26 protein-coding genes are annotated in these 42,417 nt (G+C 72.7%); 9 read left to right on the forward strand and 17 right to left on the reverse strand.

Features of this window, described 5'->3' with window-relative positions:
- Positions 1 to 224 precede the first annotated feature (224 nt).
- From IG08_RS0146065 to IG08_RS0146075, 3 genes are read left to right on the forward strand one after another with little or no spacing between them, the layout of a single operon-like run.
- The gene (locus tag IG08_RS0146065) at positions 225 to 1,199 is read left to right on the forward strand and encodes a daunorubicin resistance protein DrrA family ABC transporter ATP-binding protein (RefSeq protein WP_030618359.1); all 975 of its coding nucleotides are present in this window, start codon (positions 225 to 227) and stop codon (positions 1,197 to 1,199) included.
- Positions 1,196 to 1,984: an ABC transporter permease gene (locus IG08_RS0146070; RefSeq protein WP_030618362.1), complete on the forward strand. Its 789-nt coding sequence runs from the start codon at positions 1,196 to 1,198 to the stop codon at positions 1,982 to 1,984. The genes IG08_RS0146065 and IG08_RS0146070 overlap by 4 nt, the downstream gene beginning before the upstream one ends.
- A gap of 27 nt (positions 1,985 to 2,011) precedes the next feature.
- Positions 2,012 to 3,232, forward strand: coding sequence for a cytochrome P450 (locus tag IG08_RS0146075; RefSeq protein ID WP_030618365.1), 1,221 nt, complete (start codon positions 2,012 to 2,014; stop codon positions 3,230 to 3,232).
- Here the strand turns inward: IG08_RS0146075 and IG08_RS0146080 are convergent.
- The 4 genes from IG08_RS0146080 to IG08_RS0146095 are packed head-to-tail and all read right to left on the reverse strand — an operon-like array spanning position 3,222 to position 9,168.
- Positions 3,222 to 6,326 carry an ATP-binding protein gene (locus IG08_RS0146080; protein WP_030618374.1) on the reverse strand — a complete coding sequence of 1,035 codons (3,105 nt, stop codon included), beginning with the start codon at positions 6,324 to 6,326 and terminating at the stop codon, positions 3,222 to 3,224. The genes IG08_RS0146075 and IG08_RS0146080 overlap by 11 nt on opposite strands.
- Positions 6,327 to 6,347: 21 nt before the next feature.
- Positions 6,348 to 7,085: an FAD:protein FMN transferase gene (locus IG08_RS0146085; RefSeq protein WP_030618377.1), complete on the reverse strand. Its 738-nt coding sequence runs from the start codon at positions 7,083 to 7,085 to the stop codon at positions 6,348 to 6,350.
- Positions 7,086 to 7,094: 9 nt separating this feature from the next.
- A complete protein-coding gene (locus IG08_RS0146090) occupies positions 7,095 to 7,817 on the reverse strand; it encodes an FMN-binding protein (RefSeq protein ID WP_030618380.1) in 723 nt (240 codons plus the stop codon).
- A 10-nt stretch (positions 7,818 to 7,827) separates the two neighbouring features.
- The gene (locus IG08_RS0146095; RefSeq protein WP_030618383.1) at positions 7,828 to 9,168 is read right to left on the reverse strand and encodes a ferredoxin reductase family protein; all 1,341 of its coding nucleotides are present in this window, start codon (positions 9,166 to 9,168) and stop codon (positions 7,828 to 7,830) included.
- Positions 9,169 to 9,258: 90 nt separating this feature from the next.
- Here IG08_RS0146095 and IG08_RS0146100 point away from each other — a divergent pair, with 90 nt between their 5' ends.
- From IG08_RS0146100 to IG08_RS0146110, 3 genes are all read left to right on the forward strand, one after another.
- On the forward strand, positions 9,259 to 10,026 hold the full coding sequence (locus IG08_RS0146100) for a response regulator transcription factor (RefSeq protein ID WP_052425178.1): 768 nt from the start codon (positions 9,259 to 9,261) through the stop codon (positions 10,024 to 10,026).
- Positions 10,023 to 11,456, forward strand: a complete 1,434-nt coding sequence (locus IG08_RS0146105; RefSeq protein WP_030618389.1) for a sensor histidine kinase — start codon at positions 10,023 to 10,025, stop codon at positions 11,454 to 11,456. Before IG08_RS0146100 ends, IG08_RS0146105 begins: the two co-directional genes overlap by 4 nt.
- Positions 11,457 to 11,551: 95 nt before the next feature.
- Complete coding sequence (locus IG08_RS0146110) at positions 11,552 to 13,771, forward strand: MMPL family transporter (RefSeq protein ID WP_030618392.1); 2,220 nt, start codon at positions 11,552 to 11,554, stop codon at positions 13,769 to 13,771.
- A 7-nt stretch (positions 13,772 to 13,778) separates the two neighbouring features.
- Here the strand turns inward: IG08_RS0146110 and IG08_RS0146115 are convergent, their stop codons facing one another.
- From IG08_RS0146115 to IG08_RS0146170, 12 genes are all read right to left on the reverse strand, one after another.
- The gene (locus tag IG08_RS0146115; RefSeq protein WP_030618396.1) at positions 13,779 to 14,816 is read right to left on the reverse strand and encodes an ABC transporter substrate-binding protein; all 1,038 of its coding nucleotides are present in this window, start codon (positions 14,814 to 14,816) and stop codon (positions 13,779 to 13,781) included.
- A gap of 14 nt (positions 14,817 to 14,830) precedes the next feature.
- Positions 14,831 to 15,775, reverse strand: coding sequence for a Dyp-type peroxidase (locus IG08_RS0146120; RefSeq protein WP_030618399.1), 945 nt, complete (start codon positions 15,773 to 15,775; stop codon positions 14,831 to 14,833).
- 132 nt (positions 15,776 to 15,907) lie between these two features.
- Positions 15,908 to 17,395 (reverse strand): ABC transporter ATP-binding protein, encoded by a 1,488-nt coding sequence (locus IG08_RS0146125; RefSeq protein WP_043456866.1) that lies wholly within the window; start codon positions 17,393 to 17,395, stop codon positions 15,908 to 15,910.
- Positions 17,392 to 18,207 (reverse strand): ABC transporter permease, encoded by an 816-nt coding sequence (locus IG08_RS0146130; protein ID WP_030618408.1) that lies wholly within the window; start codon positions 18,205 to 18,207, stop codon positions 17,392 to 17,394. Before IG08_RS0146130 ends, IG08_RS0146125 begins: the two co-directional genes overlap by 4 nt.
- Positions 18,204 to 19,157, reverse strand: a complete 954-nt coding sequence (locus tag IG08_RS0146135) for an ABC transporter permease (RefSeq protein WP_030618411.1) — start codon at positions 19,155 to 19,157, stop codon at positions 18,204 to 18,206. Before IG08_RS0146135 ends, IG08_RS0146130 begins: the two co-directional genes overlap by 4 nt.
- 2 nt (positions 19,158 to 19,159) lie before the next feature.
- Positions 19,160 to 20,734 carry an ABC transporter substrate-binding protein gene (locus tag IG08_RS0146140; RefSeq protein ID WP_030618413.1) on the reverse strand — a complete coding sequence of 525 codons (1,575 nt, stop codon included), beginning with the start codon at positions 20,732 to 20,734 and terminating at the stop codon, positions 19,160 to 19,162.
- Positions 20,735 to 20,749: 15 nt separating this feature from the next.
- Positions 20,750 to 21,532 carry a class I SAM-dependent DNA methyltransferase gene (locus tag IG08_RS0146145; protein WP_030618416.1) on the reverse strand — a complete coding sequence of 261 codons (783 nt, stop codon included), beginning with the start codon at positions 21,530 to 21,532 and terminating at the stop codon, positions 20,750 to 20,752.
- Complete coding sequence (locus tag IG08_RS0146150; RefSeq protein ID WP_030618419.1) at positions 21,529 to 22,743, reverse strand: MFS transporter; 1,215 nt, start codon at positions 22,741 to 22,743, stop codon at positions 21,529 to 21,531. Before IG08_RS0146150 ends, IG08_RS0146145 begins: the two co-directional genes overlap by 4 nt.
- Positions 22,727 to 23,764: a dipeptide epimerase gene (locus IG08_RS0146155; protein ID WP_030618421.1), complete on the reverse strand. Its 1,038-nt coding sequence runs from the start codon at positions 23,762 to 23,764 to the stop codon at positions 22,727 to 22,729. The genes IG08_RS0146150 and IG08_RS0146155 overlap by 17 nt, the downstream gene beginning before the upstream one ends.
- On the reverse strand, positions 23,761 to 24,843 hold the full coding sequence (locus IG08_RS0146160; RefSeq protein WP_030618423.1) for a PLP-dependent cysteine synthase family protein: 1,083 nt from the start codon (positions 24,841 to 24,843) through the stop codon (positions 23,761 to 23,763). The genes IG08_RS0146155 and IG08_RS0146160 overlap by 4 nt, the downstream gene beginning before the upstream one ends.
- Positions 24,840 to 25,676: a Rossmann-like domain-containing protein gene (locus IG08_RS0146165; RefSeq protein ID WP_030618426.1), complete on the reverse strand. Its 837-nt coding sequence runs from the start codon at positions 25,674 to 25,676 to the stop codon at positions 24,840 to 24,842. The genes IG08_RS0146160 and IG08_RS0146165 overlap by 4 nt, the downstream gene beginning before the upstream one ends.
- A complete protein-coding gene (locus IG08_RS0146170) occupies positions 25,673 to 26,923 on the reverse strand; it encodes an ATP-grasp domain-containing protein (protein ID WP_030618429.1) in 1,251 nt (416 codons plus the stop codon). Before IG08_RS0146170 ends, IG08_RS0146165 begins: the two co-directional genes overlap by 4 nt.
- Before the next feature lie 214 nt (positions 26,924 to 27,137).
- On the opposite strand from IG08_RS0146170, the gene IG08_RS0146175 reads away from it, so the two are divergent.
- Entirely contained in the window at positions 27,138 to 28,613 is a 1,476-nt protein-coding gene (locus tag IG08_RS0146175) for an alpha/beta hydrolase (RefSeq protein WP_030618431.1), read from the forward strand.
- 12 nt (positions 28,614 to 28,625) lie between these two features.
- On the opposite strand, the gene IG08_RS0146180 is transcribed toward IG08_RS0146175, so the two are convergent.
- Entirely contained in the window at positions 28,626 to 31,412 is a 2,787-nt protein-coding gene (locus IG08_RS0146180; RefSeq protein WP_043456869.1) for a SpoIIE family protein phosphatase, read from the reverse strand.
- A 440-nt stretch (positions 31,413 to 31,852) separates the two neighbouring features.
- Between IG08_RS0146180 and IG08_RS0146185 the strand changes: the two genes are divergently transcribed.
- A complete protein-coding gene (locus IG08_RS0146185) occupies positions 31,853 to 38,995 on the forward strand; it encodes a type I polyketide synthase (protein ID WP_030618437.1) in 7,143 nt (2,380 codons plus the stop codon).
- A gap of 38 nt (positions 38,996 to 39,033) precedes the next feature.
- Positions 39,034 to 42,417 (forward strand): type I polyketide synthase (locus tag IG08_RS0146190; RefSeq protein WP_030618440.1); only part of this gene is annotated, 3,384 nt, incomplete at its 3' end.

Genomic DNA, 42,417 nt, shown 5'->3' on the forward strand with positions numbered 1-42,417 from the left:
CACCAGCTCCGCAATCTCCACCTGGGTCAAGAAGAACGGCACCGCCGTCACCGACTACACCGGCCTCTACCGCCTCGACACCACCGACGCCAGCTGACAACCGCTGACAACCAACCCCCCTGACCGGGCGGGGCGCCGGACTCCCCTGCCGGCGGCCCGCCCTTCGCGTGCCCTGAAACCACGGTGAAACCGCGCTGATGCCGCCCCCACGCACGCTCTGCGGCATGAGCTCACCACGGCAGCACGCACACCAGGCCCCGCCGGCCATCGAGGCGGTCGCCCTGCGTAAGTCGTACGGCGACAAGGTCGTCCTCGACGGGATCGACCTGCACGTGCCGCGCGGCACGATCTTCGCTCTGCTCGGCCCGAACGGGGCCGGCAAGACGACCACGGTCCAGATCCTCTCCACACTGATCGGCGCCGACAGCGGCGAGTCCCGTGTCGCCGGCCACGACCTCCGCACCGCGCCCCAGTCCGTACGCGCCGCGATCGGGGTCACGGGCCAGTTCTCCGCCGTGGACAACCTGATCACCGGCGAGGAGAACATGGCCCTGATGGCGGACCTGCACCACCTGGACCGCCACGAGGGCCGACGCGCCACCGCCGAACTCCTGGAGCGCTTCGACCTCGTCGAGGCGGCGAAGAAGCCCACCTCCGCCTACTCCGGCGGTATGCGGCGGCGCCTCGACCTCGCCATGACGCTCGTCGGCTCCCCCGAGGTGATCTTCCTCGACGAGCCGACCACCGGTCTCGACCCGCGCTCCCGCCACACCATGTGGCAGATCATCCGCGATCTGGTGGCCGGCGGTGTCACCGTCTTCCTCACCACGCAGTACCTGGAGGAGGCCGACCAACTCGCCGACCGCATCGCGGTGCTGAGCGGCGGCCGGATCGTCGCCGAGGGCACGGCGGACGAGCTGAAGCGCCTGGTCCCCGGCGGCCATGTGCAGCTCCGCTTCCTCGACCCCGCCGAACTCGCCCGCGCGGAGGCCGTGTTGGGCCTCGGCATCCGGGACGACGAGGCGCTGACCCTCCAGGTCCCGGGTGACGGCAGCGTGCACACCCTGCGCGCGCTGCTCGACATCCTCGACGGCAACGACGTCGCCGTGGACTCCCTCACCGTCCACACCCCCGACCTCGACGACGTCTTCTTCGCGGTCACCGGTCACCCCGACGACGAGAAGACGCAGACCCGATGAGCACCACCGCCCCGCTCGTGCGCGACTCCCGCACCATGCTGCGGCGCAATCTGCTGCACGCCCGCCGCTACCCCTCGATGACGCTCCAGGTCGCGCTCATCCCCGTCTTCCTGCTGCTCCTGTTCGTGTACGTCTTCGGCTCCGCGCTCGGCGCCGGAATCGGCCACGGCGGCGACCGCACCGCCTATCTCGCCTACGTCGTCCCCGGCATCCTGCTGATGACCGCGGGCACCGGGACCGTGCCGACGGCGGTCGCCGTGTGCACGGACATGGCCGAGGGCGTCGTCGCCCGCTTCCGCACGATGGCGATCTCCCGGCCGTCGATCCTGGTCGGCCACGTGGTCGGCAGTGTCATCCAGACGGTGATCAACCTGGTCCTGGTGACCGCCGTCGCCCTGGCCATCGGCTTCCGCCCCGACGCGAGCCCCGTGGAGTGGCTGGCGGCCGGCGGGCTGCTCGGTCTCTTCGTCTTCGCGCTGACCTGGCTCTCGGTCGGCCTGGGGCTGGTCAGCAGGACGCCCGAGGGCGCCAGCAACGCCCCGCTGCCGTTCTCGTTCCTGCTGCCCTTCGTCAGCAGCACCTTCGTGCCGGTCGACTCGATGCCGTCCTGGATCCGCTGGTTCGCCGAGTACCAGCCCTTCACCACGGTCATCGAGACCCTGCGCGGACTGCTGACCGGCACAGGGATCGGTCACAACGGCTGGATGGCGGTGGCGTGGAGCGTGGGGATCGCGGCCCTCGGGTTCGTGTGGTCGCTCCGGCTGTTCGACCGCGACGCCCGCTGAACACCCCACCGGAGAAAGGCAGTTGTCATGACCGCCGTGCACTTCACCCCCGAGCTCGTCGAGAACCCCGTGGGCGCCTACGCCGGCCTCCGCACCCGCCCCGGTCTCGGCCACGCCGTCCTCCCCGGCCTGAACACCCCGGTACGGCTGGTCACCCGGCACGAGGACGTGAGAGCCGCGCTCACCGAACCGCGTCTCGCCCGGAACCGTACGACCATCACGGACTCCGAAATGCCGGACCCGCAGGCCGAGTTGCCGGCCTCGGGCCTGGAGGGCATCCCCGAGGAGTACGCGCAGTACTTCTCCGGGCACCTGGCCCTCTTCGACGGTGACGAGCACACCCGCCGCCGCAACCCGCTCACCCGCGCCTTCACCGCCCGCCGAGTGGCCGCGCTGCGGCCGTTCGTGGAGAAGACGGCCGGAGAGCTGATCTCCGACCTGGCCCGCGCAGAACAGGCCGATCTACTGGGTGAGTTCGCCTACCCGCTGAGCACGGCCGTCATCTGCGCGCTCGTCGGCGTGGACGCGGCCGACCAGGATCGGGTCTGCGGCTGGATCCGGGACTTCGTGTACGGCGACGGCAGCCGCCTCCGCGCAGGGCTCGGCGGGGTCGTGGAGTACACGAAGGATCTGGTCGCCCGGCGCCGTACCGAGCCCGCCGACGACCTGGTGTCGGCGCTGCTGGCGGACGGCGGCACGACCGACGACGAGATCGTCACCGTCTTCTTCCTGCTGATCAACACCGGCATCACCCCGCCCGCCCTGTTCCTCGCCCACGCGGTCCTCGCCCTGCTGGACCACCCGGACCAGCTGGAGCTGCTGCGCACCGAGCCGGAGCTGCTCGGCCGGGCGGTCCCCGAACTCCTGCGGTACGTCACGCTGGTGCGCGTCGGTGCCACGCTGTACGCCACCGAGGACTTCGCGTTCGCCGGCACACGGCTGAAGAAGGGCGAGGCGGTGACGGTCGCCCTGTTCGCCGCCGACCACGACCCGGCCGCGTACGACACCCCCGAACGCCTCGACGTGACAAGGGAGTTCGGTCGCACCGACAGTCACCTGGCCTTCGGGCACGGCCCGCACTACTGCATCGGCGCGGCGCTCGGCCGACTGGTGACGGGGGTCGTCCTCGAGGAGCTTCTCGTACGGCGGCCGGCGGCGCCCGAGTTGGCCGTGGACCGTGCCGACGTACGGTTCGGACACTGGCCCGGCGGCGGCTTCCACCTGCTGAGCCTCCCCGTCACGCTGTGACCCGCAGCAGGCCGAGGGCCGCCTCCCTCAGCCCGCCCTGGTCCAGGGCGGCGTACGTGGACACCGCGTCCTCGTAGGCCGCCTTGTCGGCGTTCTCGGCGGCCTCGCGGGCGCGGGCCGAGGACATGGTCGGCTGGAAGTTGCGCAGGGCACGGAAGCGTTCGGCGAGGGCGGTGAGGCGGGCGCCGCGAGCGCCGTCGCCGTCGGTCAGGGCGACCGTCCCCAGGGCGAGCAGCAGCGCACCGCACACCGGGAAGTCGACGGTCACGTGGTGCGGGCCGGTCGTCGGGCGGGTCAGCAGGGCGGCGAGGCGGCCGGGCGACGCGGCGGCGAGGGGAGCGACGAGGTCGGTGCGGCCGTGCCGGGCGTGCGCGGTCAGGGCGACCGACTGCAGCTCCAGCACCCAGCCCTCCAGGAGGAGATCGTCGCCGAAGACCGGGGTCGAGCCCTGCTCCAGTCGCTCCAGGGCGCGGCGCCACAGGCCGAGGCCCGTCTCGACGTCGCCGCGCGCGAGGGCCATCTCGGCGCGGGCGCCCAGGTCGGGGGTGAAGGCGGCGTCGGTGGCGCTGCCCTCCGGTTGGTGCCGCAGGGCCTCCTCCAGCCAGTGTTCGGCGGCGTCCAGGTCGCCGGTCTGGAGGTGGGCGAGCATCATGCCCCAGCGCACGCCGATCGTGTCGTTCCACTCACCGAGGCTTTCCAAGGCGTTCAGCGCGGCCTGCATGTGCACCGACGCCTCGGCACCGCGCTCGGCCGACAGGCACAGTTCGGCCAGCCGGGAGGCCGGCCAGATCCGCAGCACCGGGATCCCCTGGTCGCCGAGTGCCTCGACCATCCGGCGGGCCGCGGCGAGGGCGAGGTCCGGCCGGTGTTCGTTCTCCCACACGTAGCCGGCGACGCAGTTGGCGACACCGGCGAGCAACGGCGCCTCGCTCTCGCACAGTTCGGCGAGCGCGTCGTGGTCCGCGAGCACCTCCGGCAGCGCGCCCAGCACCGCGGCCACCGCCCGGATCATGGTGTCCGGCTCGGCGGGCGGCAGCCGTCGCAGGGTGACCAGTGTGCGCACGGCACCCGCTCCGACGCCCAGGAACAGGTTGGCGGTCAGCAGGGCGGCGGCGGTGCGGGTCGGCTCGACGTAGCGCGGGGCGGGCCGGTAGTGGGACAGCGGCCGGGCGGTGTCCTCGGTGAGGGCGATCACGCGCAGGTAGTTGGTCTCCGTGGTCCACAGAGCGCCGAGCGTGGCGGTGACCGTGGCGACGGTGTCGAGGTCCTCGCGGGCCAGCGCGAGCCGCAGCGCCTGGACGAGGTTGTCCTGCTCGGCGCGGATCAGCTGCCAGGAGGCGAACGGGTCGGTGCCGAAGGGGGCGTCGTGGTGCGCGACGCCGAACTCCCTTGCCCAGTGCAGGAATCGGTCGGTGACCGCCTCCTCCCGGTGTGCGGCGGCGAACTCGCGGACCGTCTCCAGCATGCGGAAGCGGGCACCGTAGGGCGTGTCGGTGACCTTCAGCAGGGACTGGTCGACCAGGTCCTCCAGGATCTCCCAGGCGTCGCCGACGAGTTGCTCGGCCGCCTCCGCGGTGAACCCGGCCGGGAAGACGGACAGCGCGCCCAGGGCGGCCTGCGCGGGCTCGTCGAGGAGGTTCCAGCTCCAGTCGACGACGGCGTGCAGGGTGCGGTGGCGCTGCGGGGCGTCGCGGGGGCCGCCACGCAGCAGCGCGAACCGGTCCTCCAGACGCCGGGCGATCTCCACGACCGACATCACCCGGACCCGGGCGGCGGCGAGTTCGACGGCCAGCGGCAGCCCGTCGAGGCGGTGGCAGAGGGCGGCCACGGGGTCGGCGGGCAGGTCGATGTCCGGGCGGGCGGCGCGGGCGCGCTGCTCGAACAGCTCGACGGTGGTGGCGGGGTCCAGCTCGGGCAGCGGGTAGACGGTCTCGGAGGAGAGTCCGAGGGGTGCCCGGCTGGTGGTGAGGACCCGCAGGTCCCGGGTCCTCGACACAAGGGCGTGGACGAGGTCGGCGACGCCGCGCACCACGTGTTCGCAGTTGTCCAGGACGAGCAGCGCGGGTCCCGAGCCGAGGACACCGATGATGCCGACGACCGGGTCGGCGCCGGGGGCGTCCAGCGCGGAGGCCACCTCGGCGGCGACGTCGGCGTCCTCCCGGACACCGGCGAGCGGCACCAGGTGCACGACCCGCTGCTCGGCGTCCCGGGCGACGGCGCTCGCGAGCCGTGTCTTGCCGAGGCCGCCGGGGCCGACGACGGAGGTGACGCGGGCGCTGTGCAGCAGCCCGGTCACGGCGGCCACGTCGGCGTCCCGGCCGAGCAGCGGGTTGGGTTCGTGCGGCACCCCGCGCCGGACGACCGGGGCCTCGCCGCGCAGCAGCTCCTGGTGGAGTTCCTGGAGGGCGGGCCCGGGGTCGGTGCCGAGTTCGTCGCGCAGTCGGCGGCGGTGGGTGTCGTAGGTGGCCAGGGCGGCGGCCGGGCCGGCGGTGGCGGCCTGGCAGCGCATCAGCTCCAGGAGCAGTTCCTCGTCGTGCGGGTGCTCGGCCACGAGTTCGGCGAGCGGGGCGCCGGCCTCGTCCCGGCGGCCGGTGCGGGCCAGGGCGAGGGCACGGGACCGTACGAGGGTGTGGTGGGCGTCGGCCCGCTCGGCACGCAGCGCTGCCAGGGGGTCGCCGAGGGCTCCCCCACCGCCGACCGCATCCCCGCTGTCCCACAGCGCGAGGCCCGCCTCGGCCTCGGCGAGCGCCCCCGCGTGGTCCTGGGCCCGCGTCTTCTCCGCGCTCGCTGCCACATGCAACAGCACGGCACCGGCGTCTACCTGGTCCTCGCGCAGGGTGAGCCGGTAGCCGACGGGCGTGCTCTCGATGACCTCGGCACCCAGCTGCCGCCGGGCCCGCGAGACGAGGATCTGCAACGCCTTGGTGGGGTTCTCGGGCTGCTCGTCCGGCCACAGCCCGTCCACGAGCCACCCCGCACTGCACCCCGCCCGCAACTCCCCGGCCAGCAGCGCGAGCAGCCCGCGCAGCCGGGGCGCGGTGATCTCCTGTCCCCGGTGGGAGACGGACGTCAGCAGCGTCAACTCGATGGTCACCGCGCCAGGTTAGTCAGCCGGTCAGGCCGCCGTCGGCTGTTCCTGGGCGCTCGGGAACCCCGGTGTCCGCAGCACCCGGCGTTCCGCGTCCACCGCGAACACCTCGCAACCCGGCAGCGAGGCGGCCCAGTCGATGCCCTCCGTCCCCATGGCGAAGGCCGCCGTGGCGACCGAGTCCGCCTCGGTGAGGGTCGGGGCCACGACCGTCAGGCTGAGCAGGCCGGTCGCCGGGCGTCCGGTGCGGCCGTCGATGATGTGGTCGCCGCGCTCGTAGCGCGCGGAGGTCGCGACCGCCCCGTCGGTCAGCGCGAGCACCGCGCACAGCCGGTCGGCGTGTTCGGGGTGCCGTACGCCCACGCGCCAGGGGCCGCCGGCGGCGACCACGTCACCGCCGGCGTTGAGGACGAAGCGCCGGGCGCCGGCCGCCGTCAACAGCTCGGCCGCCCGCTGCACCGACCAGCCCTTGACCACCGCACAGGGGTCGAGGGCGCGGCCGGGCATCCGTACGTCGAACGCGCCGCCCGTGGCGACCCGGTAGTGCTCGCACAGGTCGAGGACCTCGGCGAGGTCCTCGCTGAGGTCCGACAGCTCACCCCGGTCCAGCCGCGACACCTCGCTGTCCGGCTTGAAGGGGCTGAACCGGGTGTCGACCTCGCGCAGCCACGCGAAGACCGCGTCCGCGGCCGACTCGGGGATGCCCTCGTCGTCGACCCTGAGCGAGACCGGGAAGCCCATGACGTGTTCGACGCGGTGCAGCATGATCGATCCTCAGCCCTTCGCGTCGATCGCGGCCTGGAGGGACTCCTTGTAGCCGTCGCTGGTGATGGTCGCACCGGACACCGTGTCGATGTCCGCGCTCTGCGCCTCCAGCGTCTCCGCGATCAGCTTCGGCACCGCGGCGGTCGTCTGCGGGTGGTTCGGCTGCTGGAGCATGTTCACAGCCGTGATCTTGTCGCCCGCGAAGGTCACCTGGACCTGCACGGCGCCCTTCTCCGTGTTGACCGTCGAACCGTCGACGGTCTGGGAGGCGGACGCGGAGGACTCCGAGGCGGACGGGGAGGGCGAGGCCGACGCCGTCTTCGCGTTGTCGTCGATCGCGGCCTGCAGCGACTCCCGGTAGCCGTCGCTGGTGATCGTCGCGCCGGACACCGTGTCGATGTCCGCGCTCTGCGCCTCCAAGGTCTCGGCGATCAGCTTCGGCACCGCGGCAGTGGTCTGCGGGTGGTTCGGCTGCTGCAGCATCTTGACCGCGGTGATCTGCTCGCCCGAGAAGGTCACCTGGACCTGCACGGCGCCCTTCTCCGTGTTGACCGTCGTCCCCTTGACGACGTTGGAGCCGGAGGAGGACCCGGAGGACGAGGAGGCGGACGCGGAGGGCGTCGAGGCGGGCGCGGCGCTCTCGGTGGTCGACGTGAGGGCCGAGGGCTCGTACATCCAGACGGGGACGAGGCCGGCGATGCTCAGGACGACAACAGGTATGGCTCGTTTCATCGTCTCTTCCTCATCCCGCCAGGCTGAAGCGCTCGAAATGGGTCTGCGCCTTGGGCACGTTCAGCTCGCGCAGGCTGCCCAGCACGGCGTTCATCATGGGCGGCGGTCCGCACAGGAAGACGTCCCTGTTCGCGATGTCCGGCACCAGCCGGGCGAGCTCTCCGGCCGCCAGCTTGTCGGGCACGGGCGGGCCGGTGACCAGGTGCAGTTCGGCGCCCTTGGCGTGGGCGAGCTCCCGCAGCTCCTCGTAGAGGACGGCGTCCCGGTCCGTGGCCACGCGGTAGATGACGACGGCGTGGCCGTGCAGCTCCTCCAGCAGGGCCCGGATGGGGGTGACGCCGACACCGCCGGCGATGAGCAGGGCCTCCGGCCGGGTGCGGTGCAGCGCGGTGAAGGCGCCGTAGGGGCCCTCGGCGAAGACGCGCGTGCCGACCTTGAGGTGCCGCAGGGCCGCGGTGCCGTCGCCGGCGACCTTGGCGGTGAGGCGCAGGGTGCGGCCGTCGGGGGCGGCGGAGAGGGAGAAGGGGTTGGCCTGCCACCAGCGGTCGCGGGTGAGGAAGCGCCAGAGGAAGAACTGGCCGGCGCGGGCGGGCAGTTTGTCGAGGTCCTTGCCGCTGATGTAGATCGAGACGACGTTGTCGTTCTCCGGGACGACGGCGGTGACCCGGAACTGGTGGCGCCAGTTCCGCCACAGCGGGAGCACGAGGCGGCCGAGGACGACCGAGCCGAGCGCGACGCCCCACACCGCGTACCAGTACGCCGTGGCGACGGACGAGGAGGCGAAGGTCGTGCCGACGGCGACCTGGTGGGTGAAGGCCAGCACCACGGCGACGTACGTGTACAGGTGGATGAAGTGCCACGTCTCGTACGCGAGACGGCGCCGGGCGTAGCGGGCCGAGACGGCGCCGACCGCGAGGATGATCCCGAACGCGACGATCGCGCGGAGGATGCCCTCGGTGGTCTCGGCGAGGTCGACGACCGTACCGATCGGGCCGACGTCGGTGCCGTCGGCGTAGCCGAAGGCGATGAAGACGGCGTGCCCGAGCAGCGTCCACAGGAGGCCGAAGCCGGTCCAGCGGTGCCAGGAGGTCAGCCGGTCCATGCCGATGCGGCGGTCGAGCCAGGGCAGCCGGGCCACCAGCACCAGCTGGAAGGCCATGATGAGGGCGCCGTAGAGGCCGAAGAGGCGGCCGATCACGATGAGGGCGTTCGAGGCGAAGCCGGCCTGGGCGAAGAAGTAGGCGACCACGGCCGCGTTGGCGGCCAGCACGGCGTAGAGGCCCGTGCGGGCCACCACCCTGGGGCGTTTTATCGCCGTGGGGGGCGCAGGGGGCGATTGGACGGTCGTCACGGACTTGGCTCCTTGATCGGGTCCTGGGTAACCGAGCTTCCCCGGTCGGAGCTGTCGATTTACTGTCGTGCAACTTTCAAGTGGTTATCGATGTGGCCCCGGAGGGGGACCGGCTCTGGCTTCGGCGGCCGCGTGAAGCACTATGAGGAGGTGGAAAAAGTACGACTCCTCGTCGTGGACGACGACCCGCCGATCGCCGATCTTGTCGCGACCGTGGCGCGCTACGAGGGCTGGGACGCGGTCACCGCGAACTCCGGCGAGGAGGCGTTGCGGCTGGCCGCCGAGTTCCATCCGGACATCGTGGTGCTCGACCTGATGCTGCCGGACATCGACGGCTTCGGCGTCCTGGACAGAATGCGTCATACCGGGACGATGGTGCCGGTGGTGTTCCTCACGGCGCGTGACGCGGTCGCCGACCGGGTGGCGGGGCTGACCCGGGGCGGCGACGACTACCTGGTGAAGCCGTTCGCGGTGGAGGAGCTGATGGCCCGGCTGCGGACCGTGCTGCGGCGCAGCGCCGGGCCCGGGTTCCAGCGCTCCGTGCTGCGGGTGGCGGATCTCACGATGGACGAGGACACCCGTGAGGTGCGGCGCGGGGAGAAACTGCTCACGCTCACGCCCACCGAGTACGAGGTGCTCCGCTACCTGATGCGCAAGTCCCCGACCGTGCTGACCAAGGCCCAGATCCTCGACCATGTCTGGGAGTACGGCTTCGGCGGCCGCTCCAACGTCGTCGAGCTGGTCGTCAGCAGGCTGCGCCGCAAGCTCGACGAGCTCGACGAGCCCGACGACGGCAGGGTGCCGCTGATCCACACCGTGCGGGGCTTCGGGTACGTGATCCGGCAGGCGGCGGAGTGATCCGGCGCTTCAGCGAGACGTACCGCCGCCTGCGCCTGGGCACCCGGCTGGCGCTGGGCCTCGGGGTGCTGTCGCTGATCGTGTTCGCGGTGGTCGGGGCGGCGCTGACGACGTACATGCGGGACTACCTGGAGCGCCAGCTGAGCGACCAGATCAAGCTGGTCCAGACGGTTCAGTCCAAGGACGCCGCGGCGCACGGCGTCGTCGAGCAGAAGCCGTACTGGGGCTGGTACACGGCGGTGTACGACGTGTCGAGCGGCTCGGCCGTGCTGCGCAAGCCCTCCGACGTCCCGTCGGACACCGGTTCGTTCACCGCGCTCGCCGGGAGGATGGCGAACTCGGACACCGAGATCACGCGCACCGCGCAGATCGACGACAAGGGGACCTATCTGCTGCGGGCCTGCGAGGTCGAGCCCGGCGTGGTCCTGGTGAGCGCCGCGCCCACGGAGGACATCGACGACACGATGCGGCAGCTGATCACGGTGCAGGTCGTCGCGTTCGGCGTCGCGCTGCTGGCGCTCGTGGGGTTCGGCCGGAAGATGCTGCGGCGGGGCCTCAAGCCGCTCAGCGACATGGCGCACACCGCGCACGGCATCGCCTCGCACAACCTCACCGAGTCCGCGGCCCGGCTGCCGCTGCGCGCCGACAAGCGGGGCGGCGGCCCGGAGGTCGAGGAACTGCGCACCGCCTTCAACACGATGCTGGAGCACATCGACGACTCCCTCGCGGTGCGCGCGGAGGCCGAGCAGCGGCTGCGCCGGTTCGTCGCGGACGCCTCGCACGAGCTGCGCACGCCTTTGATGTCCGTACGGGGCTACGCGGACCTCTTCCAGTACGCCGCTGCCAACGCCCCCGAGGAGCGCGACAAGCACCTGGCCCGGCTGCGTGCCGAGGCGGCCCGGATGGGCTTCCTCCTGGACGACCTGCTGCTGCTCGCCCGGCTGGACGCGGCCGAGGTGGAGACCCCGCTGCGGCCGGCGGAGGCGGATCTCGTGGAGCTGGTGGAGCATGCGGCCGACGCGTTCCGGGCGAGCCACCCGGACCATCCGCTGAAGGTGACGGAAGGTCCCCAGGCGCTGCGGCTCCGGCTGGATCCGCAGCGCATCCGCCAGGTCCTGGACAACCTCCTCACCAACGCCGCCGTGCACACCCCGCCGGGCACGGAGGTGGCCGTCACGGTCGGCGTCCGGGACGGCCACGCCCAGGTGCGGGTCGCGGACGCCGGCCCCGGCATACCGCCCGCCGACCGCGAGCGCGTCTTCGACCGCTTCTACCGCGTCGACAAGGCCCGCAGCCGCGACCGCGGCGGCAGCGGCCTCGGCCTCGCGGTGGCGAGCTCCCTCGTGCGGGCGCACGGCGGGACGATCGAGCTGAGCGGCGAGCCCGGGGCGACGGTGTTCACGGTGTCTCTGCCGCTGAGTCTCACGTAGGCAGCGACGGACGGCCGCTCAACAGGCGGATGGCGGTGATCGGTTCCATTCTGGGATGGCTCGGGGCGTCTGAGATCAGAGCGGAGACCCTGCCTGTGGCCACCTTCCTCTACCGACTGGGCTGTCTGTCCTTCCGTCGACGTTGGTACGTCGCACTGCTGTGGGTCGCGGTCCTCGCCGCGCTCGGGTTCGGCTCCGCCAAGGCCCCCGAGGCGCCCAACAGCACGTTCTCCGCGCCGGGCATCGAGGCGCAGCACGCGTTCGACCTGATGGAGCAACGGTTCCCGGGAGCCCAGGCCGACGGCGCGACCGCCCGGATGGTGTTCGTCGCCCCGGCCGGGCAGAAGGTCACCTCGCCCGCCAATCGTGCGGCCATCGACACGGCGGTGGAACGTGCGGCCGGTGGGCAGCAGGTCGCCTCCGCCGTGGGGCCGTTCCAGGCGCAGGCGGTGAGCAAGGACGGCTCGACGGCGTACGCGACCGTCACCTACACGGTGGCCGCCGACGACCTCACCGACGCCGCCAAGAACACCCTGAGCGGCGCCGCCGAGTCGGCCCAGAAGGCGGGGCTGACCGTCGAGATGGGCGGCACCGCGCTGGCGACCACGCCCGGGGCGGGCGGCGCCGGCGAGGTGATCGGCATCCTGGTCGCGGCTGTGGTGCTGCTGGTCACCTTCGGTTCGCTGGCCGCCTCCGGGCTGCCGCTGCTGACGGCGGTGCTCGGCGTCGGCGTCAGCATGACCGCGATCACCGTCCTGTCCGATCCGTTCGGGCTGTCCTCGACGACCGGCACGCTGGCCACGATGCTGGGGCTGGCCTGCGGTATCGACTACGCCCTGTTCGTGGTCTCCCGCTACCGCGAGGAGCGGGCCAACGGGCACAGCGAGGAGGTGGCGGCCGGACTGGCCGTCGGCACGGCGGGCTCGGCGGTGATCTTCGCGGGGCTCACCGTGGTCATCGCGCTCGCGGGCCTCTCGGTGGTCGGCATCCCGATGCTCACCAAGATGGGCCTGGCCGCGGCGGGCGCGGTCGTCGTCGCCGTCCTCGTGTGTCTGACGATGGTCCCGGCCCTGATCGGTTTCTGGCCACGCGCCGTCCTGTCCCGCCGCTACCGCCTGACCGGGCGGCGGGTGCAGGGCGTGCTGGGCAACCGGGGCAGCCGCTGGGCGGAGTTCGTGCAGCGCCACCCCTTCCCCGTGCGGTTCACCGCGATGTGCGCCCTGATCGTGCTCGCCATCCCCGTGCTCAGCCTCCAGCTGGGCATGCCCGGCGACGAGGCCAAGCCCACCTCCAGCACCGAGCGCCGTGCCTACGACGACCTCGCCCAGGGCTTCGGGCCCGGCTTCAACGGCCCGCTGACCATCGTCGTCGACGCGCAGGACGCCGACGACCCGAAGGCCGCCGTCGCGGCGATCGAGAAGAGGATCGGCGCCACACCGGGAGTCGTCTCGGTCAGTGCACCCCGCTTCAACGCCGCCGGCGACACCGCGGTCTTCTCCGCCGTGCCGGCCGACGCGCCGACCGACAAGAAGACCGAGGACCTCGTCCACACGATCCGCGACGAACGCGCCGCGACCGTGGCGGGCACCGGGGCGACCTTCGAGGTCACCGGCTCCACCGCGCTGAACATCGACGTCGCCCAGAAGGTCCAGCGGGCCCTGATCCCGTACCTGATCGTCGTGGTCGGCCTGGCCGTCGTACTGCTGCTGATGGTCTTCCGGTCGATCTTCATCCCGCTCAAGGCGGCCCTGGGCTTCCTGCTCTCGGTGCTCGCCGCCCTGGGCTGCGTGGTCGCGGTCTTCCAGTGGGGCTGGGGCGCGAGCCTCATCGGGGTCGAGTCCACCGGGCCGATCATGAGCATGATGCCGATCTTCCTGGTGGGCATCGTCTTCGGTCTCGCCATGGACTACGAGGTCTTCCTGGTGTCCCGGATCCGCGAGGCGTACGTCCACGGGGAGGGGGCCGGCGAGGCGATCACCACCGGGTTCCGTTACAGCGCCCGGGTGGTGGCCGCGGCCGCGCTCATCATGGTCGCCGTGTTCGCGGGCTTCGTCACCGCCGACGAATCCATGATCAAGATGATCGGTTTCGGCCTCGCGATCGCCGTCCTGTTCGACGCGTTCGTGGTCCGCATGGCCTTCGTCCCGGGCGTCCTCGCCCTGCTCGGCGACAAGGTGGCCTGGCTGCCGGGCTGGCTGGACCGCATCCTGCCGCACCTCGACATCGAGGGCGAGGCCCTCAGCCGGCAGCACACCCCCACGCCGGCCCCCGACAGCACCACCGACCCGACCGACCAGGAGAAGGCCCCCGTCTGACGACCTCTCAGGAGGAGAGCTTCTCCGACTTCCCTACGGCCGCCGCGAGTTGCTCGACGACCGGCGCGTACCCGGCGTAGCTGTAGCGCTCCTCCATGGACCACGGCACCGTCTGCCCGGCCTTGACGGCGGGCAGTTGGCGCCAGGTCGACTTCTCGGCGAGCTGGGCCGGGGTCATGGCGTTGGAGCGGTTGTCGATCATGATGAGGTCGGCGTGGTACTTGTCGGCGTTCTCCCAGCCGAGGAACTCCCAGAAGCCCCACTCGTCGCTCTTCTTCCCTTCGACGAACTCGACCCCGAGGTCCTTGAAGTAGGCGAGGTCGCAGTAGGAGTCGGGGACGGCGACGTACATGTTCTCCGCGTCGCCGGACATGGCCATCACCTTCAGGCCCCGGTTGGCCCGGGCGGCTCCACGCAGGGTCTCGACGGCCTTGTCGAAACGGGCCCTGGCGTCGGTGACCTGACGCGTCCTCAGGTCGGCGCCGAGCGACTCGGCGAGTGCGGCGGTGCGCCCGAGCGGCTTGAGGAGGGAGGTGCGGGCGACGCTGATGCCGAGCGTGGGGGCGAGGGCCTCGATCTTCTTCACGCTCCCCTCGGGGACGTACCAGAGGTCGGGCGCGGGGAACATGTTGCTGATCAGGAGGTCGGGCTCGAGCGTCGCGTACTTCTCGATGTTGAACTGGCCCCATTCGGTGCCGAGGCTGGTCAGCTTCGACACGTCCATGGCACCGGCCTGCGGGTTGGGTTTGCCGTCGATGGGCTTGCTGGGGCCGAAGACTCCGGTGCACTCGATGCCGTAGTCGAACAGGGCGGCGGCGGTACTGACGAACGCGACGAGCCGCTCGGGCCTGCGGTCCGTCCTGACCGTACGGCCGCGGTCGTCCTTGAACGACCAGGCACCCGAACCGGCCTGCGAGGGAGCGTCCTTCCCGCCCGAGTCGTCGGAGCACGCGGCCAGCAGCGGGCCGAGGGCGAGGGCGCCGCCCGCCGCGAGCAGGCGTCGGCGGGAGGGTCCGGAAGGGCGGGCGGAAACCTGCACAGACATAAGGGCAGGCTAACCTAACCAATACTCTGCAGGAAGTCGGCCGGGGGCGCGAAGAACAGGGTTCCGGTGACCGCCCGCGAGTAGTCGAGGAGGGGGTCGGGGCCACCCGACCCGGTGCCGAGGAACATCTTGCGCAGCATGGTCTCGGGCACCTCGGGTGTACGCGCGTAGCAGACGAAGTACGTTCCGAACTCGCCGTGTCCGGGGCGTCCGAAGGGCATCGCGCCGCGCAGGATCTCCAGCTCCTCGCCGTCCGGGCCGGTCACGGTGTTCACGTCGACGTGCGAACCGGGCACGTCCAGCTCGATGTTGGTCAGCTTGGTGCGGCCGATCACCTTCTCCTGGGCCTCCACGGCGAGGGCATCCCAGGCGTCCACGTCGTGGACGTACTTCTGGACGATGGCGTACGAGCCGCCGCCGAACCCGGGGTCCTCCTCCCCCACCACCGCCGCCTCGGCGGCTGCCGGGCCGACCGGGTTCTCGGTGCCGTCGACGAAGCCGAGGAGGTTGCGCGAGTCGAAGTAGGAGAAGGCCTGGACCTCGTCCTGGACGGTCACCGCGCCGCGCAGCCGGCGCAGCACCTCGGTGGCGAGGGCGAAGCACAGGTCGGTGCGGGCGGCCCGGATGTGGAAGAGCAGGTCGCCGGGCGTGGACACGGCGTGGTGCCGGTCCCCCGCCAGTTCCCGGAAGGGGTGCAGTGCGGCGGGGCGCGGCAGGCCGAACAGCCGGTCCCACGCCTCCGACCCCACTCCGGCCACGCAGTTGAGACCGCCGTCGGGGCTGGGGAAGCCGACGGCCCGCACCAGTCCCGCGAGAGCGGACAGCAGCTCGCGTACGGCGGGCTCGCCGCCCGGTTCGACCGTGACGACCAGGAACACCGCGACGGACGACGGCGGACTCAGGACCGGCTGCGGAAGCGAATCGGTCTTCGGCACGGACCTGGATACCGACGACACCACGGCGCCCCTCTCCTCGAAGCAACATCTCCGGCGGGCGGTCAGGACGCCCACGACACGATGCCCGGCGGAAACGGCTCCGATACCGATTGCGGCGAACTCTTGGGTTCCGTGCGGGAGTACGGCACTTGTCGGTCAGGTCCGCAGACCGGTTCCCGCCTCGAGAACCCATCGGGCGGACCCCTGCTCGACGAGTTCGCCCGCGTCCACCACGACTACGCGGTGGGCGAGTCGCGCGGTCTCCTGGTCGTGCGTGATGAGGACGAGCGACAGGCCGCCCCGGTCGCGGACCAGGCCCGCCAGGAGGTCGAGGATGCCGCGCCGGGTGACCGTGTCGAGGCCGGAGGTGATCTCGTCGCAGATCAGCACGCGGGGGTGGGCGAGCAGGGCGCGGGCGAGGGCGGCGCGCTGGAGTTCGCCGCCGGAGAGTTCGGCGGGGCGGCGGTGGGCCATGTCGTCCGTGAGACCCAGGCGGGCCAGGGTGGTCAACGCCTCGTCCGTGGCGGCCTGTTCGGCGGCGCCGCGCAGCCGGACGGCCGTGCGGGCGACCTGGGCGACGACGGGCCGGTGCTCGTCGAAGGCGGCCCGGGCGTCCTGGAACACGTACTGCACGGCGGCGAGTTGGGCGCGGCTGCGGTGGCGCAGGCTGTGCGGCAGGGCCGTGCCGTCGAGCAGGACCTCGCCGTCGTGGTCGCGGTGGAGCCCCGCAAGACAGCGGGCCAGCGTGGTCTTGCCACTGCCCGAGCGGCCGACGACGGCCAGGCATTCACCGGAGTTCAGGGTGAGGTGCGGGGCGCGCAGTACGGTGGTCCGGTCGTGTACGGCGGTCATGTTCCGTACTTCCAGGACGGGTTGACCGGCGCTCGCCTCCTCCCGCGGGGCGGCGTCGTGCGCTTCGAGCAGCCGGCGGGTCCACTCGTGCCGGGGGGACAGCCACAGCCGCTCCACCGGCCCCGACTCCACGACCCGGCCCGCGCGCATGACCAGCACCTCGTCGGCGAGGGCCTGGACGACGTCGAGGTCGTGGCTGAGCAGGACGACCGCGATACCGCGTGCCGCGACCGCCGCCAGCTGGTCGACGATCCGGCTCTTGGTCAACGCGTCCTGCCCGGTGGTGGGTTCGTCGGCGACGATCACCCGGGCGCCGAGAAGAAGGGCCTGGGCGAGGACGACGCGTTGCTGCTGGCCGCCGGAGAGTTGGTGGGGGTGGCGGCGCAAAAGGGCTTCGGCGTCGGGGAGTTGGGCGTCCAACATGGCCTGGAGGACGCGTGCGCGGGCCGCCGTGCGGCGTTCGGTGCGAGGCAGGTGGCGGGCCTGGGGGCGGGCGATGTCGTGGAGGAGGGCGCCGACTCGACGGGCCGGGTTGAGGACGGCGGCGGGATGCTGGGGCACGTAGCCCACCAGGCCGCCCTCGGTCAGGCGTACGTCGCCCGTGACGCGGGCGCCGGGCGGGTACTCCCCGAGCAGCGCGAGGCCCGTCGTGGTCTTGCCGCTGCCGGAGGCGCCGACCAGGGCGGTCACCTTGCCGGGCAGGACCTGCAGGTCGACGCCGTCGACGATCGCGCGGCCGTCGATCTCGACGCGCAGGTCGCGGATCTCGGCGACGGTGTCTGCGTGGCTCACGGGCGGCGCCCTTTCTTTTCCAGTACGGCGTCGAAGAGCAGGTTGGTGCCCGTCGTCAGCGCCACGATCAGCAGGGCGGGCACCACCACGGCCCAGGGCTGCACGAACAGGCCGGTGCGGTTGCGGTCGACCATGACCGCCCAGTCGGAGGCGTCCGGCGCGACCCCGACGCCGAGGAAGGCGGCCGTCGACACCAGGTACAGCACGCCGGTCAGCCGGATCCCGGCGTCGGCGGCCAGGGTGCGCAGGATCGACCGGCCGACGTGGCCGACGGCGATCCGCCACCACGTCTCCCCCTGCATGCGCAGCGCCTCGACCGCGGGCCGGGCGGCGACCTCGCCCGCCGCGGCCCGTACGATCCGTGCCGCGTCGGGCACGTTCACCAGCGCGACGAGCAGCGCGAGCCCGGCGGCGCCCGGGGAGAACACGGACGCCACGAGCAGGATCAGCAGCAGCGACGGGACGGCGAGCAGCACGTCGAGCGGCCGCATCAGCACGTCCTCCAGCCGGCGCAGGTGCGTGAGCGCGCTGACGAGGCCGACCGGCAGGGCGACGAGGTAGGCCAGCGCGGTCGCGGCGAGCGCGGTCAGCACGACCGTACGGCCACCGAGCAGCACCTGGCCCCATACGTCCCGGCCCACGAAGTCGGTGCCGAGCCAGTGCCCGCCGCCGAGAGTGAAGGAGACGGCGCGGGGGCCGGGGTCACCGGCGAACAGGGGGCCGAGCAGGGCGAGGAGGAGGGGGACGGCGACGATCGCGAGGCCGAGGGAGAGACGGCCGGTGTGCCGCCGTAGGGACTTGGTGTCGGTCACGCCGCCACCGCCGCCCTCGGTGTCAGCCGGTGAGCCACCACATCCGCGCCGAGATTGAGCACGACCGTCAGCACCCCGAACACCACCGCCAGCCCCTGCACCACCGGTACGTCACGTTCGGCCACGGCGTTGAGCAGGACCGTGCCCAGCCCCGGGATCACGAAGAGCGCCTCGACCACGATGACGCCGCACAGCAACCAGTCGACGGTGCGGGCGAGTTGCTGGGCGGCCGGGGCGAGGGCGTTCGGCAGGGCATGGGTGTAGCGGACGCGGGCGCCGGGGACGCCGTAGCGGCGGGCGTGGGCCGCGTACGGCGAGGCGAGGGCGTCGACCATGCCGGCGCGCACCAGACGGGACAGGGAGCACACCGGGCGGGAGAGGAGGACCAGCACCGGGAGGACGAGCGCCGCCGGGTGGGCCAGCAGATCGGTGCCGTAGCCGACCGCCGTCGGTGGCAGCCAGGCCAGCTTCAAGGCGAGGACGGTCACCAGGAGCACCCCGAGGGCGAACTCGGGGACCGCGTACACCGCGAGGGTCACGGAGCTGACCAGCCGGTCGACGAGCCGTCCCTCGTGGCGGGCGGCGAGCACGCCGAGGCCGAAGCCGGCCGGGACGAGCAGCGCGAGGGTGAGCGCGGCCAGCAGCAGGGTCGGACCGAAGCCGTCGGCGATGTACTGGCCGACCGGCCGCCCCGAGGTCAGGGACGTACCGAAGTCGCCCTGCGGCAGACCCGCCGCCCAGTCCCCCAGCCGCTCGTACCACGGCCGGTCGAGGTGCATGGCCTCGCGGATCGCGGCGATGCGTGCGGGGTCGGGCTGGTCGCCGGCGAGGGCGACCGCCGCGTCGCCCGGCAGCGCCTCGGTGAGCGCGAAGACCAGCAGCACGACGGCCACGGTCTGCGCGGCGCCGAGGAGCAGCCGCCGGGCGACGAAGGAGCGGAGACCACCCACTGTCACGCGAGCCACACCTTGTCGAAACGGGCCCAGTCGAGCGTGTTGGCGGGCGCCTTCGTCTCAACTCCCTTCACCGTGCGGGCCGTTCCGATGATCCAGTCGGCGAACCCCCAGATGAGGAAGCCGCCCTCGGTGTACAGACGGCGCTGCATGCGCTCGTAGACGGCGGCCCGTTCGGTCCTGTCCCGGGTGGACTGCGCCTGCTCGTAGAGTGCGTCGAAGTCCTTGTGCCGCCACTTGGTGGCGTTGGTGGTGGAGTCGGTCAGCAGCCGCTGGGAGATGTGCGCCTCGATGGGCATCGCGCCGGAGCGGTAACAGCACAGGGTGCCGTTGTCGAGGATGTCGCTCCAGTAGGAGTCCTTGCTGCCCATCTTCACGTCGATCGTGACGCCCGCCTTCGCGGCCTGGTCGCGGAAGATGCCGGCGGCCTCGGTGAACCCGGCGGCGACGGCCGAGGTGTCCAGGGTGACCTTCAGCTTCTCGGCACCGGCCTGCTTGAGCAGGGCGCGGGCCCGGTCGAGGTCCTGCTCGCGCTGCGGGAGGCCGTCGGCGTAGTACTCGTAGCCCTTCCCGAACAGGTCGTTGCCGACCACGCCCGCCCCGGACAACGCCCCGTCGACGAGCTCCTTCCGATCAGCGATCAGGAAGAACGCCTCGCGCACCCGCTTGTCGTCGAAGGGGGCCCGGTCGGTCTTCATGCAGAACGCCTGCATCGCGCTGTTGCGGAGCCGCACGATCTCGATCTGGCCCTTGCCCTCGTGGGCACGGGCGGTGGTGGGGTTGAGTTCGTGGGCGTACTCGACCTGACCGCCGAGGAGGGCGTTGACGCGGGCCGACTCCTCGTTGGCGACGACGAATTCGAGCTCGTCGAGGTGCGGGGCGCCCTCCCAGTAGTCGTCATAGCGGTGGAAGACGGCGGAGCGGCCGGGGGCGAAGGAGACGAAGCGGAAGGGGCCGGAGCCGATGGGCTTCCTGCCGAAGTCGGTACCCGTGGCGTTCTCGGGGACGATGTACGCGCCGAACGCGGCCAGGATGTTGGGGAATTCAGCGGTGGGCCGCTTGAGCACGAACTCGATCGACCGCTCCCCCGTGGCGCGGCTGGCGTCGAGGTCGAGGGGTTCCAAAGACGCCTTCGCACGGAACGTCTGCTCGGGGTCGACGATGCGGCGGTAACTGTAGAGGACGTCCTTGGCGGTGACCGGGCTGCCGTCGTGGAAGGTCGCCTCGCGCAGGGTGACCTGCCAGCGGTCCAGGGTCTTGTTGGACTCCCACTGGGTGGCGAGGCGGGGCTCGGCGGACAGGTCGGCGCCGTAGTCGGCGAGCTTGTCGTAGAGGGCCTTGGCGCGGGCGACGTCGGCGAACAGGTTGGCCAGGTGCGGGTCGAGGGTCTCGCTCGCGCCGCCTCCGGCGAAGGCGGCGCGCAGGCGACCACCACGCTTCGGCGTGCCTCCGCTGCCGCTGTCCGCCTTGTCGTCCGTGCCGCCTCCGCAGCCGACGAGGGCGAGGGCGGCCGCACCGGTGGTGGCGGCGAGGAAGCCGCGGCGGCGCAGGCCGGGAAAACGTTCGTCGTACATGACTGGTCCTTGGTGTCAGATGGTGTGGAGGCGCGCGACAAGGTGCAGCCGGTCGCCGTCGGTGCAGGCGCCGGGCAACTCGCCCTGCCGCCATGGGGGTTCGGTGCGGGGCCCGGGTCGGTCATGGAGTTCGAGCACCTCGAAGCCGTGCGCGGCCAGGAAGTGCCGCAGCTCCTGCGGGAACAACAGCCGCCAGGCGGAGTGCTGTTCGACGGGCGCGGATCCGTCGTCCGTCGTCCATACGCGGGTACGGCGCAGCAGTTGGGCGGTGCGGTCCAGGGACAGGGTCGTCGTGGAGCGGAAGTCGGTGCCCTGCCAGGTGAAGGCGTTGACGGCCGGGGTGTCGAGGAGGTCGGTGCGCCCAAGGAAGTAGGCGCCGTTGCGCATCTCCGCGACAAGCAGTCCGCCGCGGGTGAGGGCGCGCCGACAGGAGGCGAGGAAACCGTCGAGCTGGGCGTTGGTGTGGCAGTACAGCAGGGAGCTGTCCAGGCAGACGACCGCGTCGTACTCGCCCAGGTCGAAGCCGTGCAGGTCGGCGCGGACATACACGGGCCCCGGATGGACGGTGCGGGCGTGCGCGAGCATCGCCTCGGAGAGGTCCGCGCCGGTCACCGTACGGCCGGCGGCGTGCAGGTGGGCGGCGTCGCGGCCGGTGCCGCAGCCCAGGTCCAGGACGCGCGGCCCGGCACCGTGACGGCGCAGACAGTCCTCGGCCCAGCGTCCGGCCAGCCGGTCGGGGTCGGGGAAGCGGGCCTCGTACAGCTCAGGGTTGTCGGTGAGGAGGTTGGCGCCGCTCATGTGCGGGCCCTCTCCGCGGCCGGCGCCGGCACCGCGCTCGCCGGCAGTGCCCCGCGCCGGTGCAGCCATGCCACCGCGCCCGCCGAGGCCAGGCCGAACAGCGCGCAGCACATCCAGGGCAGACGCTCGCCGCTGTCCATGGCCCAGCCGACGACAGTGTTGCCGACGGCCGCCGCGACGCCCGAAACGACGTAGAAGATCCCGAAGTACGTGCCGGTCAGCTCGGGTCGGCCGAAGCCGGGAATCAGCTCCATCACGAAGGGCGAGGCGACCATCAGGCCGAGGTAGAGCAGCAGGGCGCCCACCAGAACGGGCACGGTGCCCACGGTGAAGGCCGGCGGCACGAACGCCACCCCCATCAGAGCGAGCCCGACGGCGATCCAACGCGCCCTGCTGCCCTGGGATTTGAGCGTCCTCGTGATCCGCAGCTGCAGCGCCAGGTTCGCCAGCGTGCCGACGAGGAAGACGAGGCCCGCCGCGCCGTCCCAGCCGGTGGCCTGCCGGGCGCCCTCGGGCAGCAGCAGGTACAGCTGGTTCTCCAGGGTGAACATGCCGACCATGGCGAGGGCGAACGCCAGGAAGGCCCGGTTGCCCACGACCTCCCGCCAGTCCGCGAGCACCCCGCCCCCGGTCGGCTCGACCTGCCGTGCGGGCAGAACCATGGCCTGCGCCACCGTGAGCACGGCGAAGATTCCGGCGGCGGTGAGCGCGGACGTACGGAAGTCGACGAGGAGCAGCACGCTGCCCAGCAGCGGGCCGATCAGTGCGCCGGTGGTGGCGAAGACGTTGAACAGCGCGAACGCCTCCGCCCTCCGTTCGCCCGCCTCCTGCGCGAGATACGCCCGCACGGCCGGATTGAACAGCGCCCCGGCGAGCCCGCTCAGCACGGACGCGGCGAGCAGCACGGGCAGGCCGTCCCCGAGCGCGAACAGCGCGAACCCGACGGTCCGCAGGGCGCACCCGGCGATGATGACGCCCCGCGCACCGAGCCGGTCGGCCGCGGAGCCGCCGATGATGAACAGCCCCTGCTGACTGAGGTTGCGCACCCCGAGGACCACTCCGACGACCGCCGCCGACATCCCCAGGTTGTCGGTGAGGTGGGTGGCTAGGTACGGGATGAGCAGGTAGAAGCCGATGTTGACGCCGAGCTGGTTGACCAGCAGGAGCCGGACGGCGAGCGGGAAGCCGCGCATCTCACGCCACGCCTTCATATGCCGACACCTCCTCGACTCCCAGACCCGGACGACCACTTGCGCGTACGACACCGTCCGCACCGCCGATCCCGGTCCACGGGTCGTGGGCGAGCAGCAGGTGTCCGTCGAGGTCGGCCCAGCGGGCGCGGTCGGCGAGGTGGACGGCGGGCGCGAGGCCGAGGGTGCTGGCGGTCAGGCAGCCGAGCATCAGCTCGGTGCCGCTGCCCTCGATCAACTGCGCTATGCGCAGGGCTGCTTGGGCCCCGCCGCACTTGGCGAGTTTGACGTTGACACCGTGGACCCGTCCGGCCAGCCGGCGCACGTCCTCCAGGCTCACGGCGTCCTCGTCGGCGATGACCGGGAGGGGTGAGCGGGCGGCGAGGGCGCCCAGAGCTTCCGGGTCGCCGGGGGCGAGAGGCTGTTCGACGGCCTCGACTCCGAGGTCCGCGAACCGGGGCAGCAGGGCGGTCGCCTGTGCCGTGGTCCACGCCCCGTTGGGGTCGAGGAGCAGCCGTGCCCTCGGTGCCGCGTCCCGGATGACCCGTACGCGCTCCACGTCGTCCTCGGGGTCGGGTGTGCCCGCCTTGACCTTGATGGCCTGGAAGCCGTCCGCGGTGAGGCGGCGGGCCTGGGCGGCCGCGTGCATGGGGGAGGTGATGCCGATCGTGCGGGCGGTTTCGGTCACGGGTGGCGCGGCCGCACCGAGGAGCCGGTGGACGGGGACGCCCGCGCGCTTGCCGACGAGGTCGAGCAGCGCGGACTCCACGGCGGCGGTGACGGCGGGCGGCAGGTCACCCGAGGGAAGCGCCTCCAGGGCGCTCTCGGGATCGGCGAACCGACTCAACTCCACGTCCCCGAGCAGCCGTACGAGCGTGTCGGCGTCGAGTCCGTAGTACACGCTGGTGACGGCCTCGCCGTACCCCCGCATCCCCTCGTGCTCGACGCTCATCCACACGGCGTCGCGTGCGGTCATGGTGGAGCGGGAGATGCGCAACGGCTCGGCGAGTTCGAGACGCACGGTGCGCAGGCGGGCTTTCACTGTGTCCTTCCCAAGGAAACGTCGATCGGATCGGTGACCCTCGTGCAGCGCACCCACCCGTGCGCCTCGGTCGCATACGGGTGCGGTATCTCGACGGGACGGGTGGCCGCGGAGGCGGGGTCGAGGCCGTGCGCGGTGGTGAAGTCGTCGTCGTAGACCGTGCCGAGGTAGCGGTGCGGGCCGTCGGGGAAGACGGTGGCGACGACCGCCCCGGGGTGCACTCGGGCCGCCCAGGCGGCGACCCGGGCGGCCGCCCCGGTGCTCCAGCCGCCGCTGACGAAGCAGCCGCGGGCCAGTCTGCGGCAGCTGTCCACGGCCTCGGCGGGGCCGATCCAGTGGACCTCGTCGAAGGCGTCGTAGGCGACGTTGCGGGGGTGGATGCTGCTGCCGAGGCCGCGCATCAGGCGGGGCCGGGCGGGCTGGCCGAAGATGGTGGAGCCGGTGGCGTCGACGCCGATGAGCCGGAGCGCGGGCCAGTGCCGGCGCAGCGGGCCGATGACGCCGGCGCTGTGGCCGCCGGTGCCTACGCTGCACACCAGGATGTCCAAGTGGTCGAGCTGGGCGGTGAGTTCGGCGGCCAGGGAGGCATATCCGGCGGTGTTGTCGGGGTTGTTGTACTGGTCGGGCCAGTAGGCGCCGGGCAGTTCGGCGAGGAGTTCCTGGAGCCGGGCGAGGCGGGCGGCCTGCCAGCCGCCCTGGACGGCCGGACGGTCGACGATCTCCAGCCGGATCCCGTGCGCGCGCAACAACTGCCGCATGGACGGCTCCAGTTCACTATCTCCGACCAGCACGATCGGATGACCGAGCGCCTGACCGGCGAAGGCGAGCCCGATGCCGAGCGTGCCGGACGTGGACTCCACCACCGGGGCGCCGGGCCGCAGTTCGCCGCGTTCGCGGGCGCCGAGCAGCATCGACACGGCGGCCCGCGCCTTCATGCCGCCCGCCGCGAGCCCTTCGAGCTTGGCCCAGAAACCTGGGTGGGCGCCGGGCAGGTCGACGGCGATGCGGACGACCGGTGTACGGCCGAGCAGGGCGAGCAACTCCGGGCGGGCGGCGGGGAGTACGGCGGTGGCGGTCATCGCTCACCTCCACGACAGAGGTAGCGGTGGATGACGCCGGGCCCGCCGTCGAGCCAGAAGAAGGGGTACGGCTCCGCGCACACCGCGCTGACCCCGTGCCCGAGGAAGCGAGGCAGGACGGCGCTGCCCGTCTGGGCGAACATCACCAGCTGCTTGCCGTGCCGCAGCGCGTGCTCCCGCAGCGGCTCGAAGGTGCCGTTGCCCAGGGTCATGCCGGACACGAGCAGCGCGTCGCAGCGGTCGGCCGCGGTGAGCGCGTCGGTGACGACCGGTTCGCCCCACTCGGTCGTGCCGCCCTTGAGGTCGCACGGGACGTAACCGAGTCCACGTGAACGCAGCGCTTCCAGAAGGGAGTTGACGACCCCGACCACGAGGACCGTGGCATCGGGCGCCAGGTCCAGGAGCTCGACCACCGCCTTCGCCCGGGCCCGGGACTTCTCCAGGGAGGATCCGGCGGGCAGCGCGAAGGAGCTCTCAGGGGTGTGCGGGGTGACGTGCATCAGATACGCGTCGAGCGCCGCCACGCGCACCGGCGCCAACGGGTGGTCCAGGAGCCGGGCCACATCGGCACCCACACAGTCGTCGAGCGCACCGTCCGGCAGTTCGCCGGGCTCCACCGCGCACGAGCCGACGGCCGCGCCGAGACGCAGGCTGAGGACCTCGTTGCGATAGCCGGTGCCGCGCCCGTCGTGCCGTACGGCCTGCCGGGTGGTGAAGGCGACGGCTATGCGCTGGGTACCCGGGTCGGGGCCGAGGGCGCCGGAGCGGACGCGGTCGACGAGATCGTCGTACGTCTGATCTGTCCGCCCCGCCTGAGAAGTGACGGCGCTCATCGGACGACCAGCCCCGTCCGCACCGCGGCCAGCAGCCCCTCGACACGGTCCCGCGCCCCGAGCCCGTCCGGGTCGCCCGCCATGACGTGCCCCAGGTACTCGTTGTTGCTGCCGGCCGCCTTCACAGCCTTGCCGGGCTCGGCGAGCTGGACCTCCAACACGTCCTCCCCATCGGAGAGTTGACCGAGCGCTTCGAGCGTGCCCGTCCGCTCCGGCACGAGGAAGCCGATGGCGGCGCTGCGCAGCCCGGTGTCCGTGCGCCGCAGGTCGGGGCGGCGGCCCAGGGCGACGTCCACGAAGGCGGCGGCGAGGTCGATGCCGGTGACGTGGCGGACCAGCTCGGTGATGCGGTTGCCGGCGGGCCGGGGGTTGACCTCGACGACGCGCGGTCCGGCGGAGGTCAGCTTGATCTCGGTGTGGGCGACGACGCCGTCGGTGAGGCCGAGGGCCTTGAGCGCGGCGAGGGCGGTCTGTTCGGCGGCCTCGGTGTCGGCGGAGGTCAGGTCCGCCGGGAACATGTGGCCGGTCTCGATGAAGGCGGGCGCTCCGCCGATGCTCTTGTCGGTCACGCCGATGACGTGGACGGCGCCCGCGTACGACACGGTCTCGATGCTGACCTCGGGTCCGTCGAGGAGCTCTTCGAGGAGCACGGCGGGCTCGCGCCGCTGCCCGCGGGCGTTGACCGGGAAGTCGGCCAAGGCCCGTACGGCTTCGGCGAGTTGGGCCTCGTCGTCCACACGGCGTACGTACATGCCCGCGCACAGGTCGACGGGCTTGACGACCAGCGGGTAGCCGATCTCCCGGGCAGCCCGGGCGAGGTCGGCCCACTCCTCGTGCAGGGCGAAGCGCGGGCCGGGCAGTCCGGCGTCGGCGAGCACCCGACGGGTGGCGTCCTTGCGGCAGGCGTTCTCGACCGCTTCGGGGCCCGGGCCGGGCAGGCCGAGGCGGGCGGCGATCCGAGCCACCGTCGGCAGGTAGTAGTCGCAGGAGGTGATCACCCCGTCGAATCCCAGCACCGTGTGCAGCCGCTCGACCTCGGCCGTCAGGGCCTCGGTGTCGTTGGTGTCGGCGGTGATCACATGGCGGGCGCCGAGCAGCGGGTGGGCCGTGCCCTCGGGCGCCGAGCGCAGGTAGTGGTGCAGGTCGCGGGTGAGGAACGTGAACTCGTTCCCGCCCTCCCGGATGGCCCGTGGCAGCAGCCTGCCCATCGACCCGACCCAGCTCTCGACCACCAGCAGATGAGCCACAACTCCCCTTTTCGTGCCGCGAGTTCAGAGCCTGTGAACAACCCCCCGTCGTCCGCCCGCAGCGGCGCAGGCGGGGGGTTGTTCACAGGCTCGGAGATGTCAGGGCAGCCCGGCGGACCCCTCGGTCGGAAGGGGCCGGGCTTGACACGCACACGCTATCGATAATCATTTTCATTTACCACCCCATTGATCGCCCTTGGTCTGGAGACGACCTGTGCCTGTCCGCACCGCCCTGCCGATCGCCCTCGCGACAGCGGCCGCCCTGCTGCCCACCGCGCCCGCCTCGCCCCCTCAGGACGTGCTGCGCTTCGGCGCCTGCCCGGCCACCGTCCCGGCCCCGCCCGCACCGGACCGCGTCGAGTGCGGCCGCCTCACCGTTCCCCTGGACTGGAAGCACCCGGACGGCCGGCACATCGAGATCGCCGTCTCCCGTGTCCCCGCCTCCGGCTCTCCCGCCGAACGGCGCGGCATCCTGCTGGTGAACCCGGGCGGCCCGGGCGGCTCCGGGCTCCCGTACGCCGTGACCAAGCGCGCCAAACTCCCCGACAGCGTGCGGCGCGCGTACGACGTCATCGGCTTCGACCCGCGCGGCACGGGACAGAGCACGCCCGCCGACTGCGGCACGATGGGCGGCCTCTTCGACAGCCCGGGCACGGACCCGGTACCGGTCGGGGCGTCGGCCGAGCGGGCCTACCTCACCTCACTCCGCGACCTGGCCGACGACTGCGCGACGGCCGCGGGTGACGTGCTGCCGTATCTGTCCACCGAGCAGACGGCGTACGACATGGACGCGATCCGGGCGGCGCTCGGTGAGCCCCGGACGAGCTTCCTGGGTGTCTCCTACGGCAGTTACCTGGGCGCGGCCTACGCGGCCCAATTCCCGTACCGCATAGGGCACATGGTGCTCGACAGCGTGGTCGGCCCCTGGGACTGGTACGACTTCGACGTGATCCAGAGCCGGGCACTGCTGGACGCCCGCGACACCTTCTTCGGCTGGACGGCGACGCACGCGGAGCGCTTCGGGACGGGCGGGGGTGCCGAGGCCGTACGGCGTTCGTACCTGCGCGTACGCCGGGGACTCACCGCGCACCCGGTGGACGGCTTCGGCCCGGCGGAATTCGACCGTGCCGTCTACCGCGCCCTGGGCCGCACCGAACGCTGGGCGGGACTGGCCGACGGTCTGCGCACCTACCTGACCGACGGCAGTACGGCCGGACTGCGTCCCGCGGCCGCCTTCGACAGCCCCGAGTCCCGTACCTACGAGGCGGCCAACCGCATAGTGAAGTGCGCGGACGGACCCGGCCCGAGCGCCCTCGAGATCATCACGGACATCCGCCGCACCCGGCGCCTCGACCCCCAGCCGGTCCTCACCGGCATGGAGGCCGCCACCTGCGCCTACTGGCGCCACCGCCCCGCCCACCGCACCCCGCTCGGCAGCCCCGACGCACCGCCCGTCCTGCTGGTCGCCTCCGCGCACGACCCGGTCACGCCCGTCGAGGGCGCCCGGCAACTGCGCCGGCTCCTGCCCGGCTCACGGCTGGTCACCCTCGACGACGACTACTCCCACGGCGTGTTCGCCAGCCGGGGGAACGCGTGCGTGGACGACACGGTGGCCGCGTACCTCGTCGACGGGACGGTGCCGACGGCGGACGTACGGTGCACGGGGCCGGGGCTGCCGGAGCCGTCGTAGGCCCCACCATGCTCAGGGCAACGGCAGTTCCGTCCATATGATCTTTCCCTCGGGTGTGTACCGCGTCCCCCAGCGCTCGGTCAGCTGGGCGACGAGGAACAGCCCGCGGCCGCCCTCGTCCTCGGTGCGGGCGCGGCGCAGCCGGGGTGAGGTGCCGCTGCCGTCGGAGACCTCGCAGATGAGGGCGCGATCGCGGAGCAGCCGTAGCTGAACCGGGCCGGTGGCGTGCCGGATGGCGTTGGTGACCAGCTCGCTGGCGACCAGCTCGACGGTGAACGACAGGTCGTCGAGGCCCCACGCGGCCAGTTGGGCGGTGACGGCCGCGCGGGAGCGGGAGACGACCGCCGGGTCGCTGGGCAGGTCCCACTGGGCGACCCGGTCCGGGCCGAGCGCGCGCGTCCGGGCGACGAGCAGAGCCACGTCGTCGCTCGGGCGGACCGGGAGCAGCGCGTCGAGGACGGCCTCGCAGGTCTCCTCCGGCGGCCGGTCCACGGCGGCCAGCACGGTACGGAGCCGGTCGAGGCCGGAGTCGATGTCCCGGTTCCGGTCCTCGACCAACCCGTCGGTGTAGAGCACCAGTTGGCTGCCCTCGGCGAGTTCCAGCTCGACCGTCTCGAAGGGCATCCCGCCGAGCCCGAGCGGTGCGCCCGCCGGCAGGTCGACGAACTCCACCGTGCCGTCGGGTGCGACGACCGCGGGCAGGGGGTGCCCGGCGCGGCTGAGGGTGCAGCGCCGGGACACCGGGTCGTAGACCGCGTAGAGGCAGGTCGCTCCGACGATGCCGGAGTCCGCGTGGCCGTTCTCCACCGCCCAGCCCTCGCCCCGGTCGAGCCGTCCGACCAGGTCGTCGAGGTGGGTGAGGAGTTCGTCGGGCGGCAGGTCGAGCGAGCAGAAGTTGTGGACGGCCGTGCGCAGGCGGCCCATGGTGGCGGCGGCGTGCAGCCCGTGGCCGACGACGTCGCCGACCACCAGCGCCACCCGGGCCCCGGACAGCGGGATGACGTCGAACCAGTCGCCGCCCACCCCGGCCTGGGCGGGCAGATAGCGGTACGCGACCTCCACGGCGCTCTGCTCGGGGCGGCCCCGGGGCAGCAGGCTGCGCTGCAGGGCGAGTGCGGTGTTGTGCTCGCGGGTGTAGCGGCGGGCGTTGTCGATGCAGATCGCCGCGCGGCCGGCCAGCTCCTGGGCGAGGGAGAGGTCGTCCTCCTCGAACGGGGCGGGCTTCTGCGAACGGTAGAAGCTGACGACGCCGAGGGTCGTGCCACGCGCCCGCAGCGGCACGGTGATCAGGGAGTGGATGCCGACGGTGAGGACGCGTTCGAGCCGTGCCGGGTCCTGGGCGAGCCAGCCGCCCGCCTCGGCCAGGACGGGTTCCAGCACCGCCCGCCCGGACTCCAGGCTGCGGGCCTGCGGGGTGGACGGGACGTAGGAGACCTGGTCGCCGACGCCGTACAGGTGCGACTCCTCGCGCACCGTGCCCAGCGCGACACGCCGCAGCGGGACGCCCGGGCGGAGCGGTTCCGGCTCCTCGCCGCGCAGCACCGGATCGGGGAGGTCCACGGCGGCGAAGTCCGCGAAGCGCGGGACGGCCACCTCCGCGAGTTCCTCGGCGGTGCGGGTGACGTCGAGGGTGGTGCCGATGCGGATCCCGGCCTCGTGCAGCAACTCCAGGCGCCTGCGGGCCAGCACGGCGAGGCGGCCGACGCCGGGGTCGCCGAGGAGCAGGAGGCGGTCCTGGGTGGTGGCACCGCTGTCGAGCGGCTCGATCGGCGCAGGCGCCGGTGGCCGGACGGGCGGAACGAGCAGGGTCGAAGCGCTCGCCGACTTCACCTCAGCGGTCGTGGCCAAGGCGCCGAGCCCGATCTGCCGCAGCTCCGGCACGCCGACGATCCGCGCCTCGACCACCGCCCCCGCCTCACCCGAGGCTCCCCTCACCTCGCGGCGCAGCAGCGTGGCGGTCCGGCCGCGCGACAGGGTCACCTCGTCGAGGGTGCGGTGCGGTGCGGCGATGAGCGCCTCGGCCCTCTCCCGCAGTACGGCGAGGTCGATCCGGCCGAGGCCGCTGCCGTCGTCGGGACCGCCACGGTGCTCCTGCTCGCCGCGCCCGGCCCGGCGGTACGCGGCAAGCAGTGCCCGCTCGCGTTCCGTGGCCTGTTCGAGCAGCCGGGCCTCGATGCCCAGGGCGGCCTCACGGACCAGCCGCAGCATGAGGGGGTCGCCGTCGTCACGCAGGCAGGTGAGGTCGAGGACGGCCTCGACCCGTCCGCTGAAGGGGTTGCGGACGGGTGCCCCCGCGCAGGCGAAGGGCTGCAGGCAGTCGGCGAAGTGCTCGCGGCCGGCGACGTAGACGGGGCCGCGGTCGGCCAGTGCGGTGCCGACGCCGTTGGTGCCCACGACCGGTTCGGAGGCGTCGAAGCCCGGGGCGAAGTTCACCTCGTCGAGGTGGGTCCGCAGCCGCCGGTCGCCACCGAGCCGCTGGACCATGCGGCCCTGCGCGTCGCAGAGCGCGATCGTCGTGCTCATCCCGGACAGGGACGCGGTCAGATTCCGGAGCACCGGCTCGGCGGCCCGCAGGAATCTGTCGTCCAGAGCCAGGTCGGGAGCGTACGGAACCAGCAGTCGGTGCGGTTCGAGCCCCGCGGAGCGGCATCGCTTCCAGGAGTCGAGTACCGAGCCCCGGACGTCCGAGTCGACGCGGGCACCGGCCAGGAAACGTTCGTGGGCATCGACCAGCCCGCCGATGTCGTCCCACTCGACGGACAACGGAATCACTTCCCTCACCTGGAGGCCTCCAAGCATTTACACCCTAGACCTCACGTGATGCGCATCACAACTCCCGACAGGTGTTCGACTCGCGCCCCTCAAGACGAAGGCTGACATTCGGCTGACATCGCACCACCAGCTTTTGACGACACGCGATGTTTACGAAGTCCTGCCGCCCTGTCCATCATGTTTCGAAAGCGTGAGGCACAGGTGAATGCGCGCACCCGAGGGCGAAAATTAGCCGGGTTTTCGGTTGTTTGGGGCGACCGGTCTAGGCTGGCTTGATCAATGCGTCGGCCAGCCCAAAGCCATGAGCGACGTTGACCACCGGGTAACCACAGGGCTAGCTTTCAACGCGTTATCCACACGAGTATCCACGCGAGTTCTCGCGGATAAGGGTGTGCCTTTCTGCACCAATTCGCCGCCTGTAGGCCGAAACCCCCCACCATGTATCTTCACCGTTTATTCGGAGAATCATGACGTCAGCCGTGCGCGCCGAAGACTTGATCATTGGAATCACCCCGTTCGGTGAACCCGACGCCAGGCTCGCCGCGGCCGTCAGTCGTGCCGGCGGACTCGGGGTGCTCGATCTCGGAAACGGGGACCGAAGAGCCAGGGAGGCACTGGCGCGCCTCGGGCGTTGGGCGCCCGGACCGTTCGGGGTGCGGATCGGGGCGGGCTGCCGGATCGAGCCCGCCGAACTCGCGGGCCCGGCCACGGAACAGGCGAGCCCGGCAACCGTCGTCCTCGGCCCCGACGCCCCCTGGCGGGTCGGCGACCTCCCCCCGGAATTCCGGGTGCTCGTCGAGGTCACCGATCTGGAGCAGGCCCTGGACGCGGTCCGCGCCGGGGCGCACGGGCTGATCGCCCGGGGCGGTGAGAGCGGCGGCCGGGTGAGCGAGCTCAGCACCTTCGTCCTGCTGCAGCAGCTCCTGGCCGATCCCGGCCTGACCGTCCCGGTCTGGGCCTGCGGCGGCATCGGTCCACATACGGCGGCGGCCGCGGTGGCCGGCGGTGCGGCCGGCGTCGTACTCGACAGCCAGCTCGCCCTCCTGACCGAGTCGGGCCTGCCGGAGGCGGCGGCAGCGAAGCTGCGCTCCATGGACGGTTCCGAGACGACAGTCGTGTCGGGACACCGGGTCCTGCAACCCCGCCAGGGGCGCGGGGCTGTGACATCTGCGGCTCCGCCGCGTGGGCGCGACAAGCCACAGCCGGCCCGCACCCGCCAATCAACCATGCCCCCCGAGCTCCTAGGCGCCCAAAACCCCCACACCCAACTCCTCCCCGTAGGCCAGGACGGCTTCCTGGCCCCCCGCTTCGCCGAGCGCTACGGCAACACAGGCGGAGTGGTCCGCGCACTCACGGCCGCCATAAAAAACGCCGTCCGCAATGACAAAGCCGCCCGCGCCCTGCGTCCCGGCTCCCCCATGAGCCAAGCACTCGGCACCGAACTGCCCGTCGCCCAGGGCCCCATGACCCGCGTCAGCGACCGCGCAGGGTTCGCCGCCGCCGTCGCGGAAGGCGGCGGACTGCCCTTCATCGCGCTGGCCCTCGCGAGCGGCGAACAGACGCGCACGATACTGGCGGAGACCCGTGCCGCCGTGGCCGACCGCCCCTGGGGCGTCGGAGTGCTCGGCTTCGCACCGGAGGAGACGAGGAACGCCCAGCTCGAAGCCGTACGGGAGCTGCGCCCCACGCACGCGATCATCGCGGGCGGCCGGCCCTCGCAGGCCGAGGCGCTGGAGAGCGCCGGTATCCGCACCTTCCTGCACGTGCCCTCGCCGGGACTGCTGAAGCAGTTCCTGGAGGCGGGCGTACGGCGGTTCGTCTTCGAGGGTTCGGAATGCGGCGGCCATGTCGGGCCGCGGAACAGCTTCCCGCTGTGGGAGGCCCAACTCGCCGTACTGGAGGACTTTTTCGAAGGGCCGGCCGTCGAAGGTACGGCCGAGTCCGTCGAGGTGTTCTTCGCGGGCGGCGTCCACGACGAACGGTCGGCGGCGATGGTCGCCGCGCTCGCCGCTCCGCTCACCGCGCGCGGCGGTGCCGTCGGCGTCCTGATGGGCACCGCCTATCTCTTCACCGAGGAGGCGGTGGCGTGCGGGGCGATCCGTCCGCTGTTCCAGGAACAGGTCGTACGGGCCACCCGCACCGCCCTGCTGGAGACCGCGCCCGGCCACGCCACCCGCTGTGTACCGAGCGCGTTCAGCGACGGCTTCCGGGAGTTCGGGGCCGGGCTGCGGGAGCGGGGCGTGCCCGACCGGCAGGTCTGGGAGGAGCTGGAGCAGCTCAACGTCGGCCGACTGAGGATCGCCAGCAAGGGCGTCGAGCGGGACGCCACCGGATCGCTGGCCCCCGTGGACGAGGAACGGCAGCTCGCCGAGGGGATGTTCATGGCCGGCGAGGTGGCCGTGCTGCGCTCGGCGACCACGACGGTCGGGGCGCTGCACCGGTCGGTGACGGAGGGCGCCGCCGAGTTCTTCGCCCGGCGGTCCCGTGAACTTCCTTACCTGAGTGAGGAGTTGCCGGAGGACAGCACGCCCGCCCCGCTCGACGTCGCCGTCGTCGGCATGGCCTGCATGTTCCCCGGGGCCCCCGACCTCGCCTCCTTCTGGGCCAACATCCTCGGCGGCCATGACGCGGTCGGCGAGGTCCCGCCGCACCGCTGGGACCCCGCCGTGCACTGGTCCGAGGACGGCACGGGCGTCACGCCGTCGAAGTGGGGCGGCTTCCTGCCGGAGATCCCCTTCGACCCCTTGCGCTACGGCATCCCGCCGACCTCCCTCGGCAGCATCGAACCGGTGCAGCTGCTGGCCCTCGAAGCGGCCCGGCGCGCGCTGGAGGACGCCGGATACGGGGACCGGGGACGGGAGTTCGACCGCGCGCGCACCTCCGTCGTCTTCGGCGCCGAGGCGGGCAGCGACCTGTCCAACGCCACCACCCTGAGCGCCGTACTGCCGTCGTACTACGGCAAGATCCCCGACGGCCTAGCGGACCAGCTCCCGCAGCTCACCGAGGACTCCTTCCCCGGCATGCTGGCCAACGTCATCTCCGGCCGCATCGCCAACCGGCTGGACCTCGGCGGCGCCAACTACACGGTCGACGCGGCCTGCGCGTCCTCGCTCGCCGCCGTCGACGTCGCGTGCAAGGAGCTGGTCGGCGGTACCAGCGACGTCGTCCTGTGCGGCGGCGCCGACCTGCACAACGGCATCAACGACTACGTCCTCTTCTCCTCCGTGCACGCGCTCTCCCCCACCGGCCGCTCCCGGGCCTTCGACAGCTCGGCCGACGGCATCGCGCTCGGCGAGGGCGTCGCCTGCGTCGTCCTCAAGCGGCTCGCGGACGCCGAACGCGACGGCGACCGGATCTACGGCGTGATCAAGGGAGTCGGCAGTTCCAGCGACGGCCGCTCGCTGGGCCTGACCGCACCCCGGCCCGAGGGGCAGCGGGCCGCGCTGCAGCGGGCGTACCGCAACGCGGGTGTCTCGCCCGCCGAGGTCGGTCTGGTCGAGGCGCACGGCACCGGGACGGTCGTCGGCGACCGCACCGAACTCACCATCCTCAGCGAGGTGTTCACCGAGTCCGGTGCGCGGGCGGGCAGTTGTGCGCTCGGCTCGGTCAAGTCGCAGATCGGGCACACCAAGTGCGCCGCCGGTCTCGCGGGCCTGATCAAGTCCGTGCTGTCCCTGTACACGGGGGTCAAGCCGCCCACCCTGCACGTGCGGCAGCCGAACGCGGCCTGGCAGGAGGACGGCAACCCCTTCGTCTTCCACGAGCGGGCCCGGCCCTGGGCTCTGCCTGCCGGAGAACGGATCGCGGGGCTCAGCGCGTTCGGTTTCGGCGGCACCAACTTCCATGCGGTGATCGGGGCTTACGGCGATGCCGTTCCGCCGGCGCAGGGGCTGGACGCGTGGCCCGCCGAGCTGTTCACGTTCCGGGGTGCGGATCTGGCGGGAGCCCGCCGGGCCATCGAGGACGTACTCAAGGCCGCCGAGGCCTCCGGCGGTCTGCCGTGGCGGCTGCGCGACCTCGCGCTGGCCGCGTCCCGCCGGTCGGACGCGCGGCACGAGCCGGTACAGGTGGCCGTCGTCGCGACGGACGTCGAGGGGCTCGTCGGGCAACTGCGGCGCGCGATGGAGGGGGAGCACGATCCGGCCGGGGGGATCCATCTCGCGGACGGCGGGCGGGAGGAGCTCAAGCGCTCCGCGGGTAGTGCCGCGACGGGCCGTCGTTCGGCTGCTGCGCCGTCGGGGCTGGTCGCTCCCCCACTCTCGGCTGCGCTCGAGCAGGGGGACCCCCATCGCGGCGGAGCCGCAAGTCGACACAGCCCCGCGCCCCTTGAGGGCGCTGCAGCCGACTCGTCCCACCCCGCGGCAGCGCACGGCAAGGTCGCCTTCCTCTTCCCCGGCCAGGGCAGTCAGCGCCCCGGCATGCTCGCCGACGTCTTCGTCGCCTTCCCCGAGCTCCAGCACTATCTGCAGCTCGGCCGCGACCACGCCGCCGCGCTCTACCCGCCCGCCGCCTTCGACGACACCGCGCGCGACCGTCAGCAGGCCGGCCTCACCGACACCCGGGTCGCCCAGCCGGCCCTCGGCATCACCTCACTCGCCGCGCACGCCCTGCTCACCGCGGCGGGCATACGGCCGGACATGGCGGCCGGGCACAGCTACGGCGAGCTGGCCGCCCTGTGCGCGGCCGGCGCGATCGGCCCGGAGACGCTGCTGGAACTGAGCGCCGAGCGCGCCACGGCGATCCTCGCGGCCACCGGCGGGGACGACCCGGGGACCATGGCCGCGGTCGCCGCCGGCGCCGAGGACGTGGCACGGGCCCTGCGCGAGACCGGCGCCCCCGAGTCGGTCGTCCTCGCCAACCACAACGCGCCCCGGCAGACCGTGATCTCCGGCCCGACGGAGGCGGTCGGCGACGCAGTGCGGCTGCTCCGCGAGGCCGGTCACGGCGCCAAGCGCATCCCGGTGGCCTGTGCCTTCCACAGCCCGCTGGTGGCGGGCGCCGGCGACCGGTTCGCCGAGGCCCTCTCGGTACGACCCGTGCGTCCGCCCGAGTTCCCGGTGTGGTCCAACCGCACGGCCGCCCCCTACGGCGACGACCCCGACGCGATCCGTGCGGAACTCACCGCCCAGATCGGCGCACCGGTCCGCTTCGTCGCGCAGATCGAGGCGATGTACGAGGCCGGGGCGCGGATCTTCGTCGAGGCGGGCCCCGGGACCGTACTGACCCGGCTGGTCGGACAGATCCTCGGCGACCGCCCGCACCGCACCGTCGCCTGCGAGCCGCGCCCCGAGAGCGGGCTGCGCGGCTGGCTCGACGCTCTCGCCCAACTGGCCGTCGCGGGACAGCCGTTGCGCACCGGATGGCTGTTCCAGGGGCGCGACGCCGTCGACGCGACCCGGACGCCCGCGCCCCGGCGGCCCGGCTGGACGGTCGACGGACAGCTGGTCCGTACCGCCGCCGGAGAACTCCTCCCCGGTGCGCTCGCACCGGCCCGACGCGTTGTGGAGACGACTGTGACGAGCAACCAGACGGACCAGACGAGCCAGCACGGCGGCGTCCCGGCCGGCCAGGAAGCGCTGATCGCCGAATTCCTGCGCACCAGCCGGGAGATGGTCGCCGCCCAGCGTGATGTGCTGCTGACGTACTTCGGCGGAGCGGCGGCGGCCGGGCAGTGGGTGCCCGCCGCTCCCGCTCCGGTGGCCGCCGTGCCGCAGGTGCAGCCGCTCCCGGCTCTTCCGGTGGCCGAACTCCAGGCAGCTCAGCCGGAGTTGGCGCCCACCTCCGCCCCCGAGCCGGCCGCGGAGACGGACGTCCTCGGCGTCGTCCTGGACATCATCAGCGAACGCACCGGCTACCCCGTCGACATGATCGAACCCGACCTCGACCTGGAGGCGGACCTCAGCATCGACTCGATCAAGCGGGCCGAGATCGCAGGTGAGCTGGCCAAGCGCCTGGGCCTCGGCGAGGCGACCGCACTGGACGACGCGGAGCTGGAGGACCTGGCGAAGGCCCGCACGGCGGCCTCGGTGACCGACTGGCTCGCGGCACGGCTGACGGGGCCCACGAGCGAGCCCGCACAGCCGGACCCCGTAAAGGCGGTACCGGACCCCGTAGAGGCGACAGAGGCACCCGTCACCGGCGAGGCACCGAAGCGCTTCCAGCTCAGGCCCGTGTTTCTCGCCCACCAGGAGGCGGTCGACCCGTCCTCCGTCCTCACCGGTCGGCGGTTCGTCCTGATCGGTGACGACGACGCCGGGGACGTCTCCCGCGAGGTCACGGCCCGGCTCACCGGGCACGGCGCCGAGGTGGTCACCGTCACCCCCGACCACCTCCTGACCGAGGCGGACGGCCGGGTGGACGGCGTGCTGTACCTCGACTCCCTCGCGGCCACCCGCCCCCCGGTCCTGCCCGACGCGTTCCCCGTGTTCAAGGCGGCGTTGGCGCTCGGCCCGCACCGAGTGCTCGCCGTACGGCCCACCGGTCCCCACCTCCGCTCGGCCGGCCTGCACGGCCTGTTCCGCACGGTCGCCCGTGAGTACCCGGAGACACTCGCCCGGATCGTCGACCTGGACGACACCACGCCCACCGCGGTCGCCGACGCGCTGCTCGCCGAGCTGACCGCCGAGGACTCCGCCCCGGTGGTCCTGCGTACGGCCACCGGCCGCCACGGTCTGGAGATGACCGAGGTCCCGCTGGGCGCCCTCGCCACGAACGGTGCCGGACCGGCCGGTGACGGAGCCGCCGAGGCCGCCGCGATCGGCCTGGACCGTGACTCGGTGGTGCTGCTGGTCGGCGGTGCCCGGGGCATCACCGCGAAGTTCGCCGCCGCGCTGGCCGCGGCCTCCCGGTGCCGCATCGAGCTGCTCGGCCGGACGCCCGCGCCGGCCGGCCCCGAGGATCCGGCGACCGCGGCCGCCCGCACCCCGACCGAACTGCGCGCGGCTCTCGCGGCCCAGGGCGGCCGCTCCCCCGCCGACATCAACCGGGCCGCCGAACTCCTCCTGGCCCAGCGGGAGATCACCGCCACCCTGGAGGAACTCGAAGCGCTCGGCAGCCGGGCCCGCTACCAGTCCGTCGACTTCCGCGAACCCGACGCCGCGCTCCAGGCGGTGAAGGAGATCCACGCCGAGCACGGCCGCATCGACGGAGTCGTCTACGCGGCCGGGGTGATCGAGGACCGGCTGATCGCCGAGAAGACCACGGAGTCCTTCGAGCGGGTCTACGGCACGAAGACGACCGGCGCCGAGACCCTGCTGGCCGCACTGGAGGAACTGCCTGGCGGGCCTTCCTTCGCCGTCCTGTTCGGCAGCATCTCCGCCGTCCTCGGCAACCGGGGCCAGGTGGACTACGCCGCCGCCAACGACGCCCTGGAGAGCCTCGGCGCCTCCTGGACCGCCCGCACCGGCCGCCGCGCGCTGACCGTGCACTGGGGGCCGTGGGCGCCCACCGGCGGCCACACCGGCATGGTGACCCCGGAGCTCGGCCGCGAGTACGCCCGGCGCGGGATCACGCTGATCGACCCGGAGGAGGGGACGGCGGCGCTGCTGCGGGAGCTGGCCTGGGGCGACGAGTCGGCCGGGGCCGTCGTCTACACCGCGTCGGGTTGGTGACGATGACTCGGTCCCCTGAAGACGCAGCGATTGTCGGGATGGCGGTGCTGTTCCCCGGCGCCGCCGACCTCGACGCCTACTGGCGAAACCTGCTGGACGGCACGGACGCCATCACCGACGTACCGGAGGGGCGCTGGGACGCGGACTACTACCGTCCGGGTTCCGCGAGCGGTCCGGCCGTCGCCGACCAGGTGTACTGCCGGCGCGGCGGGTTCGTCGACTCGCTGGCCGAGGTGGAGGTCACCCGGTTCGGGATCATGCCGAACTCGGTGGCCGGCACCGAGCCGGACCAGCTGATCGCCCTGCGGGTGGCCGCCCAGGCCATCGCCGACGCGGGCGGCGAGGACCGACTGCCCGACCGGCGGCGCGTCGGCGTCGTCCTCGGCCGGGGCGGCTACCTCACGCCCGGGCTGGTCCGGCTCGACCAGCGGGTGCGTACGGCGGGCCAACTCGTCCGTACGCTGGGCGAGTTGCTGCCTGACCTGACGTCCGGCCAACTCGACCGGGTGCGGGAGGCGTTCACCGAGCGGCTCGGGCCCGACAGCCCCGAGTCGGCGATCGGTCTGGTGCCCAACCTCGCGGCCTCTCGGGTCGCCAACCGTCTCGACCTGCGCGGCCCCGCCTACACCGTGGACGCCGCCTGCGCCTCGTCCCTCGTCGCCGTCGACCAGGCGGTGACCGAACTCGCCGCCGGGCGCTGCGACTTGATGCTCGCCGGGGGCGTGCACCACTGCCACGACATCACCCTGTGGAGCGTCTTCTCCCAGCTGCGCGCGCTCTCCCCGAGCCAGCGCATCCGCCCCTTCCACCGGGGTGCCGACGGCATCCTCATCGGTGAGGGCACGGGCGTGGTCGTCCTCAAGCGGCTCGCGGACGCCGAGCGCGACGGCGACCGGATCTACGCCGTCATCCGGGGCACCGGGGTCGCGAGCGACGGACGTGCCGCGAGCCTCGTCAACCCCGACTCGGCCGGCCAGGCCCATGCCGTACGCCAGGCGTGGGAGGCGGCGGGGCTGGACCCGGCCGCACCCGGATCGATCGGTCTGCTGGAGGCGCACGGCACCGCGACACCCGCCGGGGACGCGGCCGAACTCGCCACGCTGGCCGAGGTGTTCGGCACAGCGGCCGCGGGGGACGAGTCGGTCATCGGCTCCGTGAAGTCGATGATCGGCCACACCATGCCCGCCGCGGGAGTCGCCGGCCTGATCAAGGCCGCCCTCGCCGTCCATCACGGGATGCTGCTGCCGACGCTGCACTGCGACGATCCGCATCCCGCCCTCGCGGCCACGCGGTTCCGTCCGCTGGAGAAGGCGACGCCCTGGGAGACGTCCGAGGGGCAGCCGGTGCGGCGGGCTGCGGTGAACGCGTTCGGGTTCGGCGGGATCAATGCGCATGTGGTGCTTGAGGAAGCGCCGGGGAGTGCCGCGAGGGGTCGTGGTGATGCTGCTGCGCCGTCGGGGCTGGTCGCGCAGTTCCCCGCGCCCCTGGAGGGCGCTGCCGCGCCCATCACCGTCAGCGAGCCCGAGCGGGTGCTCGCCCTCGCTTCCGACAGCCCCGAGCGCCTCGCCGCGCTGCTGGACGCCGACGACTCCGCCGTACTGGCCGCGGGTCTCGACACCACCCACCCCCACCCGTCCGTCGGCCGGTCCCGGCTCGGGATCGTCGACCCGACCGCCAAGCGGCTGGCCCTGGCCCGCCGGGCGGTCGCCAAGGGCCGGGCCTGGCAGGGCCGCAGCGACGTCTGGTTCACTCCGGACCGGCTGCTCGGCGGGGGTCACACCGGAAAGCTGGCCATCGTCTTCCCCGGTCTGGAAGGCGACTTCGATCCCCAGGTCGACGACGTGGCAGGCCACTTCGGGCTGCCACCGATCCGGTCCGCGGACCCGGCACGGGTCGGCGACATCGGGCGCCACGGCCTGGGTGTCGTCTCGATCGGCCGACTCCTCGACGCCGCCCTGCGCCGCATGGGTGTCGTCCCGGACGCGGTCGCCGGACACAGCGTCGGCGAGTGGACGGCGATGATGGCGGCCGGGGTGTACTCGGGGGACCAGGTCAACGCCTTCCTCGGGTCCTTCGACCCCGACGAACTGGCCGTCCCCGGCCTGGCGTTCGGCGCGATCGGCGCCCCCGTCGAGCGGGTCCTCGCCGCGCTCGACGAGGAGTGGGGGGAGGCCGGAGTCGTCCTCTCCCACGACAACTCCCCGAACCAGTCGATGGTGTGCGGGCCGGACGAGGCCGTGGAGGAGTTCGTACGGTCCTTCCGGGCACAGGGCGTGCTCAGCCAGGTGCTGCCCTTCCGGTCCGGCTTCCACACGCCGATGCTGAAGCCGTACCTGGGGCCCATCGAGGCGGCCGCACACGGTTTCCGGCTGCATCCGCCGACGGTCCCCCTGTGGTCGGGGACGACGGCGTCGCCGTACCCGAAGGACGAGGCCGCGGTGCGCGAGCTGTTCGTCCGGCACCTGCTGGAGCCGGTCCGCTTCCGGCAGCTCGTCGAGGCCATGTACGCGGCCGGCCACCGCGTCTTCGTCCAGGCCGGCACCGGTCAACTCGGCTCGCTGATCGGCGACACGCTGAGCGGCCGCGACCACCTGGTCGTCGCCGCGAACTCGCCCCACCGCACCGGTCTGGCCCAACTCCGGCGCGTGGCAGCCGCGTTGTGGACCGCGGGCGCGGAGGTCGCTCCCGATCTGCCGCCGTCCGTACGGGCCACAGATTCCGTAGGTTCTGCAGCCTCCGTAGGTTCTGCAGCCTCCGTAGGTTCCGTGGCTTCCGTAGGTTCCGTGGCTTCCGCAGGTTCCGTGGCTTCCGTGCGGACGAACCGACCGCCGGTCCGGCTCGACCTGGGCGGGGCGCTGGTGTCCCTGGAGAGCGGGCGCCTGGCCGAACTGCGCGCAGAGCTGCACACGGGAACTCGCCGGCCCGCCACGGCTGTTGGCCCACTCGACACCTTGGCAGCCCGCTCCCCCGTAGCCGCCGAACTGTCCGCCTTCCTCCAGGACACCGCCGACACCGCCGCCGCCCTGATCACCGCGAGCGCCCGCCGCACAGCTCCCGCCCGCCAGAACAGGACCGTCCGCGTCTCCCCCGACACCATGCCGTACCTCCTCGACCACTGCTTCTTCCCGCAGCGCCCGGGCTGGCCCGACGTGGCCGACCGCTGGCCGGTCGTCCCCGCGACCACGATCGTGCACCACATGATGGAGGCGGCCGAGCAGGCGTCCCCCGGAATGCGGGCGGTCGCGGTCCACGGGGCCCGCTTCGACCAGTGGCTGACGGCGACGCCGCCGGTCGACGTGACGGTCACCGTCGCCCCCGACGGTCCGGGCCGCCTCGCGGTCTCCTACGGCCCCGGCGCCCGAGGCGTGGTCGAACTCGCCCCCCACTACCCCACCGCACCCCCGCCCCGCCCCTTCCTCGCC

It is taken from the genome of Streptomyces fulvoviolaceus, assembly GCF_000718165.1.
Lineage (GTDB): Bacteria > Actinomycetota > Actinomycetes > Streptomycetales > Streptomycetaceae > Streptomyces > Streptomyces fulvoviolaceus.

What these genes read in the sequence shown, in the direction of transcription:
- IG08_RS0146065 (WP_030618359.1), top strand. Translation starts at nt 225, where the DNA reads ATGAGCTCACCACGGCAGCACGCACACCAGGCCCCGCCGGCCATCGAG.
- IG08_RS0146070 (WP_030618362.1), top strand. Translation starts at nt 1,196, where the DNA reads ATGAGCACCACCGCCCCGCTCGTGCGCGACTCCCGCACCATGCTGCGG.
- IG08_RS0146075 (WP_030618365.1), top strand. Translation starts at nt 2,012, where the DNA reads ATGACCGCCGTGCACTTCACCCCCGAGCTCGTCGAGAACCCCGTGGGC.
- IG08_RS0146085 (WP_030618377.1), bottom strand. Translation starts at nt 7,085, where the DNA reads ATGCTGCACCGCGTCGAACACGTCATGGGCTTCCCGGTCTCGCTCAGG.
- IG08_RS0146090 (WP_030618380.1), bottom strand. Translation starts at nt 7,817, where the DNA reads ATGAAACGAGCCATACCTGTTGTCGTCCTGAGCATCGCCGGCCTCGTC.
- IG08_RS0146100 (WP_052425178.1), top strand. Translation starts at nt 9,259, where the DNA reads ATGTGGCCCCGGAGGGGGACCGGCTCTGGCTTCGGCGGCCGCGTGAAG.
- IG08_RS0146115 (WP_030618396.1), bottom strand. Translation starts at nt 14,816, where the DNA reads ATGTCTGTGCAGGTTTCCGCCCGCCCTTCCGGACCCTCCCGCCGACGC.
- IG08_RS0146140 (WP_030618413.1), bottom strand. Translation starts at nt 20,734, where the DNA reads ATGTACGACGAACGTTTTCCCGGCCTGCGCCGCCGCGGCTTCCTCGCC.
- IG08_RS0146145 (WP_030618416.1), bottom strand. Translation starts at nt 21,532, where the DNA reads ATGAGCGGCGCCAACCTCCTCACCGACAACCCTGAGCTGTACGAGGCC.
- IG08_RS0146150 (WP_030618419.1), bottom strand. Translation starts at nt 22,743, where the DNA reads ATGAAGGCGTGGCGTGAGATGCGCGGCTTCCCGCTCGCCGTCCGGCTC.
- IG08_RS0146160 (WP_030618423.1), bottom strand. Translation starts at nt 24,843, where the DNA reads ATGACCGCCACCGCCGTACTCCCCGCCGCCCGCCCGGAGTTGCTCGCC.
- IG08_RS0146165 (WP_030618426.1), bottom strand. Translation starts at nt 25,676, where the DNA reads ATGAGCGCCGTCACTTCTCAGGCGGGGCGGACAGATCAGACGTACGAC.
- IG08_RS0146180 (WP_043456869.1), bottom strand. Translation starts at nt 31,412, where the DNA reads ATGCTTGGAGGCCTCCAGGTGAGGGAAGTGATTCCGTTGTCCGTCGAG.
- IG08_RS0146185 (WP_030618437.1), top strand. Translation starts at nt 31,853, where the DNA reads ATGACGTCAGCCGTGCGCGCCGAAGACTTGATCATTGGAATCACCCCG.